General features: G+C 37.6%; 55 protein-coding genes, 1 tRNA gene and 1 pseudogene. 20 read left to right on the forward strand and 37 right to left on the reverse strand.

Annotated elements, in window-relative coordinates:
* Window positions 1–15 precede the first annotated feature (15 nt).
* The 22 genes and pseudogenes from BFL47_RS20550 to BFL47_RS16390 all read right to left on the reverse strand — a co-directional run bounded on the left by BFL47_RS20550 (window position 16) and on the right by BFL47_RS16390 (window position 16,878).
* Window positions 16–267, reverse strand: coding sequence for a CPBP family intramembrane glutamic endopeptidase (locus BFL47_RS20550; RefSeq protein ID WP_083257234.1), 252 nt, complete (start codon window positions 265–267; stop codon window positions 16–18).
* Window positions 264–746, reverse strand: coding sequence for a hypothetical protein (locus BFL47_RS16295; RefSeq protein WP_069660862.1), 483 nt, complete (start codon window positions 744–746; stop codon window positions 264–266). Before BFL47_RS16295 ends, BFL47_RS20550 begins: the two co-directional genes overlap by 4 nt.
* 43 nt (window positions 747–789) lie before the next feature.
* Entirely contained in the window at window positions 790–1,281 is a 492-nt protein-coding gene (locus tag BFL47_RS16300) for a hypothetical protein (RefSeq protein WP_245681393.1), read from the reverse strand.
* 30 nt (window positions 1,282–1,311) lie between these two features.
* Window positions 1,312–1,428 (reverse strand): annotated as a pseudogene (locus tag BFL47_RS20390) (DUF2256 domain-containing protein); the annotation flags it as partial.
* Window positions 1,429–1,982: 554 nt separating this feature from the next.
* Window positions 1,983–2,312, reverse strand: a complete 330-nt coding sequence (locus BFL47_RS16305; protein ID WP_069660864.1) for an RES family NAD+ phosphorylase — start codon at window positions 2,310–2,312, stop codon at window positions 1,983–1,985.
* The gene (parS, locus tag BFL47_RS16310; protein ID WP_170827341.1) at window positions 2,313–2,705 is read right to left on the reverse strand and encodes a type II RES/Xre toxin-antitoxin system antitoxin; all 393 of its coding nucleotides are present in this window, start codon (window positions 2,703–2,705) and stop codon (window positions 2,313–2,315) included. It abuts the gene before it with no gap.
* 326 nt (window positions 2,706–3,031) lie between these two features.
* On the reverse strand, window positions 3,032–4,696 hold the full coding sequence (locus tag BFL47_RS16315; RefSeq protein ID WP_069660866.1) for a M60 family metallopeptidase: 1,665 nt from the start codon (window positions 4,694–4,696) through the stop codon (window positions 3,032–3,034).
* 12 nt (window positions 4,697–4,708) lie between these two features.
* On the reverse strand, window positions 4,709–5,881 hold the full coding sequence (locus BFL47_RS16320) for a hypothetical protein (protein ID WP_069660867.1): 1,173 nt from the start codon (window positions 5,879–5,881) through the stop codon (window positions 4,709–4,711).
* 151 nt (window positions 5,882–6,032) lie between these two features.
* Window positions 6,033–6,920, reverse strand: coding sequence for a tetratricopeptide repeat protein (locus BFL47_RS16325; protein ID WP_069660868.1), 888 nt, complete (start codon window positions 6,918–6,920; stop codon window positions 6,033–6,035).
* Window positions 6,921–7,107: 187 nt separating this feature from the next.
* A complete protein-coding gene (locus BFL47_RS16330) occupies window positions 7,108–7,587 on the reverse strand; it encodes a hypothetical protein (RefSeq protein ID WP_139125855.1) in 480 nt (159 codons plus the stop codon).
* Entirely contained in the window at window positions 7,565–7,771 is a 207-nt protein-coding gene (locus tag BFL47_RS19840; protein ID WP_069660870.1) for a hypothetical protein, read from the reverse strand. Before BFL47_RS19840 ends, BFL47_RS16330 begins: the two co-directional genes overlap by 23 nt.
* A 79-nt stretch (window positions 7,772–7,850) precedes the next feature.
* Window positions 7,851–8,963, reverse strand: coding sequence for an AI-2E family transporter (locus BFL47_RS16340; RefSeq protein WP_069660871.1), 1,113 nt, complete (start codon window positions 8,961–8,963; stop codon window positions 7,851–7,853).
* A gap of 255 nt (window positions 8,964–9,218) precedes the next feature.
* Entirely contained in the window at window positions 9,219–10,184 is a 966-nt protein-coding gene (locus BFL47_RS16345; RefSeq protein WP_069660872.1) for a hypothetical protein, read from the reverse strand.
* Between the two features lie 935 nt (window positions 10,185–11,119).
* Complete coding sequence (locus BFL47_RS16350; protein WP_069660873.1) at window positions 11,120–11,647, reverse strand: adenine phosphoribosyltransferase; 528 nt, start codon at window positions 11,645–11,647, stop codon at window positions 11,120–11,122.
* Window positions 11,644–12,654, reverse strand: a complete 1,011-nt coding sequence (locus BFL47_RS16355) for a helix-hairpin-helix domain-containing protein (protein WP_069660874.1) — start codon at window positions 12,652–12,654, stop codon at window positions 11,644–11,646. The genes BFL47_RS16350 and BFL47_RS16355 overlap by 4 nt, the downstream gene beginning before the upstream one ends.
* 82 nt (window positions 12,655–12,736) lie before the next feature.
* The gene (locus BFL47_RS16360; protein ID WP_069660875.1) at window positions 12,737–13,075 is read right to left on the reverse strand and encodes a cupin domain-containing protein; all 339 of its coding nucleotides are present in this window, start codon (window positions 13,073–13,075) and stop codon (window positions 12,737–12,739) included.
* 84 nt (window positions 13,076–13,159) lie between these two features.
* Window positions 13,160–14,152 (reverse strand): GTPase ObgE, encoded by a 993-nt coding sequence (obgE, locus tag BFL47_RS16365; RefSeq protein ID WP_069660876.1) that lies wholly within the window; start codon window positions 14,150–14,152, stop codon window positions 13,160–13,162.
* Window positions 14,153–14,179: 27 nt separating this feature from the next.
* The gene (locus tag BFL47_RS16370) at window positions 14,180–14,755 is read right to left on the reverse strand and encodes an adenylate kinase (RefSeq protein WP_069660877.1); all 576 of its coding nucleotides are present in this window, start codon (window positions 14,753–14,755) and stop codon (window positions 14,180–14,182) included.
* Between the two features lie 62 nt (window positions 14,756–14,817).
* Window positions 14,818–14,891 (reverse strand) — tRNA-Arg (locus tag BFL47_RS16375).
* A gap of 128 nt (window positions 14,892–15,019) precedes the next feature.
* Window positions 15,020–16,009: a flotillin-like protein FloA gene (gene floA / locus BFL47_RS16380; RefSeq protein ID WP_069660878.1), complete on the reverse strand. Its 990-nt coding sequence runs from the start codon at window positions 16,007–16,009 to the stop codon at window positions 15,020–15,022.
* 9 nt (window positions 16,010–16,018) lie between these two features.
* Window positions 16,019–16,483 carry a redoxin domain-containing protein gene (locus BFL47_RS16385; protein ID WP_069660879.1) on the reverse strand — a complete coding sequence of 155 codons (465 nt, stop codon included), beginning with the start codon at window positions 16,481–16,483 and terminating at the stop codon, window positions 16,019–16,021.
* Between the two features lie 140 nt (window positions 16,484–16,623).
* On the reverse strand, window positions 16,624–16,878 hold the full coding sequence (locus tag BFL47_RS16390; protein WP_069660880.1) for a hypothetical protein: 255 nt from the start codon (window positions 16,876–16,878) through the stop codon (window positions 16,624–16,626).
* Between the two features lie 202 nt (window positions 16,879–17,080).
* On the opposite strand from BFL47_RS16390, the gene atpD reads away from it, so the two are divergent.
* The 12 genes from atpD (at window position 17,081) to ilvA (ending at window position 32,367) form a co-directional block, all read left to right on the forward strand.
* The gene (gene atpD, locus BFL47_RS16395; RefSeq protein ID WP_069660881.1) at window positions 17,081–18,583 is read left to right on the forward strand and encodes a F0F1 ATP synthase subunit beta; all 1,503 of its coding nucleotides are present in this window, start codon (window positions 17,081–17,083) and stop codon (window positions 18,581–18,583) included.
* A gap of 8 nt (window positions 18,584–18,591) precedes the next feature.
* Window positions 18,592–18,837, forward strand: coding sequence for an ATP synthase F1 subunit epsilon (gene atpC / locus BFL47_RS16400; protein ID WP_016197548.1), 246 nt, complete (start codon window positions 18,592–18,594; stop codon window positions 18,835–18,837).
* A gap of 363 nt (window positions 18,838–19,200) precedes the next feature.
* The gene (gene ilvD / locus BFL47_RS16405) at window positions 19,201–20,919 is read left to right on the forward strand and encodes a dihydroxy-acid dehydratase (protein WP_069660882.1); all 1,719 of its coding nucleotides are present in this window, start codon (window positions 19,201–19,203) and stop codon (window positions 20,917–20,919) included.
* A 57-nt stretch (window positions 20,920–20,976) separates the two neighbouring features.
* Window positions 20,977–22,716, forward strand: a complete 1,740-nt coding sequence (gene ilvB / locus BFL47_RS16410; protein WP_069660907.1) for a biosynthetic-type acetolactate synthase large subunit — start codon at window positions 20,977–20,979, stop codon at window positions 22,714–22,716.
* Window positions 22,717–22,733: 17 nt separating this feature from the next.
* Window positions 22,734–23,354, forward strand: coding sequence for an acetolactate synthase small subunit (gene ilvN / locus BFL47_RS16415; RefSeq protein ID WP_016197545.1), 621 nt, complete (start codon window positions 22,734–22,736; stop codon window positions 23,352–23,354).
* A 64-nt stretch (window positions 23,355–23,418) separates the two neighbouring features.
* Window positions 23,419–24,477, forward strand: coding sequence for a ketol-acid reductoisomerase (gene ilvC, locus BFL47_RS16420; RefSeq protein WP_016197544.1), 1,059 nt, complete (start codon window positions 23,419–23,421; stop codon window positions 24,475–24,477).
* 115 nt (window positions 24,478–24,592) lie between these two features.
* Window positions 24,593–26,101 (forward strand): 2-isopropylmalate synthase, encoded by a 1,509-nt coding sequence (locus tag BFL47_RS16425; RefSeq protein ID WP_069660883.1) that lies wholly within the window; start codon window positions 24,593–24,595, stop codon window positions 26,099–26,101.
* Window positions 26,102–26,162: 61 nt separating this feature from the next.
* A complete protein-coding gene (gene leuC / locus BFL47_RS16430; protein ID WP_069660884.1) occupies window positions 26,163–27,575 on the forward strand; it encodes a 3-isopropylmalate dehydratase large subunit in 1,413 nt (470 codons plus the stop codon).
* A 26-nt stretch (window positions 27,576–27,601) separates the two neighbouring features.
* Window positions 27,602–28,198: a 3-isopropylmalate dehydratase small subunit gene (gene leuD, locus BFL47_RS16435; protein ID WP_069660885.1), complete on the forward strand. Its 597-nt coding sequence runs from the start codon at window positions 27,602–27,604 to the stop codon at window positions 28,196–28,198.
* A 110-nt stretch (window positions 28,199–28,308) separates the two neighbouring features.
* Entirely contained in the window at window positions 28,309–29,826 is a 1,518-nt protein-coding gene (locus BFL47_RS16440) for an alpha-isopropylmalate synthase regulatory domain-containing protein (RefSeq protein WP_069660886.1), read from the forward strand.
* A 33-nt stretch (window positions 29,827–29,859) separates the two neighbouring features.
* Complete coding sequence (gene leuB / locus BFL47_RS16445; RefSeq protein WP_069660887.1) at window positions 29,860–30,924, forward strand: 3-isopropylmalate dehydrogenase; 1,065 nt, start codon at window positions 29,860–29,862, stop codon at window positions 30,922–30,924.
* 195 nt (window positions 30,925–31,119) lie between these two features.
* Window positions 31,120–32,367, forward strand: coding sequence for a threonine ammonia-lyase IlvA (gene ilvA / locus BFL47_RS16450; RefSeq protein WP_069660888.1), 1,248 nt, complete (start codon window positions 31,120–31,122; stop codon window positions 32,365–32,367).
* Between the two features lie 22 nt (window positions 32,368–32,389).
* On the opposite strand, the gene BFL47_RS16455 is transcribed toward ilvA, so the two are convergent.
* The 14 genes from BFL47_RS16455 to hemA form a co-directional block, all read right to left on the reverse strand.
* Window positions 32,390–33,379, reverse strand: coding sequence for an ABC transporter ATP-binding protein (locus BFL47_RS16455; RefSeq protein ID WP_069660889.1), 990 nt, complete (start codon window positions 33,377–33,379; stop codon window positions 32,390–32,392).
* Between the two features lie 149 nt (window positions 33,380–33,528).
* Window positions 33,529–34,386, reverse strand: a complete 858-nt coding sequence (locus tag BFL47_RS16460; protein ID WP_069660908.1) for an outer membrane beta-barrel protein — start codon at window positions 34,384–34,386, stop codon at window positions 33,529–33,531.
* 10 nt (window positions 34,387–34,396) lie between these two features.
* The gene (locus BFL47_RS16465; protein WP_069660890.1) at window positions 34,397–35,179 is read right to left on the reverse strand and encodes a hypothetical protein; all 783 of its coding nucleotides are present in this window, start codon (window positions 35,177–35,179) and stop codon (window positions 34,397–34,399) included.
* Window positions 35,160–35,729 (reverse strand): RNA polymerase sigma factor, encoded by a 570-nt coding sequence (locus tag BFL47_RS16470; RefSeq protein ID WP_069660891.1) that lies wholly within the window; start codon window positions 35,727–35,729, stop codon window positions 35,160–35,162. The genes BFL47_RS16465 and BFL47_RS16470 overlap by 20 nt, the downstream gene beginning before the upstream one ends.
* A gap of 50 nt (window positions 35,730–35,779) precedes the next feature.
* The gene (locus BFL47_RS16475) at window positions 35,780–36,907 is read right to left on the reverse strand and encodes a hypothetical protein (protein WP_069660892.1); all 1,128 of its coding nucleotides are present in this window, start codon (window positions 36,905–36,907) and stop codon (window positions 35,780–35,782) included.
* 44 nt (window positions 36,908–36,951) lie between these two features.
* The gene (locus tag BFL47_RS16480) at window positions 36,952–37,485 is read right to left on the reverse strand and encodes a CopD family protein (RefSeq protein WP_170827343.1); all 534 of its coding nucleotides are present in this window, start codon (window positions 37,483–37,485) and stop codon (window positions 36,952–36,954) included.
* Window positions 37,486–37,499: 14 nt separating this feature from the next.
* Window positions 37,500–38,543: a uroporphyrinogen decarboxylase gene (hemE, locus tag BFL47_RS16485; protein ID WP_069660909.1), complete on the reverse strand. Its 1,044-nt coding sequence runs from the start codon at window positions 38,541–38,543 to the stop codon at window positions 37,500–37,502.
* Entirely contained in the window at window positions 38,533–39,057 is a 525-nt protein-coding gene (locus tag BFL47_RS16490; protein WP_083257236.1) for a tetratricopeptide repeat protein, read from the reverse strand. Before BFL47_RS16490 ends, hemE begins: the two co-directional genes overlap by 11 nt.
* 2 nt (window positions 39,058–39,059) lie before the next feature.
* Window positions 39,060–39,764 carry a response regulator transcription factor gene (locus BFL47_RS16495; RefSeq protein ID WP_016197529.1) on the reverse strand — a complete coding sequence of 235 codons (705 nt, stop codon included), beginning with the start codon at window positions 39,762–39,764 and terminating at the stop codon, window positions 39,060–39,062.
* The gene (locus BFL47_RS16500; RefSeq protein ID WP_069660894.1) at window positions 39,754–40,629 is read right to left on the reverse strand and encodes a sensor histidine kinase; all 876 of its coding nucleotides are present in this window, start codon (window positions 40,627–40,629) and stop codon (window positions 39,754–39,756) included. The genes BFL47_RS16495 and BFL47_RS16500 overlap by 11 nt, the downstream gene beginning before the upstream one ends.
* Window positions 40,622–41,980, reverse strand: coding sequence for a glutamate-1-semialdehyde 2,1-aminomutase (gene hemL / locus BFL47_RS16505; RefSeq protein WP_170827342.1), 1,359 nt, complete (start codon window positions 41,978–41,980; stop codon window positions 40,622–40,624). The genes BFL47_RS16500 and hemL overlap by 8 nt, the downstream gene beginning before the upstream one ends.
* 17 nt (window positions 41,981–41,997) lie before the next feature.
* Complete coding sequence (gene hemB / locus BFL47_RS16510) at window positions 41,998–42,969, reverse strand: porphobilinogen synthase (protein WP_069660895.1); 972 nt, start codon at window positions 42,967–42,969, stop codon at window positions 41,998–42,000.
* 12 nt (window positions 42,970–42,981) lie between these two features.
* Window positions 42,982–44,562 (reverse strand): hydroxymethylbilane synthase, encoded by a 1,581-nt coding sequence (hemC, locus tag BFL47_RS16515; RefSeq protein ID WP_069660896.1) that lies wholly within the window; start codon window positions 44,560–44,562, stop codon window positions 42,982–42,984.
* Window positions 44,563–44,625: 63 nt separating this feature from the next.
* Window positions 44,626–45,852, reverse strand: coding sequence for a glutamyl-tRNA reductase (gene hemA / locus BFL47_RS16520; protein ID WP_069660897.1), 1,227 nt, complete (start codon window positions 45,850–45,852; stop codon window positions 44,626–44,628).
* Between the two features lie 271 nt (window positions 45,853–46,123).
* Between hemA and BFL47_RS16525 the strand changes: the two genes are divergently transcribed.
* The 8 genes from BFL47_RS16525 to BFL47_RS16560 all read left to right on the forward strand — a co-directional run bounded on the left by BFL47_RS16525 (window position 46,124) and on the right by BFL47_RS16560 (window position 54,140).
* Window positions 46,124–46,954 (forward strand): alpha/beta hydrolase family protein, encoded by an 831-nt coding sequence (locus BFL47_RS16525; protein WP_069660898.1) that lies wholly within the window; start codon window positions 46,124–46,126, stop codon window positions 46,952–46,954.
* A gap of 284 nt (window positions 46,955–47,238) precedes the next feature.
* The gene (locus BFL47_RS16530) at window positions 47,239–47,790 is read left to right on the forward strand and encodes an RNA polymerase sigma factor (protein WP_069660899.1); all 552 of its coding nucleotides are present in this window, start codon (window positions 47,239–47,241) and stop codon (window positions 47,788–47,790) included.
* 33 nt (window positions 47,791–47,823) lie between these two features.
* Window positions 47,824–48,456 carry a hypothetical protein gene (locus tag BFL47_RS16535; protein WP_069660900.1) on the forward strand — a complete coding sequence of 211 codons (633 nt, stop codon included), beginning with the start codon at window positions 47,824–47,826 and terminating at the stop codon, window positions 48,454–48,456.
* A 10-nt stretch (window positions 48,457–48,466) separates the two neighbouring features.
* Entirely contained in the window at window positions 48,467–48,895 is a 429-nt protein-coding gene (locus BFL47_RS16540) for a hypothetical protein (protein ID WP_069660901.1), read from the forward strand.
* Between the two features lie 541 nt (window positions 48,896–49,436).
* On the forward strand, window positions 49,437–50,567 hold the full coding sequence (locus BFL47_RS16545; protein WP_083257239.1) for an aspartate aminotransferase family protein: 1,131 nt from the start codon (window positions 49,437–49,439) through the stop codon (window positions 50,565–50,567).
* Window positions 50,568–50,747: 180 nt separating this feature from the next.
* The gene (locus BFL47_RS16550) at window positions 50,748–52,199 is read left to right on the forward strand and encodes a circularly permuted type 2 ATP-grasp protein (protein ID WP_069660903.1); all 1,452 of its coding nucleotides are present in this window, start codon (window positions 50,748–50,750) and stop codon (window positions 52,197–52,199) included.
* A gap of 17 nt (window positions 52,200–52,216) precedes the next feature.
* Complete coding sequence (locus BFL47_RS16555) at window positions 52,217–53,152, forward strand: alpha-E domain-containing protein (protein ID WP_069660904.1); 936 nt, start codon at window positions 52,217–52,219, stop codon at window positions 53,150–53,152.
* Window positions 53,153–53,168: 16 nt separating this feature from the next.
* Window positions 53,169–54,140 carry a transglutaminase family protein gene (locus BFL47_RS16560; protein WP_069660905.1) on the forward strand — a complete coding sequence of 324 codons (972 nt, stop codon included), beginning with the start codon at window positions 53,169–53,171 and terminating at the stop codon, window positions 54,138–54,140.
* A gap of 113 nt (window positions 54,141–54,253) precedes the next feature.
* Here the strand turns inward: BFL47_RS16560 and BFL47_RS16565 are convergent, their stop codons facing one another.
* A complete protein-coding gene (locus tag BFL47_RS16565; RefSeq protein ID WP_069660906.1) occupies window positions 54,254–55,237 on the reverse strand; it encodes an acyl-ACP desaturase in 984 nt (327 codons plus the stop codon).
* Between the last annotated feature and the right edge of the window lie 240 nt (window positions 55,238–55,477).

A 55,477-nucleotide genomic window follows, 5' to 3' on the forward strand; every position in this document is an offset into this window, starting at 1 on the left:
AATTTCTGTGCATTGTTAATTACCGACTACATCTAAGCTGTTGTTCTTATTAAAGAGAAAAATTCGCATCAGAAAACCCGTTCCATTTACTGCCGCATGGACAATGATGCAATACAGCAAATTTCGGGAACGAAAATATATCCACCCCATGAATAATCCAAATAAGAACGGCCCTAAAATGAAAGGATGGAAAACTGCAAATAACAGAGATGAAAAAATGATTCCAACAACTGGAGAATAGCGTTTTATTAAGCCGGACAGAATTATTCCTCTAAAATTACCTCTTCAACTATTGGAGCAATAATAGCCATACTAATAAAAGTTAGCAGACCTGTTTCATTTTTTATGCTCTCAAATATTTCTTTAATCATTTGCTGTGAGGCAATTGTCAAAATAGGAATTGGCATATATAGCGTAGCTATTCCGCCTACTATTGCAGCCATCAGAATCGCTGGAGTTACTCCTTTAGTAAGCCCAAACGCGCTGACAGTATGCTCCCTTCCAAAATAATATAGAAGAATGATCAACAAGACAACAATACTAACGGAACCGCTAACGAAGGCTATAATTTCAGTATTATGGAAGAAGCTAAAAATGCGCTCTGAAAGAACTGGAAGAAGGCAAAAGGCAAAAGCTATTATAGAAGCTTGAAGCATGTTAAAAGAAGGATTCATATCTTTTTGGATAGCAAAATTCATACCCGCTCTGAACTGAATAAACCATTCTATTGGTCCGAAAGCATTCAATATGATCGCAATGATGATATCTGTGGGTGATGGCGTTATTTGGTCAGTCTAAATCTTTCCACCATTTCAAAATGTCGTCTACCGACTCCTTGTTGGTCTTTGCACAATTGTAGAGGCCTAAACTTACTCTCTTCTTCTGCCGGAATGAATTAATAAAAATTATTGCATAACCACCAACGTCGGCATTATCGCTGGTCGGAATATTCGAAGATAAAGGGTTTAGAAAACAATTACATTTTCTGGTCGAGCCTATTAAATCCATCAAAGAATCAAGGTCCGAATATTTAACCCAATCGTCGGGAAAATCATCAGTCATAGTCGTTACATGTATAGTATAATGCTTGACTTCATTAGTTATAGTTAACGCCTTAATAAATGAAAGAGGGGTAAATTGTTTGGGAATCAGTAAAAATGAAGAGTCTTTTTTAATTACACTAAAATCATCAATTTGAAACCTAACTAAATGGTTAGTGCTTTTCCCATTTGCCTTTATAAATCCAATGTGGCTACAAGTAACAAGTGATAAAATTATCAAGAAGCGAAGATTTCTTGATCTGCTACATCTTTCGCTACAATATTTGACTTCATCCCAGACCTTTTCCCATTTCTTGCGCCAGGAGAAGGGCTTATTGCAGGTGGTACATATCTTTGTGGGCAAGTTTTGCTTTTTGACGTTTTTCATTCTTTTAGCTTCAGTATGAGCTTGGTTCCAATGTAACTGCGTAGGTGCTGGTGGTTGAATAGACAAAGTTCCATTTTTTTAGAATTACTTTTAAGCCGCTTTTCTTCGAGACCGTACATGAAGCGAAGGTTGTCTTGTTTTTTATGCCCCTTAATTGACGTCTAACAAAGAAACATGGATGTAAACTAATATAATAATTGTTTTGTGTTTCTAACGATATAAAATAAAAAGGTTTAGATTTTCTAATTACCGAAGCATGGGGAACAAGAGTAGAATAGCAGTCTAAAGCCATATTTGTAGCAGCAAAAGAGAGAAGTTTTTATAATTTAAACCTTCCTTTATATCATAATTCATCCTGATATTCAAACTGTTCATTTTACGTAGAACCGTTGTTAATACCATGTAGGTATATTTCAACAATATAAGAAATTTATACATTTTCAAACATCTATCATATGGTGGACAGCTTTTTGATATAGGCTACTTTAAAATATCTTCGTTTTTTAAGACACATTTATGTCTCTCTTTTGGTTGTGATGTGCGATGCCTTATTTTTATGTCAAACGCCTGTCAACCGGAACTTTAACGATATTAATAACTTTTATCAAATCATGATAACCAGTGAATAAGGGATCCAATAAGATATTATATTCAGATTGATTGACTACTGACCTAACCTTAATCCCTAATAATTTGTGATCAAATAATAGTTGGTCGCCTAGTCTTTTACACGCTAGGTTATCTAAAAAAGCCAATGATGAATTTTCTGATGTACATAAGACGTAGGTTCCTTTGTCATTCCATCGTCCACCTGCTCTGAAGGCGCCCATACCGGATAAATCTTTAGTTCTCTGTTCCGATTTTACGATTCTGTAAACATACATCTATGAATAAACTCCTTCTTCAATACGCGTTAGAACATCTTCTACCATACCTATTCCTGTTGGTGTAGAAAAAAGAGATAAGGGACTATCTCCATGCAAGGTATTATTGGGTTTAGATAGCCATCTTTGGACTTTTTCTTTGTCATAGAATACCCGGTAAGTATGCTCAAGGACTCTTGCAACTTCAATGACTAATGAAGATGTTCTTTTATCGAGTTTATCATCGTCTTGTTTTCTCTCGAGGGTTTTTATTGATATATTCAAAATATCTTCAACGAAATTCTTTTTAGACATGCCCGTAAAACTTATCACTGATTCAGCTGAAGCTTTACTAATACTGGCTCTGGAGAGTAATATAAGATCAAAATAATTTTTAATAGAAGTATTAAGCAACAGTTTGCCACCAAGGAGCTCACTAAGTCCGGGTGGTTGTGTCTTTGTCTGAAGTTAATCCGTATACGACATTTTTATTAAAAATAGCAATTATTGTCGCAATACTATAATTTTAACAAATGATCATTTATTGTTTGATAACTGATCTTATGTTAAATAATTTACCTATATTAATCTGATTAAGAAAACCATGTATCCCAGGGAACCACCAGAGAAGGATGTACATCTAGCCATGCTTGCCCAAACGTTATATAATGAACGAAAATTAGGAGTAAACGCTATTGTTGAAGAACTTTTGATTTCTGAAATGAAGTTATATAAATACTTTATCTCTCCTTTATATATGGCTTTAGTTCTTGCGGTATCCAATCATTCAAATGACCTAATTTTTTAGCTAACTGCTGACTCCCAGGTATTCCCCACGTTCTAAAGAAAGGAACAAGATTTTTATTTGTCGCCACTGAAAGCCTTTCAATGAAACGATCAATTTTGTATAAGTTGAACTTGTCTTTTTGAGTATAAAGGTTGTGTAGGGTATCGTCGGTTTGAATATCATTATAGATTTTAAAAACTTTTTTAAAAGGCTCCCAGCCAAATTCTTCTTGTAATTGCATAAAAGGTATCAGAGCAAGAAAAGGATCTTGTTTTTTATACCGTTCATAACTAGCACCTACCTCAAAATACGCATTCATAAGTAATCGTTGATGCCCTGATTGAATGTCTGGATGTGCTCTTTCTCGTGATTTGAACACTTTATCAAATACATACAACGTGAACAAATTACAAGTTACTTCTGTAGTGCCCTCAAATACCCATTCCGTATTTTGTAGGTTATGCCCTAGTTCGTGAAAGAAACCCCAATTAGCTCCTCCATCGCTTGGTGTTAGCAGCCTATTAGAATCGATAAGGAAATCTAGACAATTCGTTCTGTTAACCACACTATGTTCTAACATTATGGGATAACCCGCATGCATAAAACCATCTGAAATCTGCTCATCAACCACAAAGCGCACTGGCCTGCAAAGCGGTGCCTTAATTTGAGCTAATTCGTAAGCAGTCGAGATAATTCTATCCCACAAATTTAAAATCTTTTGAGGATCGTCAATCTTTTGTAACGCCGAATCAGGAAGAGTGATACTAACCTTATCCGAAGCAATCTCGCCCCAAGGTGCCTTGTTATTTGAAAGTTGTTTACACCAATCTCCTATGTCAGTCTCTCCGGATTTGAAATATGGGGCATAGACAACATTCTTGAAAAACAGGAAGGCATCTATTGTGGGAGCGTTTGATTTGATAGCAAGGTAAATTAGTCCACCATAAGGAGACGACGCAAATTTTAATTCATCATTGATCACAAAATAAGAAGTTACAGCAGGTAATCTCCTCCAATCTTGATCGGAATAGTCTGCTAAATAGTCAGAGTGAGCACCTATCACAACAGCAACATCATTTGTAGAAAATATTTTCGAACTGAAAGTAACATAAAATGGCTTACCGGGAACGGCATAAAGACCCGTACAATATAGAGTAAATTTTTCCGGGTCAGAATAACCCATTTTTTCATGCAATATAAAGTCCGCAGAATCGGGCTTTATATGCCTAAAATGAAATCTATTATTTGTCATTGAATAACTTGGTCTAACCATTCCAGGAAAATTTTTAGACGAAGGGTTCGATTCATAAATAACATTTGCGCTCAATCTCTTTTTTGATTGAGCTGAAAGTTTTTCACGAAGCACCTTGTCCGTTGCTTCAACTGGAGTTTGGGGGGAAACAGTAAATCTGTTCCTAGTTTGGTAACACCCGGAACAACATAACCATACTATTACTATTATGAGATGAATAAGCCTTGTTATGTTATACATATAACTAATATACTTACTTTGATGACTAAAGGAAAAATCTTCCTTTATTAAGACGAATACTTTCTTAAGTAAGTAATTATACTTTTGAGTGGTCTGAAAAACAAGGTAGCTTAATATAGCCAGCATTAAAAGTTACAATTATTTTACCTTGATGTTATACCTGTTAATAATTTTATAACCTTCGTCTTTAATAACTATTTCATAAAGGCCTGATTGCAAATAAAGATTCTTCGATGGGGATTTTTCTGAAATCTCAATAATATCAGCGGGAACACCATTATCCTCAAATTCATTATTCCGATAAGCAAAAACTAAAGCTGTCTGATGTGTACCAAGTTTTGAAGATGGAATGGTATGCTTGTGCTTATTTTTAATAAACCAATCGGGTCTCCCCTCAATAAAATTAGCCTTCGGATGAATAACCACAATATCGGTTTGTTCCGATCCAGTGTCCCCGTTATAGACGCGATCGTCGTGGGAAACTAAGACTACAGGATCGTTCGACTGGTTAAGCCGAAAAAACAAGTGATTGTTAGCTTCATCCGATTTTTCTAAAAACATCGTCTGATCAATTGTTAGTGGATCAGTTTTAAGCATATCCTTTAGCCTTCCCGCCATCGCTCTTTCCCACGGCTTATAAGCATTTTCATAAGCATGAGCGTAACCACAGTGAATTAACACCTTACCCTTTGGATTTTTTTTGATAAATCGAGCAATATTTTCAGCCTGCTCAATTTCGCGGTATTTTCCATATTTGTCTTTTGAAGCTTCATACGCAAACAATTTAAATCCAACTTTGATAGCTTCTACCACCAAACTGCCAAATTCCGGCTCTACGATATAGTATCCACTTTCAGTTGTCGGATACTTCCGACTGTTTACAAGTGTATCAGATAACGTTTCAAGCCCTAAATATCTATACCCATTCTTATAAAGACCTTTCAAAAGTGATTTAGTAAAAGTTCGATGTTGGGGTATATGATGAGCTTCATTGATTATGGTTATCTGTGCCTCTTTCGACTTACTTATTACATATTCGCAGGCATTCTCCTTTTTGCTTTTTATAAATGACAGACTATCTTCTTTGCTATACCCCTTCTCTATCACTCCGACCTCATCCCAGATTTTCAAAATATCCATATAATGACCACTGAATGATAGCGCTGCGGCTCCGGATTGATACTTCCCGCTTAATGTATCTTTATCAATTTCAGTCATGATGTCTTTGGAAAACTTATAGACCTCAGATTTTGTCTGACCAAATACAACCGTTGCATTTAGGAGAACAATAACAGCAGTGATTTTATTCATTTATGTGTTTTAAAAAGGCCACACCGGGTCGCCTACTGAAATATGAACCGGATTTCAAGGCCTTTTGAGCTATCTAAATGCGTACCTCATTATTGGCTGAAATAGCAGATATTACCAATGTTAGAAATAGAAACAACTATACAAGGACAGCCTATTGATGTTCGGCTAATACCTTCACAGCATTCTTGTTACCTGGAGATAACTTCAGTGACTTCCGGTAAGCAGCTAAACCCTCCTCTTTCCTATTCAATTTTAATAAGCATTCTCCCAAGCTGTCCCAAGTGTTGAATTTCGTAGGATAAAGTTCCGTATTGATTACAAAAACTTTTAGAGCATCATTTATTTTACCTGAGCTCATTAGCTCATATCCGAAGTCATTAATACTAGTTTCGGAAACATTATAAGCGGATTTTATTCCTTTTTCTTTCTCGGCTTTAATCAAACTTATCGTTTTATCAATATCCGAAGATGTTCGATTGTATTCCGCAATGGTAGGCAAATTCCAGTTCCTCACTGCCTCTCTCTGTTCAGCTAAAGTCGGGACCTGATAATATCGCCTTTCCTGATCAGTTACCTTAGTCGTATCTATTTCAAAGCTTTCCCATTTTGCATCAGCGCTTCTTTTCATATACTGGGTTCCATAAATCTGAGGCTTGTTTCTGCTCGTGAGTTCTCTGTCAATAGCGGCGGCTAAAAGCCATCTATCTACTGTGGAATCCATCTCGACAGCTTTTTTCATGTATTTAACAGCCATCCCATAAGCTACAGAATCTCTTCCATGCTGAAAAACCATCGCCGAATGGAAATAATCTTTACCGGTGACTATTGCTCCTTGTTTAATAAGTTCATAAACCCTGGCACGATGTAGGCTGTCCTCATTATTTAGCTTATTCCTATCAATGTTTGAAACCATTCTTGCACTCTGGTCTTGATCAAACATATTTTTCAATTCTACATTGTCTGTCTCCTGTGAATACGTAGCCAGAGGAAACAAAAAGAGGATTACAATCCGGTATAAGTTCTTATTTAGGCAAATCATATAGTTGTGTTTTTAATTTGTGGACACCCTTGATAACGAGGACATTCTCCATACAAATATTTTTAATTAGAGCTCAAGTTATAAAGATCTAACCTCCTCAATTTCATATTGTATAATGTGGCTTTTCAAATGTAATACTTTCCTGTAAACTAAGAAGTCATATCGAAAAATATCTATTTATTTCAAGCTATTCTTCAAACTCTTTATTATCAGTAATTTCATAATACCAATTCGTATTATCAAGTTTATTTATCTTACTAAAATGCTCTGACCAGCATTTGGTTAAAGAACTTTTACCACTTACAAAATAGCACTTACATATTTTTTGGGGCGTATTCAAAGTAAACGTAATGAACTTTCCTACAGATGGATCTCCTTCAATTATAACATTTTTGGAACTAAACCATTTAGGGGTTTTTAACTCGTAATATTTTCCAAGAACCATATTTGTATAATTTAGGTAAGCCTCAAAAAGCTGGTTGTCAGAGGCCTTCAATTTGTCTAATAAAAAGCCTTTAGTCTTTTGAGCAAAACTCTTGAAGGTAGAATCCTTTTCAGCCAGCGTTGCTGCCTTTTTGAAAACAGGAATCGTAATATATTCGTTTGTTTTTAGGTCATAAACGGCAATAGTTTTAAAGAACAGATTATTGATTTGAGGATTTATCATAAACATTCATTACCCTGCTTGTCCCTATAGATACATCATACAAACCTTCAAAGCTTTTATCTTTATTCAATTGATAAAAATCTTTACACAGTTTATATGAATCCGGTTGCTTTTGATCACAACTTGAAATAGCCATTATAATTGCTAAAGCAAAAACAGTCATCTTATAAGTCTTTAATCTCATAGTATAAAACTATTTAAACAAGACCTTCATCAGTCTACAAAAACAGGTGGATTATCACGCATTCTTAACACCAAAGCTTTTATGATCGTTTCACTACCTGCTCAGAAAGAGTGTCTCCTTCCTTCTTGCGTGGGAAAAACTTGTTGTTTTTGTTAGTCTGAATTTCGTCACCCAAAAGCTTACCCCAAGGTTTAAGATCATCAACACGGTCAAATACAATTTTGATTATCGCAATGATTGGAATAGATAGGAACATCCCTGCGACACCCCATAAAGCACCACCTAGTAACACAACCAAGATAGAAACAAGGGCATTAATTTGAACCTTTGAGGAAACGATATTCGGAACGAGGAAATTGTTATCAATGAATTGAATTAGGGCATATGCGCCCAAAATTCCCAACTGGGTGGTATATCCGTCTTTGGTGACAGTAGCAATGAGCACGGGTAGAAGAATGGCAATAAGCCCTCCAATATAAGGAATCATGTTTAAAATCGCACCAATAATCCCAATCAAGATTGCATACTGTACTCCCAGGATTAACAAGGCTGTAGAATTCATAACAGCCACAATACCCGCTTCGATAAGTAATCCCACCATATAACTTTGGATGGCAAGCTTTGTTTCATTCAATACATCTGCCACTTTATGGGAGTTTTCTTCGGCAAATACTTCGTATAAAAAGGCAAGAATTAGCCGCTTATACCAAAGGAAAAGAAACACATATACCGGAATCAAGAATACCACCCCTAAAATACCGAAAGCTGTACCAAGAGTCTTACCTACCAGCGCCTTACTACCGTTTGCTGCTTCGTTAATTAATTGAACCTGTTTTTGAATACTGATGCCGAATGACTCATTCAACCAGGTCCGGAACTGCGTCATAAGCTCTTCGGCCTTTTTTGTCAGTAAAGGTATGGTATCACTAAATTGTGCAATTTGTTTTGATAAGAAAAATGCAATTCCTCCTACCAGAATTATTGCAAGCAGCATAGCTAAAATAATTGACAGCATCTTTGGGATCTTCTTCTGGAACCGGTTTACCAGTGGGTTGAGTAAAATACCAATGATAACAGCAAAAGCAAGAGGCGTTAATATATCCCTTAAGTTTAGCAAGGTGTAAGTAAGAAGAATCAAACCGAACAGAGTTACGGTACTTTTAATGAAGAAGGGGTATTCTCTTTTCAGCATATGATGGGTACTTACAATTCAGCATTTACAACCATCTGCACTTTCAAATGTTTGAAAGTATTGATGGTTGTAAATGGTTTTTTAATAAATTGTCGATGTCTACACTATCTTTTTATACCAGACTCCTTTCTGTATTTGAACTGAGACAACAGACTTTTCCAGAGAGGGACAACTGAAGCAAAGAAAACCTGCGTCAATTTTACGTTATTTCTCCGGAAATTTAATGTCTAGCCTGGTAAACAAACAACGCCCCACTCACCCTTTTTTGAACGAAACCCGCTTGCCTATCAAAATATCTGAGATCAATTGCTTTGATTTTACGGCTTTAGCACCTGCAGTTGCCTGTTTACCGAACTTGGAATCAAGTCCCAGCATCAGGAGATTGCCTTTATAAAACATCTCTATAATCTTTTTCTCTCTGCCCGGATAGTTTAATGGTTGCCTATCTACCGCTTTTATAGGATAGTCAGAGGGGTTCTCGGATTGAAAAGCACCGATAATAGCACAGGGACTAAACTCTTTCCTATTTAGTAAGACGCTTTCATTGGTTTGTTTAATCGTAGAGTAGAGCATCAGTGACATGCTTACCAATGCCAGACAATCTTCTGGGACCTTTTCTTTAAAAGTGATCATTTGTCCTTCACTGGTTTGATACCCTTCCAAGTCAACATCCTGAAAGCCCAGGTTTTCATAATACTCTTCCCTGAAGTTGAAGGCGACCAGCATTAAGCGGATCCGGTATTTCATATAGGCCCCGCTTGCCCCTTTTGGCCTTTTAATATCTGTTTGCGTGTTCAAAGAACCAAGGGTAACGCTAACCAAACCCTCAAAGCTTTTGCTTACCGAATGGCTCATCTGCAGCACTTCATGAAGTTTGCTGTTCGCATTAAAGTCCAAACCGTTCATTAAAGAAAGGTTGCCATCATGCAGATCCCTTTTTCCCTTCTTCCCACTTACATTATTGAGTATCGACCGGTACACCATTTGTGTACTTCTGTAAGCTGCCGTACCATCTTTAAAAAAATAAACCGACTCAAATGCATTCCGGATGACTGCTGCTGCTGAACTGGAAAGTCCAAACTCAGTAGCGCTTCTGATGGTTTTTTCGGTTTGTTTAAATCTCTTTGCTTTGCCCTGAATGATATTCTTTCCTCGGTACTCCCGGTAAATCACCGAACCTGCGGTCCCATGTACTATTCCTCTCTTATCTATTGTAGCCATATCGTTAAAATTTATTTTACTAAAGGAACGATATAGGACTCAGACAAGCGAAAGGAAGACTAAATCTTCTTAAATCTTCTCTCATACAGCATATTCTTCCTGGATACGCAAATGATTTATTATAAAGGGCTTAATAATATACGTTTAAGGACTCGAAAGCTAACCACTCAAAATCAGTTGATATTTTGAAACGGATGAGTTAATTTGTTAGAATTAAGATAACAAGATAACAGAGACAAAAAATCATATTGAAAGCAAATTAAAAACAGTATGTTTCCGATGGAAGTCCAACCTACACTAGCTACAGTCGGACTTATACCGCTCTCATACTGCTAACTTTTTGGAATCTTTAATACGCAGGTAGTTCAATGTTACCTGTGTCTTGTCCGGAAAGATTACAAGAGCATGGTTATGCCATACACGTTTATGAAACAAAATCATCTATCTCGAACCGTTTAAAATTCTTTATAGGTTACTCGAAAATACACTTTGCTCTGTAGTTACTGACAAAAATAGGAAGACCATTTTCCAATTAGATTAACAAACCCTTTACACCGATTAAACCAAAATTGTAATATCGTGTCATAACCCCTGTTTTGTGATTTTAATCTTTCTGATACATGACCTGCGTCATTTCAATAAGGATTTCATGCAGTACTTTTGTATTGATTAATAACAGAGATCATATTCATCTTAACACAGCGATCACCATTTGGTCATGCTAGTTTAAAGATTCGAAAATAAAATTGCTTTGAGTTTGAGTTTGTTGATAAGTAGCCGGCACTAATTAGTTAGAGCCGGCTTTCTTTTTATATGACAGAATCGCATCTTAACCAGATCACTGTCAATATACATTTGACCGAGGACACTAAAAATTTCATAGCGGGAACCTTAACGCTTCAAAAATAGATCCTAAAAGCTTCAGAAATAGGTCCCTAATATGTTGTTAAACTGATAATATTGGAAGAGTAGGGTAACAATTTTTCTTCACCATTCAAAAAGCCTAGAGTAATCACAAAGCCAAAACCAGCAACCATACCCCCTAGTTCAAGTATAAGTTCGGAAGCGGCCGCAGCTGTACCTCCTGTAGCAAGTAAATCATCATGAACAAACACCCTGCTTCCAGGCTCAAATGCATCGGTATGAATTTCAATCGTAGCGGTTCCATATTCCAATTCATAAGATTTGGTCACAATAGAAAACGGAAGTTTCCCAGGTTTCCTAACTGGTACAAAAGGTTTGTTGAGCTTGTTAGCCAGCATCAATCCAAAAAGGAACCCCCTGCTCTCTACTCCGGCAATCACATCAATATCCAGATGAGCCAGTTTTTCAGCAAAAGCATCTACAATTTCAGTACACAGGGCCGGGTCCTTAAATATAGGCGTTACGTCCTTAAATACTATTCCCGGCTTCGGAAAATCATAAATATCCCTTACAACAGATTGAATCTTTTTACTGATCATTGGAAAATTAAATAAGGTGCAATTTTAAGCAAAATTTCAGAGTTAAGAATGCTTATCTGCCTCAAATCGTCTATTGAATGATATTCTCCATGCTGCTTCTTATACTGAATTAAGGCATTGATTTGTTTGTAACTGAAATAGGGAATCTTTTTTAAGTCCTCAAATGTAGCCGTATTGATATTGATCTGATGCAGGGATACTTGGTCCACGCGTACCTGGTTCTTTATTTCAGCATACTTCAGGGAGTCAATACCGAAAATCTCCCGCAGCTGCTCCTTGGAATGGAATCCACCTAACCTGTTTCTATATTTAGCAATGCGAAGAGCCAGCACTGGTCCGATCCCTATTATATCAACTAACTGAGCAGAGTCTGCAGCATTTAATTCAATAACCCTCAGTTCACGTTTTACATACTGGGGATAACTTTTCTTGACGAAATGGTAATCAGGATTAGTTTTTGATCCTGTATAATCATTCTTTTTAAAAGAGGCGTTCGGAAATGAGGTTTCGGGAATCCGTATATACGGCTCGAGATGATCATATTCATAAGCTGAAAGGGAGTAGATCTTCTTCAGATCTTCCTTCTTCCGAAAGCTTCCACCCTTATCTTCATAATGATGAATGACCTGGACCTGTTTTTCGGACAGCCCCAGTTTCTTCCAGTCTGCTGTGGCTAGCTGATTGGGGTTAAAAAGAAAATACTGTGCTTTTATACGCGATCCGGAGGGGCCTGTAACCCCAGAATGGGTATAAGAGTGAGAATTACTATAGGAAGAATGATTATACCCTGGCGAATTTGGATACGATGAATTTGGATTGCCTGTGGAAGACTCACTGACTGTTTCAGCAAATTTGGAATAGTCCGAAAAATGATAAACAACAGGCGACTGGACTGCAGCATACACCCAGGGGAATAAAGCAACTAAACAAATAAGAATACATAGAACCAATAATCCGTTTTGCTCCTTCTTTGTGAAACCAAAAAATGCATTTAACCACTTTTTCAATTCTCCTGTATTTATACTGTTTAGTCAGTACAAACATAAGACCTTGAAAGCCGCGAGAAAAAAACTTAAGAAATTTATTCAATTAAACTAAGAAATCTTCCCTTGGAGGGCTGAAACAATCGATCAACACACCGGGTTCCAGACAAAGGCAACCGTGAATAACATGAGGGGGGATATAATAACCGTCACCTTCCCGGATGATTTTACGCTCATCGCCAATAGTCATTTCGAATGAGCCACTGGCCACATAGGTTGTTTGAGAATGGTGATGCTCATGAAGCGTACCGATACTGCCGGCTTCAAACTTCACTTTAACCAACATTACTTTATCATCATGACCGAACATTTGCCTTTGAATACCTTCGCCAGCGTTTTCCCAAGCGATATCCTGGGCAAACTGATAAACTTCACTATGTATCATATCTATTTATATTAAAACATGTATTTCCATTTACAACGAGATGGATGAAGCCATGTTTGTTTTTGTTAAAGAATAAATAAACAATTAGACAATGGATTTCCAGAGCAAATCTTTCAATTCCTGAATTCCTTTTTGCGCTACAGCAGAAATAAACACATAAGGCAGATCAGGAACCTCCTTAGTCATTTCGGCTACAAGTTCTTCGTCGAGCAAATCCGACTTACTGATGGCCAGTATCCGGGGTTTATGCATCAGTTCCGGATTGTAATCTTCCAGTTCAGCAAGTAAGATATTATATTCTTCGGTGATTGTACGCTTAGTATCAGCAGGAACCATAAAGAGCAATACCGAATTTCGTTCGATATGGCGCAAAAAGCGGAGGCCCAATCCCTTTCCTTTAGAAGCACCTTCAATTATTCCCGGTATATCGGCCATGACAAAGGAACGATTATCACGATAAGCTACGATACCCAGATTAGGCACTAATGTGGTAAATTCATAATCTGCTATTTCAGGTTTAGCTGCCGATACGACAGATAGAAGGGTTGACTTTCCAACATTAGGAAAACCTACAAGACCTACATCTGCCAAAACTTTCAATTCCAGAATAACCCACTCTTCTTTACCTGCTTCGCCCGGTTGTGCGTAACGGGGAGTTTGATTGGTTGGCGTTTTAAAATGTGCGTTACCTTGTCCGCCGCGACCACCTTTGGTTAAAATTTCAGTTTGTCCATCAGTTGTAATCTCATATAAGATTTCACCGGTTTCCGAATCCCTGGCTATGGTTCCTAAAGGAACTTCCAACCATTCGTCCCTACCCGTTTTACCACTGCTTAATGAACTCGATCCGGAGTCTCCGTCACCTGCAATAACGTGTTTACGATATTTTAGGTGAAGCATAGTCCACAGCTGGCTATTGCCCTTTAACATTACATGTCCCCCTCGTCCACCATCTCCACCATCCGGTCCCCCTTTCGAGGTCAGGATATCCCGGTGTAAATGAGCAGAGCCTCCACCACCACGACCAGAGCGACAACATATCTTCACATAATCAACAAAGTTGGATCCCTGGGACATATAAATTCAGTTTATGAAAACTATTATTTAATTAAAGCTATTAGTAACCGCTGCGATAGAAGCAAAAATTTCATCAATGCTTCCGATGCCGTTCACACTTTGAAATTTGTTCTGTGCTTTATAAAAGTTAGCAACAGGAGCGGTTTTATTATTGTACTCTTCAATACGTTTACTGATTATCTCAGGATTCGCATCATCGGGTCTTCCAGATTCTTTTCCACGTAATAAAAGACGTTTCTTAAGTTCCTCGTTATCCACAATCAATGCAATCATGCCTGAAATAGCGGTATGCTTAGTTTCAAGAAGAATATCTAAAGCTTCAGCCTGTGCTACCGTACGTGGGAAACCATCAAAAATAAATCCGTTGGCTCCTTTATTGGAATCAAGCTTATTACTGATCATACCAATAACAACCGCATCCGGCACAAGAACACCCTGATCCATTAGCTTTTTAGCTTCTAGTCCTAATTCAGTACCTTGTGTGATTTCATTTCTTAGAATGTCTCCTGTGGATAGGTGTACAAGCTGATATTTTTCAATAAGCTTTTGGGATTGGGTTCCCTTACCGGCTCCCGGAGGGCCAAATAATACGAGATTTAGCATCTGGGTTATTTTTAAATTTTAAAAGCCTCTCCGTTAATCGAAAAGGCTTTTGAATTTGATTGTGGACTTAGAGGGAGTCGAACCCCCAACCTCCTGATCCGTAGTCAGGTGCTCTATCCAATTAAGCTATAAGTCCCTTCGCTAATGGAATGCAAAGATAGAAGTTCTTTCTATAATCCCTAAATAAAATTCAAAAAACGAGGCTTTAAATTAATAAAACCTCGTAATGAATTAATTATCAAAGCACTACAGGCAGTATAATAGTTATTGAGGATTATGAGATGGGCCTTTACCCGGTTTGGATATGGATTCTCTCATGTCGGTATCCGACTTAAGATTCTCTAATTTGTAATAATCCATGATACCCAGGTTACCTGAACGGAAAGCTTCGGCAATGGCCAGGGGCAACTGCGCCTCTGCTTCAATAACTTTAGCTCTGGCTTCCTGTGCTTTAGACCGCATTTCCTGTTCCGAAGCAACAGCCATTGCCCTACGCTCTTCAGCACGTGCGTTAGCCACCTTTAAATCAGCTTCAGCCTGATCGGTTTGCAATTTGGCACCAATATTTTCACCAATATCAATATCAGCGATATCAATGGATAGGATTTCGAATGCAGTTCCACTATCCAGACCTTTACCTAATACGGTCTTGGATATGCGATCCGGGTTTTCAAGTACTTCTTTATGGTTCACTGCAGAACCGATCGTAGTTACGATACCTTCGCCTACACGGGCCAGAATAGTTTCCTCTCCTGCCCCACCTACCAGCTGGTTGATATTGGCACGAACGGTAACTCTTGCTTTAGCAATTAACTGAATTCCATCTTTCGCTACCGCGGCTACCGGAGGGGTATTAATTACGCGAGGATTAACAGATAACTGCACAGCGTCAAATACATCCCTGCCAGCCAGGTCAATGGCAGTAGCCAGTTTAAATGTTAGTGGAATGTTGGCTTTATCAGCCGAAATAAGTGCTTTAATCACATTATTCACGTTTCCTCCTGCCAGAAAGTGGGTTTCAATTTCATTAGAGGAGATGTTAAGACCCGCTTTCGTGGAGATGATCATAGCATTGGTGACCAATGAAGGCGGAACTTTACGCAAACGCATCAGAAACAAGTTAAGAAGACTAATCTTCACCCCTGATAATTGCGCAGTAAACCATAAGTTCACCGGCAAAAGGTATAGGAAAAAGAATAGCGCTGCTACAATTCCTACTATTACCATTATTAATTGAACGTTATTAGGATCCATTTTTTATAATTAATTAGTGATTGCTTTTTTGATTGCATCAAAATCTGGAAGTTCTGATGCGGCTTCCAAGACCTCTGCATATATAATAGTCTGATTTTCGTCGATAACAAATGCCGCTCTTTTAGCTACACCTTTTAGTCCGAACACAAAATCTTCATAATACGCACCGTATGCCTGTGAAGTTTCTTTGTTAAAATCAGATAATAACGGGAACTGGTAGTGGTTATCTTCCTTAAACTGTGCCAGAGTAAAAGGAGAATCGACAGAAATAGCCACAATCTCTGCTCCTAACCCTTCATAATAGCCAAAAGAATCGCGCATCGTACAGAGTTGCTCGGTGCATACGCCGGTAAATGCCATAGGAAAGAAATGTATAATTAACTTTTTGGAAGAGTAATCGCTTAGAGAAACTTCTTTCAGCTCTGAGCTGAATAATTTAAAGTCGGGAGCCTTTTGTCCAGATGTTAATGCCATAATAAAAATTCAATATAAGGATGAGCAGTTTGATAAATTGACTCTGGCTAATATAGGTAAATTTATATATGGAGTAAGATATAATACAACAATGATACATCGTAAATTGATGTTTCAGAAGAATATAAATGAGGAAAGGGTTAAGCTTTTTTTACGGATGGATTTTTTTTTACAGTTCCGAATAAGGCGACTAAAAGTATCACAATGGAAGTAACAATAGCCAACACCCATGGTTCATTATACCATGCGTATGAAAAAGAAGTAAATGTGCTGTCAGGAGATTTTCCAATATCCGGATAAAAAGATTGTATTTGAAGAACCAACAGCCCCAAAAACAAATAAAAACAAGTAAATAATATAAACGCTTTATCTCTTATTAATTCTTTCCACTTCATTGTTTATATGCTATACTTTTGCATTTAGAACACCCAAAAAAAAGATAGGTTTTAATAAAAAAGCATTAACTGTTACCTCTTAAAAAACTTTTGAGTGAAGTCATTTTATTTTCAAAGATTAAAACGTATTATTGCACACCCAAAAATGAGACCAAAAACGGGCTTAAACATTGATTAATAACGCATTTTATTTCTAAATCATATGCCAAGCACTGGAAAAATAACGCAAATCATCGGAGCCGTAGTTGACGTAAGCTTCTCCAATGACGCGAAACTCCCAAAAATTTACAATGCACTGGAAATCACTAAAGACAACGGAAAGAAAGTAATTCTTGAAGTTCAGAATCATCTTGGTGAGGACCGTGTACGTGCCATAGCAATGGATTCCACTGATGGACTGTTGCGTGGTATGCCTGTTATTGACACAGGATTCCCTATTAGAATGCCTGTAGGTGAAGACATTAAAGGAAGAGTATTTAATGTTGTAGGTGATGCTATTGATGGCATCCCTGACCTGGACAAATCAAATGGTCGTCCGATCCACAGTCACCCACCCCGCTTTGAAGATCTTTCAACAGAATCTGAAGTTCTTTTTACCGGTATCAAAGTAATCGATTTATTAGAGCCTTATTCTAAAGGTGGAAAAATCGGATTGTTTGGTGGAGCTGGAGTTGGTAAAACTGTATTGATACAGGAATTGATCAACAACATTGCAAAAGCATACGAAGGTTTATCCGTTTTTGCAGGAGTTGGAGAACGCACACGTGAAGGAAACGACTTACTTCGTGAAATGCTTGAATCCGGCATCATTAAATATGGTGACGAGTTTATGCAAGGAATGGAAAAAGGAGAATGGCCTTTAGACAAGATTGACTTTAACGAATTGAAAGATTCGAAATGTACATTCGTGTTTGGCCAGATGAATGAGCCTCCTGGTGCACGTGCTCGTGTTGCACTTTCCGGTTTAACTATTGCGGAATATTTCCGTGATGGAGACGGTGAAGGTCAGGGACGTGATATTTTGTTCTTTATTGACAATATATTCCGTTTTACTCAAGCCGGATCTGAAGTATCAGCACTATTAGGACGTATGCCATCAGCAGTAGGTTACCAACCAACATTGGCAACAGAAATGGGTTTGATGCAGGAACGTATTACATCTACTAAACATGGATCTATTACATCTGTACAAGCTGTTTATGTACCGGCGGATGATTTAACTGACCCTGCACCGGCAACAACGTTTGCCCACCTTGATGCTACTACTGTATTATCACGTAAAATTGCGGAACTAGGAATTTATCCTGCAGTGGATCCATTGGATTCTACATCACGGATTCTTAGCCCGATGATTTTGGGTGATGAGCATTACAATACAGCACAACGTGTTAAAGAAATCCTTCAACGCTATAAAGAACTTCAGGATATCATCGCCATCCTAGGAATGGATGAGTTATCAGAAGAAGATAAATTAGTTGTTGGTCGTGCCCGTCGTGTTCAACGTTTCTTATCTCAACCCTTCCACGTAGCAGAGCAGTTTACTGGTCTTAAAGGTGTATTGGTAGACATTAAAGATACGATCAAAGGTTTCAATATGATTATGGATGGTGAAGTGGATGAATATCCTGAAGCTTCCTTTAATCTTGTTGGTAGCATTGAAGAAGCGATAGAAAAGGGTAAGAAATTACTTGCAGAAGTATATTAATTGCAATTATGACATTAGAAATCTTAACACCAGATCAAACTGTATATAAAGGGGAGGTTACCTCTGTAACTGTTCCCGGTGCACTTGGTTCTTTTGAAGTACTTAATAATCACGCTCCGATAATTTCTATTCTGGAAGATGGAAAAGTTATCATCCGAGAAGGTAAGACCGAACAAATCTATCAGATTAAAGGTGGTGTAGTTGAAGTCATAGATAACAAAGTTATTGTTCTCGCTGAAGGAGTGGTTACCTAAGTTTCTTCCCTGAAATAACAAACCGGATGATTCAGTTCATCCGGTTTTTTTTTGCAATTTTTTCGGCATTCTGGTCCATTTAAGAAGAAAATGGTCAAGTTTCAACAAAGAGTATAGACCGAAAACCGTATACCAGAATCAGTTTTGGTATATAGCATCCAAATTATTCTTATTATAAATAGCAATTATTCGTTATTTTATTCTTTATATTAGTAAAAAATAAAATATTATTCTTATTTCAATTATTCACGATATCCTATTGACTATAAAACAACTTGTGCTTACCTTGAGTATTATTATTATTCAGGAAAAAGATTGAAGATCTGCATACAGATTTGGATACTCCTGAATTGATTAAAGATTATGGCGACATTAACAAATACAACAGAAAACACTACAGAAACTGGAGAATTGAACCGTTTCAGTAAAACACTTACACAGGATCCGACTCAACCTGCTGCCCAAGCCATGCTTTACGGAATTGGTTTAACAGATGAGGATATGGACAAAGCTCAGGTAGGCATTGTGAGTATGGGTTATGATGGCAATACTTGTAATATGCATCTGAATGGACTTGCCGCCATTGTAAAAGAAGGCGTCTGGAAAGAAAACCTGGTAGGACTAATTTTTCATACTATCGGAGTGAGTGATGGTATGAGTAATGGTACGGAAGGAATGCGTTATTCTTTAGTTAGCCGCGATCTGATTGCAGATTCTATTGAAGCTGTTTGTGGAGCTCAATACTATGATGGTTTAATTGCGCTTCCTGGTTGTGATAAGAATATGCCGGGATCTATTATGGCAATGGGCCGTTTAAATCGTCCTTCTATAATGGTGTATGGTGGTACAATCGCACCAGGTCATTATAAAGGAGAGGACCTGAATATCGTATCAGCATTTGAAGCGCTTGGAAAAAAGATTGCCGGCGAAATGGATGAGATCGACTTTAAAGAGATCATTAAACGTGCTTGTCCGGGTGCTGGTGCTTGTGGCGGAATTTATACCGCAAATACGATGGCTTCAGTTATTGAGGCATTAGGAATGAGTTTACCTTATTCTTCTTCAAACCCGGCATTGAGTGATGCTAAAAACAAAGAATGTCTGGATGCTGGTAAAGCAATCAAAAATTTACTTGAATTAGATATTAAGCCGAAGGACATCATGACGAGGGAGGCATTTGAAAATGCTATAGTTCTTTTGATGGTTCTTGGTGGTTCTACCAATGCGGTATTGCACCTTATTGCAATGGCGAATAGTGTAGACATAGAATTAACTCAGGATGATTTTCAGGAAGTGAGTAACAGGATACCTGTTCTTGCAGATATGAAGCCAAGTGGGAAATACATGATGGAGGATCTTCATAATATGGGCGGGGTACCGGCTGTGATGAAATATCTTTTAGATCTGGGTTGGTTGAATGGTGATTGCATCACTTGTACAGGAAAAACAATAGCTGAAAATTTGGCTGATGTTCCTGCAATTGATTTTGAAAATCAAAAAGTTATTCTTCCTATTGAAACACCTGTTAAAGCAACAGGACATTTACAAATTTTATATGGAAACCTTGCTCAAGGTGGAAGTGTGGCTAAAATAAGTGGTAAAGAAGGTGAGCGTTTTGAAGGTCCGGCCCGCGTATTTGATGGTGAGTTTGAATTAATTCATGGAATAAGCAATGGTCGTGTGCAACATGGTGATGTTGTCGTGATCCGTAATGTTGGTCCAAGAGGTGCTCCCGGCATGCCGGAAATGTTAAAACCAACTTCAGCACTCATCGGTGCAGGTTTAGGTAAGACCATTGCACTGATTACAGACGGGCGTTTTAGTGGAGGAACTCATGGTTTTGTAGTGGGTCATATTACTCCTGAAGCTTTTGATGGTGGTTTAATTGGCTTGGTTCAGGATAATGATATCATTGATGTGAATGCGGTAGACAGAAGCATTACACTTAAAGTTTCGGAAGAAGAAATCGCCAAAAGAAGAGCGGCATGGTCTCAGCCTGAGTTGAGGGTTAAAAAAGGACTTCTATATAAATACGCAAAACAGGTAAGTAACGCTGCTCTTGGATGTGTAACAGATCTTTAACTAATAAATAACAAAACAATTAACTGAACTGTAAAAAGGACCTGAATGGATTTAATTATGGAAACAGCACAACAGGAAGTATTGTCCGAGCAAAAAACAAACCCTGGAATTGAAATGAAGGGTTCCGCTGCTTTATTAGAGGGGCTTCTTGCAGAGGGGGTAGATACTATATTTGGTTATCCGGGTGGGGCAATCATGCCTATTTATGATGCGCTCTATGATTATATGGATAAAATTAAGCATATCCTGGTTCGTCACGAGCAGGGAGGAATTCATGCTGGTCAAGGTTATGCTCGCTCTTCAGGAAAAGTCGGGGTAGTCTTTGCGACTAGTGGTCCGGGTGCTACTAATCTGGTTACCGGATTAGCTGATGCTCAGATTGACAGCACTCCACTTGTTTGTATCACCGGTCAGGTATTTGCTCATCTTTTGGGTACAGATGCTTTTCAGGAAATTGATATCATCAATATCACTTCTCCGATAACCAAGTGGAATTACCAGATCACAGATGCTACAGAAATACCTGAGATACTAGCGAAAGCTTTTTATATTGCCAGAAGTGGCCGTCCGGGTCCTGTATTAATTGATATTACCAAAAATGCACAGCTTCAAAAATTCAATTTTGAGGGTTATAAACCTTGTGCTCACATCAGGAGTTACAGGCCGAAGCCTATTGTCAGGAAAGAATATATTACCGAAGCGGCAGCACTTATAAATTCGGCAAAAAAACCGTTTGTTCTATGGGGACAGGGTGTCTTATTGGGCCGGGCTGAAGAAGAATTCAAGGCATTCATTGAAAAAACAGGTATTCCTTCTGCCTGGACTATATTAGGGGCTGGAGCCATACCAAGTGATCACCCGCTCAACGTAGGGATGCTTGGGATGCATGGTAATTATGGTCCGAATGTACTGACGAATGAATGTGATGTACTGATTGCTATAGGCATGCGGTTTGATGACCGTGTAACCGGACGTTTAGATAAGTATGCAAAACAGGCTAAGGTTATCCATCTGGATATTGACCCAGCTGAAATAGATAAAAATGTACAATCTACAGTGCCTGTTTGGGGTGATTGTAAGGAAACATTGCCCCTATTAATGGATGCTTGTGAGGCTAAACAACATCCAGAATGGATTGAAAAATTCAGAAGTTTCGAAAGGGAGGAACATGCAGAAGTAATCGATAATGAATTATTTCCGACAACAGAAGAATTGACTATGGCTGAAGTGATTCAAGTTTTGAATGAACTGACCAAGGGAGAGGCTATTATTGTATCGGACGTAGGACAGCATCAGATGATTGCATGCCGTTATGGTAAATTCAATAATACGAGAAGCAATATTACGAGTGGCGGACTAGGAACAATGGGTTTTGCATTACCTGCTGCTATCGGTGCAAAATTCGGTGCGTTAGATCGAACAGTAGTCGCTGTTATAGGGGATGGTGGCATACAAATGAACATTCAGGAGCTGGGAACCATCATGCAATGTGGAATTGATGTGAAGATCATCGTACTGAATAACCAGTTTTTGGGAATGGTACGCCAGTGGCAAGAGTTATTTCAGGAAAAGCGCTATTCATTTGTCGACATTACAAGTCCGGATTATATTAAGGTAGCAGAAGCTTATGGCATTCCAGGAAGCAGTGTTTCCAAGAGAGAAGATCTTCGAACAGCATTGCAGACTATGCTGGATACCAATGGATCTTACTTCCTTGAAGTAATGGTAATGAAGGAAAATAATGTATTTCCTATGGTACCACAGGGCTGTAGTGTAAGTGAAATAAGACTTAAATAATAGTAGAACCTTGCGTTATGAGTGATCAGAATCAGAAAGAAATAAGCATAGTTAAGCAGGAATATAACATTACTGTTTATACTGAAAACCAGATTGGTCTTCTAGGTCGTATTGCGATAATTTTTACGCGGAGAAAGATAAATATAGAAAGCTTAAATACATCTCCATCAGAAATTGAAAGTATTCACCGTTTCAATATCGTGATCACTGAAACGGAAGATGTGGTAAGGAAAGTAACACGGCAGATTGAAAAGCAGGTGGAAGTTTTAAAGGTGTATTACAACACCAATGAAGATATCATCTGGCAGGAAATGGCTTTATATAAAGTCCCTACGGATATCATTGCTGAAAAGGCATTGGTAGAACGTTTACTGCGTGAAAATGGGGCTAGAGCTGTTGTGATCCGGAAAGATTACACGGTATTTGAAACCACGGGACACCGATCAGAAACAGATGCTCTTATCATAGCATTACAGCCATTCGGGCTGATTGAATTCGTGCGGAGTGCACGAATTTCTATTATTAAAGACAGTGATGGCTTTAACCGGAAATTACGTGAATTTGAGCGAATCGAACCAGGACAGGATGTGATTGAAAACGAGTTTCTCAATAGCAGGGATAAAGTTTTCAGCATGTAATTGCTCTTTGGAATAATATTTACAATAAAAACAAACAATAGCTTAACAGCAAAAACACAAAATCATGGCAAAATTAAATTTCGGCGGTGTTGAAGAAAATGTAGTAACCCGCGAAGAGTTTCCATTATCTAAAGCACAAAAAGTACTTCAAAATGAAACAGTAGCCGTAATTGGTTATGGAGTACAAGGTCCCGGACAAGCGCTTAATCAAAGAGATAATGGAATAAACGTGATCGTTGGTCAGCGTAAAAATTCTAAATCATGGGATAAAGCAGTAAAAGACGGATTTGTACCGGGAGAGACTCTTTTTGAAATAGAAGCTGCGCTAGAAAAAGGAACTATTATTTGTTACTTGTTAAGTGATGCAGCACAGATTGAGCTTTGGCCAACTGTTAAAAAGCACCTTACTCCAGGTAAAGCTTTATATTTTTCACATGGTTTCGGTATTACTTTTAATGAGCAAACCGGCATCATCCCTCCTGCTGGAGTTGACGTATTTTTAGTAGCTCCAAAGGGATCAGGCACATCATTACGCCGTATGTTCCTTGAGGGTCGCGGACTAAATTCAAGTTATGCTATTTTCCAGGATGCTACAGGTAATGCATTTGAGCGCGTTGTTGCTTTGGGTATTGCAGTAGGTAGTGGATATTTATTTGAAACCAACTTTAAGAAAGAAGTATATTCTGACCTTACAGGCGAACGTGGTACATTAATGGGTTGTATTCAGGGAATTTTCTCTGCTCAGTATGAAGTATTAAGAAGTAAAGGACACAGTCCTTCTGAAGCTTTCAATGAAACTGTAGAAGAGTTAACACAATCATTGATGCCTTTAGTTGCTGAAAATGGTATGGATTGGATGTATGCTAATTGTTCAACTACTGCTCAGCGTGGTGCTTTGGATTGGTGGAAGAAATTTAGAGATGCTACTAAACCTGTTTTCGAAGAGTTATACGAAAGTGTTGCTACCGGTAAGGAATCTCAACGTTCAATTGATTTGAACAGTCAGCCGGATTACCGTGAAAAATTGGATGCAGAGTTAACTGAACTTCGCGAAAGTGAAATATGGCAATCAGGTAAGACTGTAAGAAGTTTACGCCCTGAAAACCAATCAGTAGAAGCATAACGTATAGGTTGAATAAAGCATTACTTAGCCTGGTGCTAGGTAATGCTTTATTGTAAAAATTATAAATAAAATACTGAAGCCTTGTCGAAAGAGACATCGCTATAAAGCAAATAGAATGTTACACGATCCTAATCGTATATTTATTTTTGACACCACACTTCGTGATGGAGAACAAGTACCAGGTTCACAATTAACTACCCGGGAAAAGATTGTTATCGCTGAAGAATTGCAATCCCTGGGTGTAGATGTTATTGAGGCTGGGTTTCCTATTTCGAGTCCAGGAGACTTTAAAAGTGTAGTTGAGCTATCAAAAATTATACGCGACCCCATTATTTGTGCACTAACCCGTGCAAACAAAGGAGATATTGATTGTGCAGTAGAAGCATTAAAACATGCCCGTCATCCACGTATCCATACAGGGATAGGCGCATCAGATATGCATATCAAATACAAGTTCAATAGTACCAGGGAAGAAATTATAGAGCGCGCTGTAGAGGCTGTAAAATATGCAAAGAAGTTTGTAGAGGACATTGAATTCTATGCAGAAGATGCAGGAAGAGCTGACAATGCATATCTGGCTCAAATGATTGAAGCTGTAATCGCTGCAGGCGCAACAGTAGTTAATATACCTGATACAAACGGCTACTGTCTTCCGGAACAATATGGCTCCAAAATCCTTTATCTGAAAGAAAACGTAAAAAATATTGATCAGGCCATTATTTCTGTTCATTGCCATAATGATTTAGGCTTAGCAACTGCGAATACTATATCAGGTTTACAAAATGGGGCACGCCAGGTAGAATGTACCATTAATGGTATTGGCGAACGTGCAGGGAATACTTCATTAGAGGAAGTAGTGATGATACTAAAAACGCATCATTCCCTTAATCTGACGAATAAAATTAATACCAAACATATATATGAACTGAGTGGCATGGTAAGCAGAATGATGCGGATGCCGGTTCAACCAAACAAAGCTATTGTTGGGAAGAATGCTTTTGCCCATAGTTCTGGTATCCACCAGGATGGTGTATTGAAGCATCGTGAGAATTATGAAATAATTAATCCTGAAGATGTTGGGATTGATCAGTCGGAAATAATTTTAACGGCTCGCAGTGGCCGGCATGCACTTAAACATCATTTAGAGCGATTAGGCTATGCCAATGACCGCCTTGATCTGGATCAGGTTTACCAACGTTTTTTAACGATGGCTGATGCTAAAAAGGAAATTAAGGATGATGATCTTTTATTTCTTATGGGTGTTGAAACTGAAGTGAACTACAAAAACGGAGTGAAAATCAATTCATTGCTGGTTACTTGTGGCAATGAATCTGAACCATCGGCCGTAATAAATTTGAACTACAAAGGAATTGAACATCAGGCTACTGCAGTTGGAAATGGTCCGGTTAGTGCAACAATCAATGCCATTCAAAGCATTATGGCTTCGGATGTAGAGATTAAAGAATTTAACATTCATTCTATCCAGGGTGGAAGTGATGATGTCAGTAAGGTAGACATGCGGGTTATTCATGAAGATAAATCCTATATGGGATATGGCTTTAGCACTGATATCGTTCGTGCTTCTGCTAATGCGTATCTGGATGCTTTAAATAAATTTGTATAAACAATAAATTAATTGAGACAAACCCTACAAGGGCGTTTTGAGAATTATAAAATATCAAAAAATGAGTAAGACGTTATTTGACAAGGTGTGGGATACACACGTTGTGAAGAAGATTGAAGGTGGACCTGATGTGTTATTTATTGACCGCCACCTGATTCATGAAGTGACAAGTCCTGTAGCTTTTTTAGGATTGAAAACAAGAGGAATTAAGGTATTATATCCGGAGCGTACGTTTGCTACAGCAGATCATAATACTCCAACAATTAATCAGCATTTGCCTGTAGCCGATCCTCTTTCTGCGAAACAGTTGAAGGCTTTGGAGACAAACTCGAACGAATACGGAATTAGTTACTGGGGACTTGGTCACCAGAAAAATGGAATTGTGCATGTTGTAGGTCCGGAATACGGAATAACTCAACCAGGTGCCACTATTGTATGTGGTGATTCGCATACCTCAACACATGGTGCTTTTGGTGCCATCGCTTTTGGTATCGGAACATCCGAAGTAGAGATGGTACTTTCTACACAATGTATCATGCAGCCCAAAGCAAAGAGCATGCGGATCAATGTGATTGGAAAATTAGGACTTGGTGTTACGCCAAAAGATGTTGCCTTATATATCATATCGAAACTGACCACGTCAGGTGCTACAGGTTACTTTGTAGAATATGCAGGAGAAGTTTTTGAGAATATGAGTATGGAAGGCCGGATGACGGTTTGCAACTTAAGTATTGAAATGGGTGCACGTGGTGGAATGATTGCACCAGATGAAACTACCTTTAATTATGTAAAGGGTCGCGAATTTAGTCCCAAAGGTGAAGCTTGGGATAAAGCAATGGCTTACTGGCTTACGCTTAAAACGGATGCGGACGCTACGTTTGATAAGGAATTAACTTTTGATGGATCGACTATAGAGCCGATGATTACCTATGGAACAAATCCAGGTATGGGAATGGGAATCTCTAACCATATCCCCGATGCAGAGGATGTGGAAGGAGGAGTAACTACTTATGAAAAGTCTTTAAAATACATGGGATTTTCTGAAGGTGATTCCATTGTTGGCAAACCGGTCGATTTTGTATTCGTGGGTAGCTGTACAAACGGACGAATTGAGGATTTTAGAGCATTCGCTTCTTTAGTTAAAGGCAGGAAAAAAGCGGACAATGTAACAGCATGGTTAGTTCCCGGTTCTCATATTGTAGAGGCTCAAATTAAAGAGGAAGGATTGTTGGATATTTTCATTGAAGCAGGGTTTACTTTGCGTCAGCCTGGTTGCTCAGCTTGTCTGGCCATGAACGATGATAAGATACCTGCAGGAAAGTATGCGGTGAGTACTTCAAACAGAAACTTTGAAGGCAGACAAGGTCCTGGCGCAAGAACAATGCTAGCCAGCCCGTTGGTTGCTGCCGCAGCAGCTGTAACAGGTGTAGTAACTGACCCTAGAACATTAATTCACGAACTAGAACTAGTTTGAGTTTCTAAGTTTAATTAATTCAAAAAATGGCATACGATAATTTCAATATATTAAAAAGCACAGCAGTTCCTCTACCTATTGAAAATGTAGATACTGACCAACTTATACCGGCACGTTTTTTAAAAGCTACCGAAAGAGTTGGATTCGGAGATAATCTTTTCCGCGATTGGCGCTATAATGCAGATAACACACCAAAACAAGACTTCATTCTTAATAACCCTGTTTATAGTGGTAAGATATTAGTTGGAGGTAAAAACTTTGGGTCCGGTTCTTCCAGGGAGCATGCTGCATGGGCCGTTTATGATTACGGTTTCAGATGTGTGGTATCCAGCTTTTTTGCTGATATCTTCAGAAACAACTGTCTGAATATTGGGGTGTTACCCGTACAGGTTAGTCCGGAATTTTTAGAGAAAATATTCACTGCTGTTTTTGCTGATCCACGAGCTGAACTTGAAGTAAATCTTCCTGAGCAAACGATCACACTTCTTTCAACCGGAGAGCAAGAAAGCTTTGAAATCAGTCCTTATAAAAAGGGTAACATGACCAATGGATTTGATGATATTGACTATTTACAAAATATTAAAACTGAGATCCAGGAGTTTGCCTTACATCTTCCTCTTTAATAGATATGATGTTGCTAAATTAAAGTCTTAGAAAACAGAGGAGTGCTTTTTTGCAGATCAATGCATCAACTTCTGTTTTTTGAGGCTTATATAACCGGTTAAGCCATTACATGAAAAAGAGAAAAATTGAGATAATGGATACGACCTTGCGGGATGGTGAACAGACCTCAGGCGTGTCATTTTCTACTTCAGAGAAATTAACAATCAGTAAACTCCTAATAGAAGAGCTTGCTGTTGACCGCGTTGAAGTTGCTTCGGCACGGGTATCAGCGGGAGAACTGGAGTCGGTTAAGGCGATCACACAATGGGCTAAGGCTAATGAACATCTCAACAAAATAGAAGTCTTATCATTTGTTGATAATGGAACATCCATAGACTGGATGGTAAATGCGGGTGTTCAGGTGCAGAATTTATTAACCAAGGGTTCTTTGAATCATTTGACTCATCAGTTAAAAAAAACGCCGTCACAACATTTCGCAGAAGTAGCTCATGTTATAAGTCTGGCTGCTCAAAAGGGTATTACAACCAATGTATACTTAGAAGACTGGAGTAATGGTATGCGTAATTCGCAAGAATATGTGATACAATATCTAGACTTTTTAACTACTCAGAAAATTGAGCGGGTCCTTTTACCGGATACGTTAGGTGTATTATCACCTTCGGAGACATTTAGTTTTATTGCTGGTTTGAAGTTGAAGTATCCTCTTTTCCATTTTGATTTTCATGCACATAACGATTATGATCTGGGCAACGCAAATGTATTAGAAGCAGTTAAAGCAGGAGTTGATGGATTACATTTGACCGTAAACGGAATGGGTGAAAGGGCAGGCAACGCGTCGATGGCGAGTGCGATTGCGGTGATCAAAGATTTTCTTCCTGATATTGAGGTATCTATAGAAGAGTCTTCGATATATAAAGTGAGTAAGCTGGTGGAAACATTTTCGGGAATCAGAATACCAGCTAATAAACCCATTGTAGGTGACAACGTTTTTACACAAACAGCAGGGATTCATGCAGACGGGGACAATAAAAACAATCTTTACTTCAATGATTTGCTACCTGAACGGTTTGGCAGAAAACGCAAATATGCCTTAGGTAAAACTTCAGGCAAAGCCAACATTGAAAAGAACCTTCAGGAGTTAGGCCTAAGGTTAAATGATGATGAAATAAAAAAGGTCACACAACGAGTCATCGAACTAGGCGACAAAAAAGAAACGGTAACCATGGAAGACCTTCCATATATCATTTCAGATGTACTTGACAGTAGTACGTACGAAGATAAAGTGGTTATAGAGTCTTACGTTCTAACAAATTCGAAAGGACTTAGACCATCAGCAACTATTTGTGTACGCATTCACGGAGAATTATTTGAAGAGAGTGCGCAGGGTGATGGGCAGTTCGATGCCTTTATGAAAGCGCTGACTAAAATTTACGTAATGAAAGATCTTTGCTTACCTAAACTTGTAGATTACGCGGTAAGAATAGCCCCGGGGAGTCACTCTGATGCCTTATGTGAGACGATAATCACTTGGGAAACCACACATAAAACTTTTATCACAAGGGGATTAGATTCCGATCAAACGGTATGTGCCATTAAATCGACACAGAAGATGTTAAATATTATCTAAGAATCAATACTTAACGAGAATAACTAAATAAAAATGAAATTAAATATAGCTCTTTTAGCCGGAGATGGAATAGGACCTGAAGTAATAGACCAGGCTGTAAAAGTAGTCAACGCAGTAGCAATTAAATTTAACCATGAGGTGAATTGGACTTCCGCACTTACTGGTGCTGCAGCTATAGATGCTGTTGGTGAGCCCTATCCTGATGAAACTCATGCTGTTTGTATGGCAGCAGATGCTGTTTTATTCGGCGCTATCGGGCATCCCCGTTATGATAATGACCCAAAAGCTACTGTTCGTCCGGAACAAGGTTTGTTAAAAATGCGCCAGAAATTAGGCTTGTTTGCAAACGTTCGTCCAACATTTACTTTTCCTTCTTTAATTGATAACTCTCCTTTAAAAAGAGAGCGAATTGAAGGTACTGATTTGATCATATTACGTGAGTTAACGGGTGGAATTTATTTTGGAGAGAGGGGCCGTAAAGACGATGGAAATACCGCATTCGATACCTGTACCTATACAAGAGTTGAAGTGCAGCGTCTAGCTAAATTAGGTTTTGAAATGGCGATGAGCCGAAGTAAAAAATTATGCTGTGTAGACAAAGCGAACGTTCTGGAGTCCTCCCGTTTATGGAGAGAAACCGTTCAGGCCATGGAAAAAGATTACCCTGAAGTAAAGGTTAGTTACGAATTTGTTGACGCGGTAGCGATGCGCCTGGTTCAATGGCCAAGTTCATATGATGTATTGATCACTGAAAACTTATTTGGCGACATTTTAACAGATGAAGCTTCCGTTATATCAGGTTCAATGGGATTAATGCCTTCATCTTCGATTGGTTTGCATACATCATTATTTGAGCCTATACATGGTTCTTACCCTCAGGCAGCAGGACTGGATATTGCCAATCCATTAGCAACAGTTTTATCTGCTGCAATGATGTTTGAAGATGCTTTCGGTTTGAAAGAAGAAGCAGAATTAATCAGATCTGTTGTGAATAAATCTTTAGATGAAGGTATTGTAACTGAAGACATCGTAGTTAAAGGCAAAAAAGCGTATAAAACTACTGAAGTGGGTGATTGGTTAGCTGCTAACATCGCTTGATTCTAAAAGGATTGCAGGGTATAAAACAATTAGATCCCTTTGTTCGGTTTGAATAACACTTGTTTAATACGATTTGAATTCTTATAAAAAGAAAGGCTGTTCCTTATACGGGTGACAGCCTTTCTTTTTATAAGAAAAGGTACTAATATCCCATATTACTGTTTAAATTTGCCTTTTCGATTCATAAATATATACATGTCAGATCTTGAAGTTAAATTCAACCCGAAAATAGCTGCTGAACGGTTAAAAGAAGTAATCAAACGTACTCCATTAATATACAATTCCAGACTATCCGTTAAATACGATTGTGAAGTGTATCTCAAAAGAGAGGATTTGCAAATAGTACGATCTTATAAGCTCAGAGGAGCCTACAATATGATCGTTCAACTTTCTGAAGAGCAGCTATCAAAGGGTGTGGTATGTGCTAGTGCGGGAAATCATGCTCAAGGCGTTGCTTTCTCTTGCAGAAAGCTAAATACACGTGGCGTAATTTTCATGCCTGAAATAACACCCAAACAGAAGCTTGACCAAACAAGAATGTTTGGAGACGGAATGGTTGAAATCATTTTGGTGGGAGATACTTTTGATGACTGCCTTCGGGAAGCATTGATCTATACCAAAGACCATGACATGAATTTCATACCCCCATTTGATAATTATAACATCATTGAAGGTCAGGGAACAGTAGGGGTAGAAATCATGCAGGATCTTGAAGATGCAGAGGTAATATTGATACCTATTGGCGGAGGGGGACTAGCTGCCGGCTCCGGGAGCTACTTCAAACAGAAAAACCCTGCTATTAAACTTTGGGGAGTTGAACCACAGGGTGCACCTTCCATGACTAAGGCCTTCGAGAATGGAGGTCCTGTAACCTTAGATGAGATAAACAATTTCGTTGATGGTGCCTCTGTGAAGCGTGTGGGAGAACTAACTTATTCGATCTGTAAAGAAGTACTGGATGGTATCATTTTAGTGCCCGAAGGAAAGGTTTGTACCACCATATTACAACTTTACAACCAGGATGCCATTGTTGCCGAGCCTGCGGGGGCATTATCTGTCGCTGCCCTTGATCTTTGCAAGGACCAGATTAAAGGTAAAAAAGTAGTTTGTATTATCAGCGGAGGGAATAATGATATTGAACGCATGCAAGAGATAAAAGAGCTTTCCTTGTTATATGAAGGGCTCAAACATTACTTTGTGATCCGTTTCCCACAACGTCCGGGTGCTTTGAAGTTATTTGTCAATCATGTATTAGGTTCAACAGATGATATTACTCGTTTTGAATTTATAAAAAAAACACAAAGAGAGTTTGGACCAGCATTAGTAGGAATTGAACTTAAATCTAATGATGATTATGCTTCACTTATCCAAAGAATGGAGGCACATCGATTTGATTATAAAGAGATTAATAGAGACAAAACATTATTTGAATATCTGGTATAGCTTAATATCTATCATTATGAATTCAATACTCATAAAAACGAGTCAGTTCTGCTTGTATCCAACTCCCCTTTTTATATTTGCCCGGACTTTGGCTTAATGCACGTAAAATGACTCCTTGGTACTCTAACACCACCTCCTCATAGAATCCTTTAAAAAGGCATTCTTTAATGAAACAGTTAAGTCCACGGTCATTAAATACAATCCATTCCGGATAAATGACAACATTATCCTTTTCAGAGAAGATGCCTACTATGGCGGCGTCTTCTGAAGGAAGCACATTACAGTTTGTTAATAATGTTGCTGTATATAGTTCTTTTGGATGATTATATAAATCATAGGGACTACCCTCCTCTACTAATTTCCCATCTTTAATAATCACCATGTTATCAGCGAGAGACAGACCATCAAGAGGATCATGAGAAACCAGTACGACCGTGATACCCAAATAGGTAGCCATGCGTCGAATATCGGCTCTTAACTCATTCTTAAACATGGCATCTACCTGGCTAAATGGTTCATCTAACAAGAGTACTTCCGGACCAGTAATGATTGCACGTGCTATAGCTACGCGTTGCTGCTCTCCTCCACTCAAATCTACTGCCCGCTTTTGAGCTAGATGATCAATTTTTAAAAACTCCATTACTTCAAAAGTTTTACGCTGCTTACCTTTAAGATCGGTATTGGATAACAATCCTGCTATGTTATCGTACACTTTTGCATAGATATTGAGATTAAAATCTTGAGCTACGGTTTTCATAGCATCATGTCCTGGAATGAGTTTTTCTGATGGACCAGCTACATGCTTTCCCTGATAATAAACTTCACCTGAATCAGGACTCATAAGTCCGGATATAAGCTTTATCAATGTACTCTTCCCACTTCCACTAGCACCAGCAATTACAGTTATTGTTCCTGTCTGTATCGTTAGATTAATTGATTCAACACCAGATAACGGTTGTGTATTATATAATTTTGTAACGTGCTTGAGCTCAATAGCAGGTTGATTTATCATGTGCAATATGAATTAAAAAACCCTGCGGTCCTTGATCAGGAATTAGCAGGGTGACTAAGTATTTTTAAATATAAATAAAAATCAAGCTTTTAACGTATTAAAGCAGATAAGCCTAAACAAATTTGGTTATCTGTTTCTTAGCTCATTGATTAAAACCCTAAGGATACCCCAAAGGACATATTTTGTAAACCTTCCTGAGCCGGACTATTCTCAAACATATCGTTAAAGTAATATTTTGCAAATAAACCTGTTCCTCCATAACCTATTCGGGCAAAAGCGCCATACCTGAATGTGGCAAAATGGTAGTTATCATTGAATTTCTGTTTACCATTCTCACTGCTTTTTTGCTTGACTTTTCCATTAAGTAAAAATCCCATATCAGGACCAGCTATTAATCTGAATTTGTTTCCACGATTATCATCCTTTGATCTCCATTCAAAAGATAGCGGTAATCGAATATAAGTAGAAGAAAATCTATTTTTGTCAAACTCAACGTCAGAGACCTCATAAGCTAATACGGGAGAATTCCTACTCATTGTAATATTCTTTTTTAAACGTATAAGCGTCCAATCAAAGCCAGCAGCTAAATATATTTTAAAGCTACTATTGAACCGATAGCCGAACTGTAAAAGATCAAATCCTACTGTAGTGGTTTTCCATCCGTTATATTCAAGAAAATTGTTAGCGTCAGAAAGTGTAAAACTTCCGTTATAGACTAATTTGGAAAACCCTAAATCAAATCGGGATAACGTTAGTCCATATATAACGCCAGGAGCCTTTCTGTGTGTACGTATTGACTTCGAACTATCACTATCATTTTTACCAATGGACCATTCAAATCTTACATTTTTACTCTTTTTAATTACTGTTGTATCGGAATTAGAAGAGGATCTTGTTATAGTTGAATCAGAACTAGAAGAGTATTTTATTGTTGTATCAGGTTTGAACGATGCAAATCCAGTTTGAATACATACAAGAAACAGGGAGAAGAGAACTAAAGGTTTCATAAATATTTGATTAATTAGATTTGATGTCATTTTGTTTTGCTCTTATTTTAATAAGGCCCAAATTAATTCCAGTTAGGGAAGATCCCTCATCATGATTGGAAAATTCTATAATTTTCTCGTCCCGATGATCAACATGGCGGACTACAAAGTTCACAAGGTCACCAATAGATCGAATTCCGGTTTGTTTATCCTGGTAATCAACGTCTGTAGTTTGCTCATTATTTATTCTCCGGGGATTTATCTCCTTGAGAACACTAGGGTCATGCATCGCAATGAAGGAGGGAATAGAGGCAATAACTACAGTTTCTTCCTTTAATATTACAACAGGAGGTAATATTACAACAGGATTTTCCACGTTTACTTCAGTTAATAAGGGTAAATTCTTTATGTTATCAGCGATTGCTTTTCCTGTTATCTTGTATGATTTTAAGCGTTTATCTTTTTCTACACGCATGGATGCAAGTCTATTAAGAAATACAATTCCTTTGAGTCTACCTACTGAACCACGCTTTGCTTTTACCGGAATAACAGGTTCCTTATATTCAGTGGAAGGCTGAATTGAAGCCTGAAGTTTTATAGGTTCTTTTCCTGGAATCAGTACTAAACTTAAAACAAAAAGTAAAGAGATACTTGCAGCTACAAGCCATATTAATGGTATTCTCTTTTTATTTTTTACTGGCAAACTGATATCACTGGATATTTTTGCCCAAACCTTTTGTGAAGGCACAAGTTCAATATCTTCCAGTCTATCTTTAAACAACTTATCAAAGTCGTTATCTGTTTGTGTTTTCATAATTTATCCCCTCCGTTTTAGCCAATTTCCCTTTTAATATCGTGCGCGCTCTTGACAACTGTGATTTAGATGCACCCTCTGATATCCCTAATTGCTCAGCAATTTCCTTATGTGAATAGCCTTCTATGGCATACAGATTAAATACCAATCTATATCCAGCAGACAATTCCTGTATCATTGCTAACAAGTCTTTCACTTCCAAACCATCCATATTAAACATTTGCTGAGGTGCATCATGTACATCAGCCAAGTCTACAATATTTAAATGTTTCTGCTCTTTCCGGTAAACTTCAATAGCCGTATTTAAGATTACCCGCCTTATCCATCCCTCAAAGGAGCCTTCTTCTCTGAAGTCTTTCACTTTTTTAAACACTTTGACGAATCCAAGTTGCAGCATATCTTCAGCTTGAAATTGATCCCTGGCATAACGCATACATACCCCAAGCATTTTGGAAGCCATCAACTTATATAAAAGTTCCTGGGTATGTGGATCTTCTTGCCTGCAACCATCCAGTAGGTCTAAAATAAGTACTTGATGACTAGCTTTCATGTTATTAAAATCTAGATGACCATTTGGCAACAAAGGTTGCATGAGGAGGACTATTTATTTCCCAATAGTCTAAACTCCTGCTTGTAGACCAAAAATAGGGAATGATGAAAGTCAAATGATTTAGAAGCATTATTGCCCAAATCAAATGCAGGTTCTACCCGGAAATCAAGGTATAAATTAGGAACAAGTTTCTTTTTGTAAACATATCTAACCAAAAGCAGTTCTCGAATTTTCTCTGTATAACCTTCGTTGCCTACGTTGTAAGAAACAGATTGATAAAGAGGCATTCCTGCTGATGAGATATACGAATTACCATGCCAATAGGAGAAGATAAGGTCTCCGAATTTACTTTCAACTCCTGCATTAAGAAACAAACCCTTGCCACTATTATACGCCTGGAGGTGAGTAGAGGAGTGATCAATATATTTAACCAAGTAATTCTCTGTAAATACAGACTGGAAAACCTTTCCTAGTTTATAATTGAACTTTAAACCAGCGGCACCATTAATTATGGTCTTTAAAGGGGCGTCTATGGTATCAATCTGCCCTCCCTGATGAAAAGCGAGTACTTGTAAGGGAAGTGTTAATTTTGCCCGGACAGATTTAAATAAGCTGATATCTGCTGTTCCACCAGCAAACAATTGCTCTTGTTCGCCGGAATATTTATAGATCATATTATTCCAATTCAGGAATACATCCATAAAAAAAGAAGGCTTAGTAATCTGCAACTGCGTTCCATACTCAACTGGGTTCGTTATTTTGCGCTCCATATCAAATATTGGTTCTATATACCGGTGCTGGATATTTCCCTCTAAAACGCCATTTATAAATACCAAATCTTTATTTTGATATTTAATACTGAATAAAGGATAAGTTTTATAAATACCTTTCCCTCCAAAATCTTTACGCATATGGATACCTGCAGTCAGGACCAGTTTTGGATTAGCATAATAGACAAGCTGAGGTTCAAGTTGAGTACCGTATAGGGTATAACCATCCTGAAATTTACTAAAGAACTCATAGTTCCTTAAAAAATTAAAATTATGAATACTTAAATATAATTCACCAGTCCTTAAACTATCCGGACGAATTCTGTACTCCAATGAATCGTTCTTTATTTGAGCGCTTACAAACTGGGCTGAATGAATACAAAGGATCAGCAAAAGAAGCTTTTTCATGGGGTATTTCAGTAAGAGAATTCACCCATTGGATGTATTCCAGATTAATTTTTTAAACGGAAATATTTGTAAATCTTAACTGCTATCATAATTATGATCATGAATACAAAAAGGCCAACCAGACCATAGATCCAATTAAGCGCATTCTTTAATATGACTACAAAAACAATTGCAAAAAGAAGTAACGTTGCCACTTCATTCCAAACACGCAGTTGCATTGATGTCCATTTAAAGACTCCTTTCCTGAGTTGAAGCATGATTTTTTGACAAATGAAGTGGTAAACCAGCAAGCCAACTACAAAAGATAGTTTCACCCACATCCAGTCCATTTCCAAAAGGTAAGGGTTTAGATAAAGCATATATACTCCTGCCAACAATGAAATTAGCATTGCAGGCGTCGTAATTACATTCCAAAGTCGGCTTTCCATAAGCTCAAACTGGGGATGAAGGACAATTCTCTCCTGCTCGGTTTTATCATTAGCTTCTATATGATAGATGAATAACCGTACGATATAGAATAGCCCTGCCATCCAGCAGATGACAAAAATGATGTGAATAGCTTTTACATATAAATACAACAAAGGATTGAATTTTAAGTATTAGTAAGTTCATTTTTGATTACGTCAACTGCATACTTGACATGGTCAAAAGGAATATCCGGCATTATACCATGACCAAGGTTGAATATAAAACCATTCTCTCCCTTCATCCGCTCATGCAATTTAAGAATTCGCTCGCGAATTACTTTTTTATCCGCATATAAAATATGCGGATCAAGGTTGCCTTGAACGGCTATACCGGCAGGAAGCATCTTCTTAATATCAAGTAAATCAGCATTCCAATCCACAGAAATCACATCAGGCTTTGCTTCCGCCATCATAGAAGCGAAAACCGAACTTCCCTTACAGAAAGAAATAACCGGAATATCTTTGCGGTTTAAACCAGCAAGAATCCTCACGTTATATTGATGAGCAAATTCTCTATAATCATCCCATGAAAGAGCAAGTGCCCAACTATCAAATAGCTGAACAGCATTTACACCTGCTTCTATTTGCATATTCAAATAGGTAATAGTTACATCAGCTATTTTATTTAACAACTGATGAGCCAATTCAGGTTGATTATGAATCATCAACTTGGTGAGTTTAAAATCTTTTGATGACCCTCCTTCCACTAAATAGCTCATCACGGTAAAAGGTGCTCCTGCAAAACCAATTAAAGGAATTGATCCATCAAGTCTTTGTTGAATGACTTTAATTGCTTCAGGGACATATTGAAGCTTTTCTGATACATCAGTTGTTAACCTTTCTACATCTTGTTTTAAACGAACAGGATTTGCAAAACGGGGACCAACCCCTTGTGTAAAGCTTAAGTCGCCTCCCATCGCTTCAGCGGTGACCAGTATATCAGAGAAAAGAATTGCAGCATCGACACCCAATAGGTTTACTGGTAACATCGTTACATCAGCAGCTATTTCGGGCGTTTTGCACATTTCAAGAAAGGAATATTTGTTTTTGATTTCCCAGTACTCTTTCATAAAACGTCCAGCCTGACGCATCATCCAAATAGGAGGACGTTCAGTTGGTAGGGAAAATGCTGCCTTAATAAATAACGAGTCTTTTTGTTTATTGCTCAAATCTTTTTTGTATTTCTTTCTCAATTTTTAATATAATATCCTTCACTCTTGAACTTGTTTTTAGTTCTCGAGCCTTGACAAGATATGCTTCGGCGCGATCAGACTCATGCTTTCGAAGGCTAAGATTAGCCAAGTGCACCATCACGTACGCTTTATCATTTCCATTTCTCAAGGGAAAACGGCTAGCAATTTGAAAATGCCTTTCAGCTTCTTCATAATTGAGACGCTTTAATTCAATGTTGCCATAAATAAATTCGTAATAACCTCTTCTTTTCGCCCTTAAGCGCTCCGGATATTTAATCTCTTGCAGTAACTTTTCCGTTTTGTCATAGTCATTTCGCTGAAACGATCGGGCAGCCAATACGACAGTACCATCTCTTAAGTAACTAATAATCAAAAGTAAGATCCCTAAAGCAACTAAAGCTGATGCTTGATATTCTTGCTTTGTAATCGTCCAGGCAAGCAATACAACAGCTAAAGCGATCAGAATAAAGCGGACCTTATTTGTGATCATTCTTAATGACTTTCTGTAAACTTATAACCGACTCCTCTTATAGAATGGAAGTATATAGGATTCTTTTGATCCGGCTCAAAATACTTTCTAAAAGTCAGGATAAAGTTATCGATTGTCCGGGTAGATGGATATACATCATAATTCCACACCGTTTCGAGAATTTGTTCACGCGATACTGCTTCATTTCTTCTTTCAATAAGAAGCTTAAGCAACATGGTTTCCTTTTTAGTAAGAGGAGTCACTGACCCATCATCATTCCTAAGTTCGAATGAATTAAAGTAGATCGTTTTATCTCCAATTTTATAAGTGTTCAATTCCTTCTTGTCATCGCCGGTTAAACCACGCTTCACCAAGTTGTTCACACGAAGTATTAACTCTTCCAAATTAAATGGCTTCACCAAATAATCATCGGCACCTTTTTTAAGTCCGTTGATCTTGTCTTCATTGGTATTTTTTGCGGTAAGAAACATAATAGGAACTTCCGTATTCTCCAGTCTAATTGTTTCCGCAACCTGAAATCCATCAATTTCAGGAAGCATCACATCCAGTAAGATCAAATTAAATCGCTCTTCTTTGAAAATTTTCAACGCTTTCTTTCCATCAATTGCTGTGGTTACTTTGTAACCTTCAAGCTCAAGATTAAGCTTTATTGCTTCAAGAAGATGTTCTTCATCCTCTACTAATAAAATTCTTTGTTTAGTGGCCATCTGTGTTAAATGTTACTTCGAAAATACTTCCGGCAGGCCGGTTATTCTTCACTTTAATAAATGCCAGATGCCTATCCAGCACCTGTTTTACAATGTATAAACCAAGACCAGTCCCTTTAGTTTTACGTGTATCTTCACTTCCTACACGATAAAACTTTTCAAAGATGCGAATCTTCTCTTCATCCTTAATACCAATACCTTTATCTGCCACAGTGAGGCTCACTTCCAGGGGCATTCGCTTCAATTCAACTTTAATTTCTTCACAGGGCGGAGAGTACTTTACTGCATTTTCAATCAGATTTGAGACTACCAGTGTAAGTGCAAAACGATCACCTGTAATAAAAATATCAGGCTCTATATTGAGATTAATAATCTGAGAACTACAGGTATGGATCTGAAGTCGGCTCGCTACATTCCTGATTACTTCAGTAAGGTTAAATTTCTCCTTAGGAAACGAATAAGAATGATTATCAATTCGTGTGGCAAGAAGCATATTTTCAACCAGGTCATCCAGTCTTTCAATATCCTTTAAGGAATTATTCAAAAAAGAATGAATCTGTTCCTTATCCAGATTCCGTTTTAAAATGGTCTGAATATATAATTTAATAGATGCCAAAGGCGATTTTAACTCATGCGTAACCGACAATAAAAAGTTTTTTTGCTGTTCCTTCAGCATCCTTTCTTTGTTCAAGGTCTTATGAAGATGATAAGCTCCAGTTAAAAAAAGAAAAAGAAAAACAGCGCCCTCTCCAAGGATCATTGCCTGACGTTCAGGCTGAACTTCTATTAGCAGTACTCCCCACCAGATAAGCTCTGCTAGCGCATAAATAATTAAAGCATAAAATATGATCAGAGATTTACGCATATTCTTTTAAAAATACAATATCCAGACTATCAAATATAGCTTTTTTTGCTTTGTCGAGATCAGCTGCAGTATGCGCAGCCGAAACAAATCCTATTTCATAACCTGAGGGACCCAAGTAGACTCCCCTGTTCAATAATTCGCGATGCATCACCTTAAAATACACCATACTTGATGCATCAATTTCTGCAGCAGCCTGAATATTTTGATCTGTAAACGCAAACCAAAACATGGATCCTACAGTAAACACTTTAAACTTATAACCTCTTTTATTTGCAAATTCTTGTATAGCCTCAACAAATTCAGCTGCTTTTGCATTCAGCTTTTCATAAAAATCAGGTTTTAATAATTGGGATAACTGACCTACCCCGGCAGCCATAGCTACGGGATTCCCAGACAGTGTTCCTGCCTGATAAACAGACCCCTCTGGAGAAACATGTCCCATTATTTTAGCAGATGAACCGTAAGCACCTACCGGCATACCACCACCAATAATCTTACCATAAGTAATTATATCAGGGTTTACCTCATAATAGGCAGCAGCTCCTTCAAACCCTAATCTGAAACCTGTAATTACTTCATCAAAAATAAGCAATGACTGATTCTCCTTTGATATTTCTCTTAAAAACTGAATGTATTCCTTGGTCTGGATTAATAACCCATTGTTAGCAGGAATTCCTTCAATTATAATGGCAGCAATTTGTCCGGGAAACTGATCAAAGGCTGCCTTTACAGCATGTTTATCGTTTAAAGGAATCACAATAGTTTCATCAGCAAATCCTTTAGGCACTCCGGCAGAAGATGTTTCTCCAAAAGTAACTAAACCTGAACCTGCTTTTACTAATAGCGAATCAACATGTCCATGGTAGCAACCATCAAATTTCAGGATCTTATCCCGCTTGGTATAACCCCTTGCCAGTCGGATAGCAGACATCACAGCCTCTGTACCTGAGCTTACAAAACGCAACTTTTCAATCTTTTTATTATTTGATAAAATTAGAGAGGCCAGGTCATTCTCCAGTTCAGTGGGTGCTCCAAAACTCATTCCATTATCAATCGCTTGTAACACATGATCTTTTACAACCGGGTTATTATGTCCCAAAATCAATGGTCCCCATGAACAACAGAAATCTACAAATTGGTTTCCATCAGCATCCCAAACCGTACAACCATCTCCTTTTTTAATAAAAAGGGGGGTGCCAAACACTGATTTAAATGCCCTCACAGGTGAATTTACTCCTCCCGGAAAATAGCGCAAAGCTTTTTCATATAGTGCAGCTGATTGCGTTCTGCTAATATCCGGCAAACTTGTCGTATTTATAGGTTGTTCATGGAATGTTGAAAAATCAGACATAATGAAATTTTTAATTTTTAAATCCAATTGTTAAGTAGAACCTCTTTAGAATGATAAGACAAAATAGCGGTCGCTCCAGCCCTACGGATACTAGTCAAAACCTCAGTTATAGCACGCTGTTCGTCTAACCATCCATTTTGAACAGCAGCCTTGATCATCGAATATTCACCACTAACATTATAAGCCGCTATCGGCAGATCCGAATGATCTTTTAGCAACTTAATTACATCCAGGTAAGGCAATGCAGGTTTTACCATAAGAAAATCCGCACCTTCCTGCTCATCAAGAGTAGCTTCTATCAACGCTTCACGCTGATTTGACGGATCCATTTGATAGGATTTTTTATCTCCAGACTTAGGCGCTGATCCTAATGCATCGCGGAAAGGTCCATAAAATGCACTGGCATATTTCGCACAGTACGACATCAAGGAGACATTGGTGAATCCATTTTCATCCAGTACCTGGCGGATATATCCAATTCTACCATCCATCATATCGGATGGAGCAATGATATCAGCACCTGCCTGAGCATGTGCCAGAGCCATTTTTCCCAATACTTCTAGTGTTTCATCATTAAGAATGACACCATTTTCTATTATACCATCATGACCATCTGAACTATAAGGATCCATTGCCACATCAGTAACGACACATGCTTCAGGGAAATAGTGTTTAACCTCAGAGATTGCCTTGAGATATAAAGAACCTTCCCGGTAACTTTCAGTAGCGTATTTATCTTTTAAAGAATCATCAATGCGCGGGAAAAGATCAAAAGATTTTAAGCCAAGCTTCATGCAGCTCTCTACTTCCCTTAATAAATTATCTACGGAATAACGGAAGATCCCCGGCATAGAAGAGATCTCCGTTTTCTGGTTGATCCCATCTATTATAAAAAGAGGAAATATTAGGTTTGATGCCGACAAATGAGTTTCTTTAACCATCTGACGAATGACTTCACTTTTTCTATTTCTTCTTGGTCTTTGTAACATAGTTTTTATTTATTATAGCCCGAATACGGCTTCAGACAAACCCAATTCATCTGGCGAATAGGGCAAAGTATAACTTACACCCATTTCATCAAATTTCTTTCCTGTTGATCGGCCAATACATATAACCTTTTGTTCGGGTTCTATTAAATTATCCTCAAAATAAGCTTCTACATTGGACGGACTTGTAAATATCAACACATCTGCATGTGATTGTTCTACTTTTTCTTCTAAAACAGTTTCATAGATCGGCAAATCAATGATTCGGGTACCCTCGGGTAACATTTGCTGAATGGTACGCAAAGATCCTTTTGCTCCAGGAAACAAAATCTTAGAGCCTCCTGCAATACTGGCAAATTCTTTGGCAATCTCTGTGGTGTGAATGCCTTCTTCCTCTCCGTTAAAATGCGGTACTTTTCCAAACCGTCTAAGTGTTTCTTCAGATGCTCGTCCTAAAACACCAAACCTGGTCTTCTTAGACAACTGTGGATCTAAATTAAAAAAATATTCAATCGCATTTTTACTACTAAAAAATATCCAGTCTACATCACGTAAAATATAAGGATCCAGCTTATTAATAATGGGAAAGGTACGGATCAATGAGCGGCCATCAATTGAAATCCCATTAGCCTCCATTGCTTTTCTGAAATAACTATATTCAGAGATTTCACGGGTTATAAATACTTTTGAAGGATATTTACGCTGTTTGGAAAACTTGGCAACGATTCGTTCGGCTAAGCCATCTGCGGTATCGGATTCAATAAAGAGCCTGCTTGGAAATGAATCCCCTTCGTCAGCTTTAGAAGTCCAAACCTGAAATTTACCATTTTCTTTTCTACAAAAACAGCCTAGCGGCATATGGCAACCTCCATTAAATAAGTTAAGTACCTTCCGCTCCACTGCAATAACTTCCGCAACGTCTGCATGATGCAACCCTTGAAGTAAATCATATAAATCCTGATTGCCCTCGCGAATTTGAATGGCCAATACTCCTTGTGCCGGAGATGGAATAAATTCTGTCGGATCAATTTCTTCTACATGAAACTCACTCAAATCAATTCCAAGGCGAAATACCCCCGCTTTAGCAATGATAATGGCATCATAGTCCTCGTCCCTTAATTTCTGTATCCGCGTAGGGACATTTCCCCGAAGGTCTTCAATTTCTAAGTCAGGGCGTACAGCAAGTAATTGTGCCTTTCTACGATTAGATGAGGTACCAACCATGCCGCCATACTTTACGGATAGCTTTTGTTTGATATCGACACAATCCTTTAATATTAACAGAAGTTCATGAGGATCTTCGCGTTCAGATACCGCTGCGATGATTAATCCAGCAGGATGTTGAGTAGGTAAGTCTTTATGTGAATGAACAGCTATATCAATAGAGTTATCGAGCAGCCCTTCTTCTAATTCTTTAGTAAAGAACCCCTTACCTTCCAGTTTATCCAATCGTAAATTAAGGATCTTGTCTCCCTGAGTTTTAATAATTTTAAGATCCGCTTCTACACCTAGCTCTAAAAGCCTATCTTTTACAAAATTCGCTTGCCAGAGAGCAAGCTCACTTCCCCGTGTTCCAATGATAAGTTTTCTATCCAAAATAAAATTAGCCTTTTTGCAAAAATAAAGAATATTGCATTTGCTTTACAAGGATGAAGCAAATTAACTATTATTAACCAAAATTTCTTTTGCCATAACCATAGGAACACTGATATATTTCTTTTCCATGTAATTGATAACACGTTCTAAAACTTCCCTCGAATTACTATCTAGTTGTCCTATATCATCAGCAAAAACCGAGTCCACAGCCATCCTTCTAATTTCTTTAATCTTAATTGGAACATCACGCATGGCAAGCTCAATACGCCGTTGTCGTAGTATAGGTTTGAATTCGTTTATATTTTGTTCTATAATTACTTCTGCATGAACCAACTCTTGATAACGCTCCTGCATATTTTGATTAGCTACTTCCTGTAAACTTCTTACTTCTATAAAAGTAACCGGATTGTTTGAAATAACATCAGGGTCTGTATCATTGGGTATAGCGAGATCTACAATCACCTTTTTATCCGTTTCTCCATTCAAAAGAGATTGATATATCGAATTGGTAATAATTGGTTCAGTGCAACTAGTGCAAGTAATAATTACATCAAATCCTTTCTTATAGTTTTTTAACTCCTCCAAACTGTATGCTTCTCCCTGCAATTCTTTTGCTAAATCTTCTGCTTTAGACAGGGTACGATTAAACACAGAAAAATTGGAGTATTTATGCTTTTGAAGATATTTAGATATATTCTTATTAGTTTCTCCTGCCCCGATAATAAGGATCCGGGAGTTAGCACACATGTTCAGATCGCGTAGCTTACGGTATGCAAGAGATACAACTGAGATCGGATTTTTGGAAATATTCGTATCCGTATAAACCTGTTTGGCGGTTTTAACAACCTGACCCATGATCATGCGAAGATAGTCGCCCGTAAATCCTGCTTCTCTGCATTGTTCATAAGCTTTACGTACCTGAGAAAGAATTTCTTTCTCCCCTACAACAAGACTTTCCAATGAACAGGAAATACGCAAAAGATGATTAAACGCATCTTGATCCTCGTAGAACTTGACTTTACTAATAAAATCTTCCATCTTGTCTTCTGGGATACAGAAGTCCAACGATGATATAAATTCCCTTATAAAAGAAAGACTGATAGTTTGCGATGCACAAAATACAAATTCAACCCTATTACAGGTGCCGATATAGAAGATTTCTGGAATGTCAAACTTTTGCCTGACAAAGTCTAATTTGCCAATCAGAGACTGATTGCAAATTACTAATTTTCCTAGATCCTGTAGATCAATCTGCTGATGTGTAAATGCTAAAACTTTTAATTGTTTCAACTCTGAGTATGTTTAAAAAACCTTCAACAAATGTATCAATACGGCCTTAAGCGGCTGTCATTCCTTTGTAAAACAGAGGTATTTAGATCGTTTATAAATAAGAGCAAGCTAAAATCTTCAAATATTAAAGAATTCAACCAATTGCGAATCAGCAATATACAGCAACAAACAACTAAATAATACAATCAAGCTCGCTATCAAATAATAAAAACATCATTTATTAACCTACTGTTTAACCAATATTCAATATATTACAGCTTATTCTCTTACCATGAAAATACAAAAAACTCATATACCAGGATCAGAAAACAAAGCAATACATATAGATTACATCCTGAATGATCAAATTGAAAATGCCCCTATGATCATATTCGTTCATGGATTTAAAGGCTTTAAAGACTGGGGCACTCATCATTTAGTCGCTGACTATTTTGCTAATAACGGCTTTAGCTTCCTCAAATTCAACTTCTCCCACAATGGAATGAGCAAAGAAGATATTGATGTATTCGATGATCTGGAATCTTTTGGTCACAATACCTTTAGCAAAGAACTTAAAGATTTGGACGAAGTCATTACCTATGCAAAAAGTGGAGAGTCCTTCCCTGTACCTTCCCGGATCATTTTAATTGGCCATAGTATGGGTGGGGGTATTAGCATTCTCCAAACGTTCGAAGATAAACGTGTTGACAAACTGGTAACTTGGGCTTCAATAAGTAATTTCCGTGGACTATGGAATATGGATCAGGAAAAATCCTGGAAAAAAAATGGTGCCATTTATATGGACAACTCACGTACCCATCAGCAAATGCCCTTGTATTCCGTAATCTTAGAAGACCTGGATAAAAATACGGAAAAGCTAGACATCTTAAATGCAGCAAGATCACTGACTCAGCCATGGCTCATTGTGCAGGGTGAATCAGATACAACTGTAAAATTGGAGCAAGCTCAATTACTACAACGACAACATCCGGATAGCTGGTTAATTATTGTGGAAAATGCAGATCATGTGTTTAATGCCCGACATCCATGGTCATCTGATGAGTTACCTGTTGAATTAAAAAAAGCATGTGACACGACATTGTCGTTTTTAAAAGACTATTAAAATCAGATTTTCATTAATGACTCAATTTAAACGGTGCAATGTATAGGTTAATCGTTAACGTCTACGTCATTAACAGATTTACCTAAACAGTGAGAAGATCGTTTTTAGGTATTGAATTGTGATTGTTTATTATATTTATGGATGAATTAAACCTTTCATGGTATTTTAGATGTTATAATAGCCAATAATGTTATTTATTATATGGATGAATTTAAACCTCTTTGGGTAAAATAAGTCTCAAAAAGATATCCTTTAACTTTGATAGAGCGCATAAAGCACTAAAAATGCAGCAAATTGACGACGCAGTAATACTTCAAAAATTCGCAGATGAGCGAACAAGGGATGAAGCATTCAGCCTATTAATTAATAAGTATCAGCAAAAGATCTATTGGCATGTGAGGCGACTGGTAATTAATCATGATGACGCCGATGATCTTGTACAAGATGCTTTTATAAAAGTATGGAAGAATCTGGCAACTTTTAGAAATGATTCACAGCTTTATACCTGGATTTACCGGATTGCAACCAACGAATGTCTTACTTTTCTAAACAAGAAAAAGAAACAGAACAACATTCCTCTAGAGGAAGTGGCTTACGATCTAGTAGACTCTTTGAAAGAAGGCTCCTACTTTAATGGCAATCAGGCAGAACTTAAGTTACAACAAGCGTTGCTTACCCTTCCAGAAAAACAGCGCCTTGTATTTAATATGAAATATTTTGATGATTTAAAATATGAAGAGATCTCTCAAATATTAGGTACAAGCGTTGGTGGCCTTAAAGCATCATTCCATCACGCGGTGAAGAAAATTGAAAACTTTTTATTAAATATTGATTAAACCTTTAGGTATAAAAATAATCAGAATTATATAATGGATTTAGATAACACGAACGGGGATTGGGAAAAACAAGCACCAGAGCTTGCTGCAACAGGCAGAAGAAATCCTTATACTGTTCCCACTGACTATTTCAATGAAATGCAACAACAGCTATCCAGCAGAATAAAGCTGGAGTTATTGTATGGCACTGACTCTGCCGAGATATTTGAAGTTCCCGACCAATATTTCGAAGAGTTAGAAGGCAATATCCTTACTTCCATCAAAGCAGATCAATTTAAAGACAGCACCAAAGAAGACGGTTTTACTGTTCCTGAAGGGTACTTCAATTCTTTGCAAGCTTCTATTCAGCAAAAAATATCAAATCAAACTAGCATAAAAGAAGTTAAGATAAGACGACTAGTTCCATCCTGGTTAAGCTATGCAGCAGCTGCCTGCCTCATTATATCGATTTCTACTGGTTTGTATTTTTATCAAAAACAGACCTCTTCTATCGAAACAAAGTTAGCATACATGCCCGATGATGCAATTATAGATTACCTGCTTATCAACAGTGACTCAGGTGATTTACCAGTCATAATTGATAATTCAAATAGTACATCAGCAGTAAACTCAGAACTTGGTATCCCTGATGCAGAGATCGAAGAATATCTGGAGACCACTCTTTAAACATACTCAAATGAAACATTATTTAATATTTATATTATCCGTTTTTATATTAAGCACTTCAACTTACGCCCAATCAGGAAATCCAGAAAGACATCAACAAATGGAAGCGCTAAATGCTGAATACCTGACAAAAAATTTAAATCTAAACACACAAGAAGCACAAAGTTTCTGGCCAGTATATAACAACTACCGTAGGGAAATGAATAATCTTTTCCGTTCGCGACATGAGGCACGGAAACAAGCAAAAGAACAAGGAACCCCTGGTTCAGTAGATGGATTAAAATTTGAAACCCTGATATTAGATACTAAAAAGCGCTATTTAAAACAATTCTACGAAGTGCTGCCAAAAGCAAAAGCTGACCTTGTGTATCCAACAGAACGGGAATTTAGGGAACATCTGATCAATCAGCTTAAAGAAAGAAGAGAAAAAAGAGATTAGTTTTCATTGCATATATTCGGGGGTTAAAAAAAAGGTAATCTGGCTATTAAAAATTACGCAGATTATACCCACCTGAACCGCACCTTCTCCGCAGCTTTTCCGCTAGCTGGCAAGTTAATTGGGGAGGAACTGGAAATGAAATCAGAATTAAATCAATTTCATTTAATATTTTGATAGTTCATTTTGCGGCTTAAAAGAAAAGGGCTTTTGCTATAAAAACAATTAAGTATTAATCCTTCCGTTTTTCTTTTGATTAAATAGCACAACGACTTGATTTAAAACAAGGTTATTTCCGAATTTCTTAAAGGTATTGAATTTTCCAACATCGCTATAAAATTTATTGGTTTAAGAACAGATTACCTTTACAGTTCAAATCAAAAAGTTCAAAAATCTTTTTAACAATCAAGTAATTTAACTAACCAGCCTCCGCAATAACCATCAATTATAACATTAAGTCCATAGGCTTTTGTATTTTTGCACCATGCTCAGTTTACATCAATTATTTTTATTAAATAATGCTCAAACTTCTTTAAATCCCCGAATGCTCCAAATTGAAAGAGCAAAGGGTATTTATTTATACGGCCCGAATGATAAACCATATATTGATTTTGTTTCTGGCTTTGCAGTAAGTAATGTTGGTCATTGCCACCCCAAAGTGGTTCAGGCAATTAAAGATCAGGTTGACCGCTATATGCACCTTGCCGTTTATGGGGAGTACATCCAGTCGCCACAAGTTCTATATGCGGCTAAAATGGTATCTGTTCTTCCCGATAGCATCAATTCTGTATATTTTGTTAACTCTGGGGCCGAAGCCACAGAAGGTGCACTAAAACTTGCCAAACGGTTTACAGGAAGAAGTAAAATGATATCTTGTAATAATGCCTATCACGGAAGTACTCATGGTGCTTTAAGCGTAATGGGTAATGAATATTATAAAGAGGCCTATCGCCCCTTGCTGCCTGATGTCCATTTTATAGAATTTAATAAAATGGAAGACCTGCAATTGATTGACAAGGACACTGCCTGCATCATCATGGAGAGTATTCAGGGTGAAGCTGGTGTACGCGTTCCTGATAAAGCTTACATGCAAGCCTTGCGTAAACGCTGTGATGAAACAGGTGCTCTATTAATTCTGGATGAAATACAAACAGGTTTTGGTAGAACAGGTAAACTGTTTGCCTTTGAACATTATGATATAGTTCCTGATATTCTCTTATTAGCAAAAGGTATAGGTGGTGGAATGCCAATAGGTGCATTTTGTGCAAATAGGAAAGTGATGAGTGTTTTGGCGGAAAATCCAATCCTTGGCCATATTACTACTTTTGGAGGACATCCTGTATGTTGTGCAGCCGGACTGGCAACATTAGAAGCCCTCTTAGAAGAAGACATGTTAAATGGGATAGATGAAAAAGAAGCTCTTTTACGAAGCCTCTTAGTACATCCAGCTATTAAAGAAGTTCGAGGAAAGGGGCTCATGTTATGTATTCAGCTCGAAACTTTTAAACAAGTAGAAGACATCAGCAAACTTTGTATTGAAAATGGAGTGATTGTAGATTGGTTTTTACACTGTGATACAGCTCTTCGAATAGCTCCTCCTTTAATTATAACTCATGATGAGATTAAAAAAGCATGTAAAATCATTATAAGTGTGTTAAATAATTATCAATTTTAAACCTAAAAAGCAATTCCAGCACACTAAATACAAGATCTTATACAATAATCAACAATTTGCACATAATAAATCCAGATCAGAAGAGATTTCCAAAGAACTAATTACATATATTATTATTTAAGTTAATTTTTCTAAAAAGTTCGTAATAAAATTAATATTTTTATAAAAAAACGTTAAGGAATGAACGAATTGGATTTTTTAAAACAATATTCTCCTACTCCCAATACATGGGATGAAATGTTTAGTTCTAGTAGTGACATCAGGGCTCCGTATCAGAAGGTAATTGATTACTTATCTACTGAATCCGCTGAAAGTCTTACTAAAAAAGAGGAACTAGCAAAGAATCTTTTCATGAGTCAGGGTATAACCTTTACTGTGTATAATAGTGGAGAAGGAGTAGAAAAGATCTTTCCTTTCGATATTATACCGCGTATTATAACGGCTCAAGACTGGAACTTTATAGAAATAGGCATTAAACAAAGACTGAAAGCATTAAATACTTTTTTAAAAGATATTTATAGTAATATGTTTATTGTAAAAGATGGAATAGTGCCTGCTGACATCATTTATTCATGTCCGCACTTTCTTAGGGAGATGTATAACGTAAAAGTCCCGCATGATATTTACGTTCATATTGCAGGAATAGACTTGATTCGCGATTTCGACGGCACCTACTATGTACTGGAAGATAATTTGCGCACTCCCTCTGGAGTGAGTTACATGCTAGAAAACCGTGAGATTACTAAACGTCTTTTCCCTGATTTGCTTCCCCAATGTAAAGTTAGAAGTGTCACTCAATATCCAGAGATTTTATATAAAAATCTAATGGCAATCTCGCCAAGACAAATTTCGCATCCTACAATCGTCTTGCTTAGTCCAGGAAGTTACAATTCCGCCTACTTTGAACATACAACTCTCGCACGTTTAATGGGTGTAGAGCTCGTTGAAGGGCGTGATCTGCTAGTAGAGAATCACAAAGTCTATATGAAAACAACGAACGGCCGTCAGCAGGTAGACGTTATTTATCGTAGAGTAGATGATGAATACCTTGACCCTCTGGTGTTTAACCCGGACAGTATATTGGGTGTAGCAGGAATCATGAGTGCATATAAAAAGGGAAATGTAGCCATAGTAAATGCTGTAGGAAATGGAGTAGCTGATGATAAAGCCATTTACTCCTATGTTCCTCAGATGATCAAATACTACTTGAATGAAGAACCTTTGCTAAAAAATGTACCTACTTTTCAACTCGGTAATAAAGAAGAGAAGGAGTATGTTTTTTCTAATATTCAAAATATGGTTGTTAAACGCACTAATGGTAGCGGAGGTTATGGCATGTTAATGGGACACGTAGCCACTGACGAAGAAATTCACGATTACCAGGCTGAAATCAATAAAGACCCGCGCCAATTTATTGCACAACCTACAATAAGTTTGTCTGCAGCTCCTTGTTTTATTAATAAAGCACTACATCCCCGAAGGATTGACCTGCGCCCTTTTGCTTTATGCGGACCGGATGGAATAGAAATAGTTCCCGGAGGCTTAACCCGCGTAGCTCTTAAAGAAGGATCACTGGTAGTTAACAGTTCACAAGGTGGTGGAAGCAAAGACACCTGGGTACTGGCATCTTAAATTTAAAATCATACAGCATGTTAAGCAGAGTTGCCTCAAATTTATATTGGTTAAGTCGATACCTGGAAAGAAGCGATGGTATTTTAAGAATATTAAAAATCAATTACGCTTCGTCACAGGATGCTCTACATGAGTTTTCATGGCGACCTCTAATTCAAATTTATCATTCTCCCAACGAAGAAATCATCAATAAGATTGAATTCAATAGCAGGGACGTATTGCAATATATGATAACTGGTCGCGATAATCCTAACTCAATCATTAACATTATTACACTTGCCAGGGAAAATGCTAGAAGTGTGCAGGACCATCTTACCAAAGATTTATGGCAATGCCTCAATGAATATTACCACTTGGTTAAAGATAAACGTCTTATTGCTACGCTGAAAAAGGGTGACCCGGTATCTGTTCTGGATGAACTGATCAAACAGGTAATGCTCTATTATGGAATTGCAGAAGTGACCATGGAAAGGGGAGAAGGAAGAAGCTTTATGAATATTGGTAAATATTTGGAAAGAAGTATTCAGTCAACTGATATATTGGATGTCAAGTTTAAAACGGCGAATAGTGACCCTGATCTATTAACAGGCACATCTTATCTTCGCTACTTGTTGCTTTCTTTAGGTGCCTATGACTTATATTTAAAAACATACCGACAGGGTTTTGATCCTGAAAATGTACTGGAGCTAGTTGTACTTAACAATGATTTCCCTCGTTCAGTAATGTATTCTGTCAATAATATTCACCGTTATTTTGAACGCTTAAAACACAATAAGGACATTATTGAATCCAAAGAACTATCTTTTATGATAGGACGGCTGCAAAGTACAATCAAGTACAGCACGGTAGCCTCAATTACAAACAGAGGATTACATCCTTATTTGTCGCAAGTCAAGAAAGATCTTTTTGGTATAGGAAATGCCTTAGATCTTAATTACTTTGCTTATGCATAACCTATAATTATTTTTTATGCCAGAATTTAAAATAAAGCACTTAACTCAATATACTTACCAGAGCCCAGTTAGAGATAGTGCTAACCAGATTATACTTTTTCCAGTAAACGATGCCTACCAGGAAGTTCAAATGCAGGATTTAAAAATCAGTGGTGACCCATCCGTTTATATGTCAAAAGATTATTATGGCAACGATGTAGGGAATTTCAGTTATAGTAGTCCGCATTCCGAACTTATTATTCTTTCTAAAACCGTAGTAAACACACGTAACAAACCACTGCCCTTTGATAGCTTACCAATTGATCTGCAATGGGAAAAGCTAAAAGCTTTACGTACAAACATAAATTTTATTGATTTTCTAAATCAGGACATTTTTGAAGGAATTAAAGAATTGCAAGATGTAGTTCATGCAAGTCAACCTTCTACATTGAGCCCATATAATAATGCCTTAAACTATTGTGATTATGTGTTTCAAAACTTCAATTATATTCCAGGAATTACTACGGTAGAAACGACCTCTGCAGTTATTCTGCAATTAAAAGCAGGAGTATGTCAGGACTTTGCACATATTCTGTTAGTCATGTTAAGACTTGCCTGCATTCCCGCTAGATATGTGAGTGGATATATTTGTCCTCATAAAAACGGTATGAGAGGTGAGGGAGCTACTCACGCATGGGTAGAAGCTTATCTCCCGGATTACGGATGGCTTGGTCTCGATCCTACTAATAACTGCATAGCCAATGAAACCCATGTTAGATTAGCCGTAGGAAGAAATTTTACTGATTGTTCACCTGTTAAAGGAGTCTATAAAGGCCTTCCTCAACATCTTATGGAAGTATCAGTTACGGTTTCTTATGAGGATGATGATACAATAAGTGAAGAAATTCCAAATGTAGTAATAGAAAAGGCACAAAGCGATCTTTGGGATAACAGCTATAGAAGACATGAAGATCTGATGCAGCAACAACAAGAACAGCAACAGCAGTAAAATACACGCTTCAGTATCTTGCGTTTCAAAAGAAACATACTACTTACTTATAATTAAAAGAAAAGAGGGTGAAGCACTAATGCAATACCTTTTTTCCCTTTGATTCCGCTTTTTTATATCGAGTGGATCCAACTAAATTTATAATCCAAAGAAGGACTTTTCATGCGGTCTGCAATTCTTAACAATCGGTTAGGAAGTTTCATCACATAGTCTCTAGCCTTCTCACCTGATTCATTAAGACCTTGCAAACTTTCCAATTCCCATTCGTTAATCAGTTGATTTAAAATATCTACATAATCCAAAGCCGTATACACCCCTAAACGTTGTGCAGCATCTGCAAAATGCGTAAATGTTTCACCAGCCTTCTTCCCTAGCTCACGAAGGAAATGCGCAGGCATCACAATTTTCTTTTTCATCATATCTTCAAAGGCAATCATTACTTCATTAGGATCAACCTTTATAATTTGAGATATAAAATCAGTATAAGCACGAGCATGACGCGCTTCGTCTGCAGCAATAACACCACACATTTTTGAAAGTAGCGTATCACCATTCTTCTTAGATTGGGAAGCAACTCTTCGATGTGAGACATTGGTTGCTAGCTCCTGAAAGCTTGTATAAATAAAATTGCGATAAGGGTCATGATCCGTCCCAATATCGAAACCATCTGCTAATAGGTATTGAGTGGAGATCTCGAGCTGACGCATGTTTACCCTGCCAGACAAGTATAAATACTTATTTAAAAGATCACCATGACGGTTTTCTTCTGATGTCCAGTGCCGAAGCCATTTCATCCAACCACCTTCTTCACTTTTAGATACACCCTCAACAACAGCTAACCACGATTCATAAGTGGGTAATGCCTCTTCGGTAATAGTATCCCCTATTAAAACAGCAATCAAATCATAAGGAAGTCCTTCTGCACTTTGACGTAGTTCTTTTACTTTATGAAAAAAATTATCATCAGTAGAATCAGGTAAAAAATCGGAAGGCTGCCAAATTGTATCAATAGGTTTGAGATAATTAAACATATTATCCAGCATGTACTTTTCAATATGCTGCATTACTTCTCTTCTAGCTCCTATATTGAAGTCCATTGTTCGGGGTTTATATCAAATCAAAGATACAAATATTAGATGTTCAAACCTAGATATAACAATGTATAACAAGTAATTCGCGAATCGATTAGGTACAAAAACCTTATAAATCTGTATTACAGAGGCAACATTCAGTAATACATGGAGGAGTCTATACTCTATTCTTCTTGTATTTCTGAAATGTATATGAGCCTACACTCAAACCCGTATAAACGCAAAAAAGCCCGGTAGTACTGAAAC

This window comes from Arcticibacter eurypsychrophilus, from assembly GCF_001730525.1.
GTDB classification, from domain to species: Bacteria; Bacteroidota; Bacteroidia; order Sphingobacteriales; family Sphingobacteriaceae; genus Arcticibacter; species Arcticibacter eurypsychrophilus.

Excerpts from the sequence above, each read along its gene's own strand:
- atpC (WP_016197548.1), top strand. The coding sequence starts at position 18,592 with ATGACATTAGAAATCTTAACACCAGATCAAACTGTATATAAAGGGGAG.
- ilvA (WP_069660888.1), top strand. The coding sequence starts at position 31,120 with ATGTCAGATCTTGAAGTTAAATTCAACCCGAAAATAGCTGCTGAACGG.
- BFL47_RS19840 (WP_069660870.1), bottom strand. The coding sequence starts at position 7,771 with ATGAGATTAAAGACTTATAAGATGACTGTTTTTGCTTTAGCAATTATA.
- BFL47_RS16360 (WP_069660875.1), bottom strand. The coding sequence starts at position 13,075 with ATGATACATAGTGAAGTTTATCAGTTTGCCCAGGATATCGCTTGGGAA.
- hemL (WP_170827342.1), bottom strand. The coding sequence starts at position 41,980 with ATGTCTGATTTTTCAACATTCCATGAACAACCTATAAATACGACAAGT.
- BFL47_RS16540 (WP_069660901.1), top strand. The coding sequence starts at position 48,467 with ATGAAACATTATTTAATATTTATATTATCCGTTTTTATATTAAGCACT.
- BFL47_RS16525 (WP_069660898.1), top strand. The coding sequence starts at position 46,124 with ATGAAAATACAAAAAACTCATATACCAGGATCAGAAAACAAAGCAATA.
- obgE (WP_069660876.1), bottom strand. The coding sequence starts at position 14,152 with ATGTCCCAGGGATCCAACTTTGTTGATTATGTGAAGATATGTTGTCGC.
- BFL47_RS16490 (WP_083257236.1), bottom strand. The coding sequence starts at position 39,057 with ATGATCACAAATAAGGTCCGCTTTATTCTGATCGCTTTAGCTGTTGTA.
- BFL47_RS16465 (WP_069660890.1), bottom strand. The coding sequence starts at position 35,179 with ATGAAAACACAAACAGATAACGACTTTGATAAGTTGTTTAAAGATAGA.
- BFL47_RS16370 (WP_069660877.1), bottom strand. The coding sequence starts at position 14,755 with ATGCTAAATCTCGTATTATTTGGCCCTCCGGGAGCCGGTAAGGGAACC.
- BFL47_RS16500 (WP_069660894.1), bottom strand. The coding sequence starts at position 40,629 with ATGCGTAAATCTCTGATCATATTTTATGCTTTAATTATTTATGCGCTA.
- BFL47_RS16495 (WP_016197529.1), bottom strand. The coding sequence starts at position 39,764 with ATGGCCACTAAACAAAGAATTTTATTAGTAGAGGATGAAGAACATCTT.
- BFL47_RS16305 (WP_069660864.1), bottom strand. The coding sequence starts at position 2,312 with ATGTATGTTTACAGAATCGTAAAATCGGAACAGAGAACTAAAGATTTA.
- BFL47_RS16440 (WP_069660886.1), top strand. The coding sequence starts at position 28,309 with ATGAAAAAGAGAAAAATTGAGATAATGGATACGACCTTGCGGGATGGT.
- BFL47_RS16320 (WP_069660867.1), bottom strand. The coding sequence starts at position 5,881 with ATGAATAAAATCACTGCTGTTATTGTTCTCCTAAATGCAACGGTTGTA.
- leuB (WP_069660887.1), top strand. The coding sequence starts at position 29,860 with ATGAAATTAAATATAGCTCTTTTAGCCGGAGATGGAATAGGACCTGAA.
- ilvB (WP_069660907.1), top strand. The coding sequence starts at position 20,977 with ATGGAAACAGCACAACAGGAAGTATTGTCCGAGCAAAAAACAAACCCT.
- BFL47_RS16315 (WP_069660866.1), bottom strand. The coding sequence starts at position 4,696 with ATGCTGGCTATATTAAGCTACCTTGTTTTTCAGACCACTCAAAAGTAT.
- leuC (WP_069660884.1), top strand. The coding sequence starts at position 26,163 with ATGAGTAAGACGTTATTTGACAAGGTGTGGGATACACACGTTGTGAAG.
- ilvN (WP_016197545.1), top strand. The coding sequence starts at position 22,734 with ATGAGTGATCAGAATCAGAAAGAAATAAGCATAGTTAAGCAGGAATAT.
- BFL47_RS16325 (WP_069660868.1), bottom strand. The coding sequence starts at position 6,920 with ATGATTTGCCTAAATAAGAACTTATACCGGATTGTAATCCTCTTTTTG.
- BFL47_RS16555 (WP_069660904.1), top strand. The coding sequence starts at position 52,217 with ATGTTAAGCAGAGTTGCCTCAAATTTATATTGGTTAAGTCGATACCTG.
- BFL47_RS16475 (WP_069660892.1), bottom strand. The coding sequence starts at position 36,907 with ATGAAAAAGCTTCTTTTGCTGATCCTTTGTATTCATTCAGCCCAGTTT.
- BFL47_RS16385 (WP_069660879.1), bottom strand. The coding sequence starts at position 16,483 with ATGGCATTAACATCTGGACAAAAGGCTCCCGACTTTAAATTATTCAGC.
- BFL47_RS16545 (WP_083257239.1), top strand. The coding sequence starts at position 49,437 with ATGCTCCAAATTGAAAGAGCAAAGGGTATTTATTTATACGGCCCGAAT.
- leuD (WP_069660885.1), top strand. The coding sequence starts at position 27,602 with ATGGCATACGATAATTTCAATATATTAAAAAGCACAGCAGTTCCTCTA.
- floA (WP_069660878.1), bottom strand. The coding sequence starts at position 16,009 with ATGGATCCTAATAACGTTCAATTAATAATGGTAATAGTAGGAATTGTA.
- BFL47_RS16535 (WP_069660900.1), top strand. The coding sequence starts at position 47,824 with ATGGATTTAGATAACACGAACGGGGATTGGGAAAAACAAGCACCAGAG.
- BFL47_RS16345 (WP_069660872.1), bottom strand. The coding sequence starts at position 10,184 with ATGGCTACAATAGATAAGAGAGGAATAGTACATGGGACCGCAGGTTCG.
- BFL47_RS16390 (WP_069660880.1), bottom strand. The coding sequence starts at position 16,878 with ATGAAGTGGAAAGAATTAATAAGAGATAAAGCGTTTATATTATTTACT.
- BFL47_RS16565 (WP_069660906.1), bottom strand. The coding sequence starts at position 55,237 with ATGGACTTCAATATAGGAGCTAGAAGAGAAGTAATGCAGCATATTGAA.
- BFL47_RS16340 (WP_069660871.1), bottom strand. The coding sequence starts at position 8,963 with ATGCTGAAAAGAGAATACCCCTTCTTCATTAAAAGTACCGTAACTCTG.
- BFL47_RS16350 (WP_069660873.1), bottom strand. The coding sequence starts at position 11,647 with ATGATCAGTAAAAAGATTCAATCTGTTGTAAGGGATATTTATGATTTT.
- BFL47_RS16550 (WP_069660903.1), top strand. The coding sequence starts at position 50,748 with ATGAACGAATTGGATTTTTTAAAACAATATTCTCCTACTCCCAATACA.
- BFL47_RS16425 (WP_069660883.1), top strand. The coding sequence starts at position 24,593 with ATGTTACACGATCCTAATCGTATATTTATTTTTGACACCACACTTCGT.
- BFL47_RS16460 (WP_069660908.1), bottom strand. The coding sequence starts at position 34,386 with ATGAAACCTTTAGTTCTCTTCTCCCTGTTTCTTGTATGTATTCAAACT.
- ilvD (WP_069660882.1), top strand. The coding sequence starts at position 19,201 with ATGGCGACATTAACAAATACAACAGAAAACACTACAGAAACTGGAGAA.
- hemB (WP_069660895.1), bottom strand. The coding sequence starts at position 42,969 with ATGTTACAAAGACCAAGAAGAAATAGAAAAAGTGAAGTCATTCGTCAG.
- BFL47_RS16330 (WP_139125855.1), bottom strand. The coding sequence starts at position 7,587 with ATGATAAATCCTCAAATCAATAATCTGTTCTTTAAAACTATTGCCGTT.
- BFL47_RS16470 (WP_069660891.1), bottom strand. The coding sequence starts at position 35,729 with ATGAAAGCTAGTCATCAAGTACTTATTTTAGACCTACTGGATGGTTGC.
- BFL47_RS16455 (WP_069660889.1), bottom strand. The coding sequence starts at position 33,379 with ATGATAAATCAACCTGCTATTGAGCTCAAGCACGTTACAAAATTATAT.
- BFL47_RS16530 (WP_069660899.1), top strand. The coding sequence starts at position 47,239 with ATGCAGCAAATTGACGACGCAGTAATACTTCAAAAATTCGCAGATGAG.
- BFL47_RS16560 (WP_069660905.1), top strand. The coding sequence starts at position 53,169 with ATGCCAGAATTTAAAATAAAGCACTTAACTCAATATACTTACCAGAGC.
- atpD (WP_069660881.1), top strand. The coding sequence starts at position 17,081 with ATGCCAAGCACTGGAAAAATAACGCAAATCATCGGAGCCGTAGTTGAC.
- ilvC (WP_016197544.1), top strand. The coding sequence starts at position 23,419 with ATGGCAAAATTAAATTTCGGCGGTGTTGAAGAAAATGTAGTAACCCGC.